Origin of the sequence: Rhodanobacter sp. IGA1.0, from assembly GCF_040208325.1 — a bacterium.
GTDB classification, from domain to species: Bacteria; Pseudomonadota; Gammaproteobacteria; order Xanthomonadales; family Rhodanobacteraceae; genus Rhodanobacter; species Rhodanobacter spathiphylli.
Window position 1 is genome coordinate 3,230,548 of record NZ_CP157948.1, and the last position, 55,299, is coordinate 3,285,846.

Annotated in this window: 54 protein-coding genes (2 of these 54 cut by a window edge); 28 read left to right on the forward strand and 26 right to left on the reverse strand. The window is 68.0% G+C overall.

The features are described from left to right. The 3 genes in view from ABNK63_RS14585 to ABNK63_RS14595 are tightly spaced (at most 46 nt apart) and all read left to right on the forward strand, a layout consistent with a single transcriptional unit that may run on beyond the window. Positions 1–1,111: the 3' portion of an FAD/NAD(P)-binding protein gene (locus ABNK63_RS14585; RefSeq protein ID WP_350016022.1), read on the forward strand. The gene continues 254 nt to the left of window position 1, outside the view; 1,111 of the gene's 1,365 nt are visible here — the last part of the coding sequence; its start codon lies beyond the left edge, outside the window; its stop codon occupies positions 1,109–1,111. Between the two features lie 19 nt (positions 1,112–1,130). Next, the gene (gene cls / locus ABNK63_RS14590) at positions 1,131–2,525 is read left to right on the forward strand and encodes a cardiolipin synthase (RefSeq protein WP_350016023.1); all 1,395 of its coding nucleotides are present in this window, start codon (positions 1,131–1,133) and stop codon (positions 2,523–2,525) included. A gap of 46 nt (positions 2,526–2,571) precedes the next feature. Beyond that, a complete protein-coding gene (locus tag ABNK63_RS14595) occupies positions 2,572–2,817 on the forward strand; it encodes a hypothetical protein (RefSeq protein WP_350016024.1) in 246 nt (81 codons plus the stop codon). 93 nt (positions 2,818–2,910) lie between these two features. Here ABNK63_RS14595 and ABNK63_RS14600 read toward each other — a convergent pair whose 3' ends face one another. Further along, positions 2,911–5,970 carry a TonB-dependent receptor gene (locus ABNK63_RS14600; protein WP_350016025.1) on the reverse strand — a complete coding sequence of 1,020 codons (3,060 nt, stop codon included), beginning with the start codon at positions 5,968–5,970 and terminating at the stop codon, positions 2,911–2,913. 357 nt (positions 5,971–6,327) lie between these two features. Further along, positions 6,328–7,041, reverse strand: coding sequence for an AraC family transcriptional regulator (locus ABNK63_RS14605; protein WP_350016026.1), 714 nt, complete (start codon positions 7,039–7,041; stop codon positions 6,328–6,330). 151 nt (positions 7,042–7,192) lie between these two features. Here ABNK63_RS14605 and ABNK63_RS14610 point away from each other — a divergent pair, with 151 nt between their 5' ends. The 10 genes from ABNK63_RS14610 (at position 7,193) to ABNK63_RS14655 (ending at position 19,840) form a co-directional block, all read left to right on the forward strand. Further along, positions 7,193–8,134, forward strand: a complete 942-nt coding sequence (locus ABNK63_RS14610) for a proline racemase family protein (RefSeq protein WP_350016027.1) — start codon at positions 7,193–7,195, stop codon at positions 8,132–8,134. Beyond that, positions 8,131–9,231 (forward strand): FAD-dependent oxidoreductase, encoded by a 1,101-nt coding sequence (locus ABNK63_RS14615; protein WP_350016028.1) that lies wholly within the window; start codon positions 8,131–8,133, stop codon positions 9,229–9,231. Before ABNK63_RS14610 ends, ABNK63_RS14615 begins: the two co-directional genes overlap by 4 nt. Next, positions 9,228–9,473, forward strand: coding sequence for a 2Fe-2S iron-sulfur cluster-binding protein (locus ABNK63_RS14620; RefSeq protein WP_350016029.1), 246 nt, complete (start codon positions 9,228–9,230; stop codon positions 9,471–9,473). The genes ABNK63_RS14615 and ABNK63_RS14620 overlap by 4 nt, the downstream gene beginning before the upstream one ends. Continuing rightward, on the forward strand, positions 9,466–10,770 hold the full coding sequence (locus tag ABNK63_RS14625; RefSeq protein ID WP_350016030.1) for an FAD/NAD(P)-binding oxidoreductase: 1,305 nt from the start codon (positions 9,466–9,468) through the stop codon (positions 10,768–10,770). The genes ABNK63_RS14620 and ABNK63_RS14625 overlap by 8 nt, the downstream gene beginning before the upstream one ends. After that, positions 10,767–11,672 (forward strand): dihydrodipicolinate synthase family protein, encoded by a 906-nt coding sequence (locus ABNK63_RS14630; RefSeq protein WP_350016031.1) that lies wholly within the window; start codon positions 10,767–10,769, stop codon positions 11,670–11,672. The genes ABNK63_RS14625 and ABNK63_RS14630 overlap by 4 nt, the downstream gene beginning before the upstream one ends. Before the next feature lies 1 nt (position 11,673). Beyond that, a complete protein-coding gene (locus ABNK63_RS14635; RefSeq protein ID WP_350016032.1) occupies positions 11,674–13,275 on the forward strand; it encodes an aldehyde dehydrogenase (NADP(+)) in 1,602 nt (533 codons plus the stop codon). Beyond that, the gene (locus ABNK63_RS14640; RefSeq protein WP_350016033.1) at positions 13,272–14,489 is read left to right on the forward strand and encodes a Xaa-Pro peptidase family protein; all 1,218 of its coding nucleotides are present in this window, start codon (positions 13,272–13,274) and stop codon (positions 14,487–14,489) included. The genes ABNK63_RS14635 and ABNK63_RS14640 overlap by 4 nt, the downstream gene beginning before the upstream one ends. A 36-nt stretch (positions 14,490–14,525) precedes the next feature. Next, complete coding sequence (locus ABNK63_RS14645; RefSeq protein ID WP_350016034.1) at positions 14,526–16,304, forward strand: DUF885 family protein; 1,779 nt, start codon at positions 14,526–14,528, stop codon at positions 16,302–16,304. Positions 16,305–16,419: 115 nt separating this feature from the next. After that, positions 16,420–17,988 carry an APC family permease gene (locus ABNK63_RS14650; protein WP_350016035.1) on the forward strand — a complete coding sequence of 523 codons (1,569 nt, stop codon included), beginning with the start codon at positions 16,420–16,422 and terminating at the stop codon, positions 17,986–17,988. A gap of 292 nt (positions 17,989–18,280) precedes the next feature. Then, positions 18,281–19,840 carry an FAD-dependent monooxygenase gene (locus tag ABNK63_RS14655; protein WP_350016036.1) on the forward strand — a complete coding sequence of 520 codons (1,560 nt, stop codon included), beginning with the start codon at positions 18,281–18,283 and terminating at the stop codon, positions 19,838–19,840. Between the two features lie 201 nt (positions 19,841–20,041). Here the strand turns inward: ABNK63_RS14655 and ABNK63_RS14660 are convergent, their stop codons facing one another. Both ABNK63_RS14660 and ABNK63_RS14665 read right to left on the reverse strand, forming a co-directional pair. Beyond that, positions 20,042–22,705, reverse strand: a complete 2,664-nt coding sequence (locus ABNK63_RS14660; RefSeq protein WP_350016037.1) for a M9 family metallopeptidase — start codon at positions 22,703–22,705, stop codon at positions 20,042–20,044. Between the two features lie 322 nt (positions 22,706–23,027). Continuing rightward, positions 23,028–23,393, reverse strand: a complete 366-nt coding sequence (locus ABNK63_RS14665) for a hypothetical protein (protein ID WP_238530926.1) — start codon at positions 23,391–23,393, stop codon at positions 23,028–23,030. A gap of 121 nt (positions 23,394–23,514) precedes the next feature. Here ABNK63_RS14665 and pncA point away from each other — a divergent pair, with 121 nt between their 5' ends. Next, positions 23,515–24,144, forward strand: a complete 630-nt coding sequence (pncA, locus tag ABNK63_RS14670) for a bifunctional nicotinamidase/pyrazinamidase (protein ID WP_350016038.1) — start codon at positions 23,515–23,517, stop codon at positions 24,142–24,144. A 14-nt stretch (positions 24,145–24,158) separates the two neighbouring features. Here pncA and ABNK63_RS14675 read toward each other — a convergent pair whose 3' ends face one another. From ABNK63_RS14675 to ABNK63_RS14690, 4 genes are all read right to left on the reverse strand, one after another. Further along, a complete protein-coding gene (locus ABNK63_RS14675; protein WP_350016039.1) occupies positions 24,159–24,347 on the reverse strand; it encodes a CPXCG motif-containing cysteine-rich protein in 189 nt (62 codons plus the stop codon). A 207-nt stretch (positions 24,348–24,554) separates the two neighbouring features. Continuing rightward, positions 24,555–25,010, reverse strand: a complete 456-nt coding sequence (locus tag ABNK63_RS14680; protein ID WP_350016040.1) for a putative toxin-antitoxin system toxin component, PIN family — start codon at positions 25,008–25,010, stop codon at positions 24,555–24,557. Between the two features lie 106 nt (positions 25,011–25,116). Continuing rightward, positions 25,117–26,166, reverse strand: coding sequence for a hypothetical protein (locus ABNK63_RS14685; RefSeq protein WP_350016041.1), 1,050 nt, complete (start codon positions 26,164–26,166; stop codon positions 25,117–25,119). Between the two features lie 45 nt (positions 26,167–26,211). Further along, a complete protein-coding gene (locus tag ABNK63_RS14690; protein WP_350016042.1) occupies positions 26,212–26,538 on the reverse strand; it encodes a hypothetical protein in 327 nt (108 codons plus the stop codon). Between the two features lie 183 nt (positions 26,539–26,721). Here ABNK63_RS14690 and ABNK63_RS14695 point away from each other — a divergent pair, with 183 nt between their 5' ends. Both ABNK63_RS14695 and ABNK63_RS14700 read left to right on the forward strand, forming a co-directional pair. Beyond that, complete coding sequence (locus ABNK63_RS14695) at positions 26,722–28,686, forward strand: winged helix-turn-helix domain-containing protein (protein ID WP_350016043.1); 1,965 nt, start codon at positions 26,722–26,724, stop codon at positions 28,684–28,686. 104 nt (positions 28,687–28,790) lie between these two features. Next, complete coding sequence (locus ABNK63_RS14700) at positions 28,791–29,045, forward strand: hypothetical protein (RefSeq protein WP_007808313.1); 255 nt, start codon at positions 28,791–28,793, stop codon at positions 29,043–29,045. A 31-nt stretch (positions 29,046–29,076) separates the two neighbouring features. On the opposite strand, the gene ABNK63_RS14705 is transcribed toward ABNK63_RS14700, so the two are convergent. Genes ABNK63_RS14705 through ABNK63_RS14715 form a run of 3 tightly spaced genes read right to left on the reverse strand, consistent with a single transcriptional unit; the run spans position 29,077 to position 30,733 of the window. Continuing rightward, entirely contained in the window at positions 29,077–29,808 is a 732-nt protein-coding gene (locus ABNK63_RS14705; RefSeq protein ID WP_350016044.1) for an HAD family hydrolase, read from the reverse strand. A 26-nt stretch (positions 29,809–29,834) separates the two neighbouring features. Further along, positions 29,835–30,356 (reverse strand): hypothetical protein, encoded by a 522-nt coding sequence (locus tag ABNK63_RS14710; RefSeq protein ID WP_350016045.1) that lies wholly within the window; start codon positions 30,354–30,356, stop codon positions 29,835–29,837. A gap of 2 nt (positions 30,357–30,358) precedes the next feature. Then, on the reverse strand, positions 30,359–30,733 hold the full coding sequence (locus tag ABNK63_RS14715) for a YciI family protein (protein WP_040673312.1): 375 nt from the start codon (positions 30,731–30,733) through the stop codon (positions 30,359–30,361). A gap of 64 nt (positions 30,734–30,797) precedes the next feature. Here ABNK63_RS14715 and tsaA point away from each other — a divergent pair, with 64 nt between their 5' ends. Continuing rightward, the gene (gene tsaA, locus ABNK63_RS14720) at positions 30,798–31,370 is read left to right on the forward strand and encodes a tRNA (N6-threonylcarbamoyladenosine(37)-N6)-methyltransferase TrmO (RefSeq protein ID WP_350016046.1); all 573 of its coding nucleotides are present in this window, start codon (positions 30,798–30,800) and stop codon (positions 31,368–31,370) included. On the opposite strand, the gene ABNK63_RS14725 is transcribed toward tsaA, so the two are convergent. Together ABNK63_RS14725 and ABNK63_RS14730 are read right to left on the reverse strand one after the other, a co-directional pair. Continuing rightward, complete coding sequence (locus ABNK63_RS14725) at positions 31,365–31,610, reverse strand: hypothetical protein (protein ID WP_350016047.1); 246 nt, start codon at positions 31,608–31,610, stop codon at positions 31,365–31,367. The genes tsaA and ABNK63_RS14725 overlap by 6 nt on opposite strands. 225 nt (positions 31,611–31,835) lie before the next feature. After that, positions 31,836–33,575, reverse strand: a complete 1,740-nt coding sequence (locus ABNK63_RS14730) for a L,D-transpeptidase family protein (RefSeq protein ID WP_350016048.1) — start codon at positions 33,573–33,575, stop codon at positions 31,836–31,838. 127 nt (positions 33,576–33,702) lie between these two features. On the opposite strand from ABNK63_RS14730, the gene ABNK63_RS14735 reads away from it, so the two are divergent. Together ABNK63_RS14735 and ABNK63_RS14740 are read left to right on the forward strand one after the other, a co-directional pair. Continuing rightward, entirely contained in the window at positions 33,703–34,401 is a 699-nt protein-coding gene (locus tag ABNK63_RS14735) for a murein L,D-transpeptidase catalytic domain family protein (protein ID WP_007808329.1), read from the forward strand. A gap of 69 nt (positions 34,402–34,470) precedes the next feature. After that, positions 34,471–35,310: an META and DUF4377 domain-containing protein gene (locus ABNK63_RS14740; RefSeq protein WP_350016049.1), complete on the forward strand. Its 840-nt coding sequence runs from the start codon at positions 34,471–34,473 to the stop codon at positions 35,308–35,310. A 23-nt stretch (positions 35,311–35,333) separates the two neighbouring features. Here ABNK63_RS14740 and ABNK63_RS14745 read toward each other — a convergent pair whose 3' ends face one another. From ABNK63_RS14745 to ABNK63_RS14755, 3 genes are all read right to left on the reverse strand, one after another. Next, entirely contained in the window at positions 35,334–35,708 is a 375-nt protein-coding gene (locus ABNK63_RS14745; RefSeq protein WP_238530928.1) for a hypothetical protein, read from the reverse strand. Between the two features lie 143 nt (positions 35,709–35,851). Further along, positions 35,852–38,050: a M3 family metallopeptidase gene (locus ABNK63_RS14750; RefSeq protein ID WP_350016050.1), complete on the reverse strand. Its 2,199-nt coding sequence runs from the start codon at positions 38,048–38,050 to the stop codon at positions 35,852–35,854. A 142-nt stretch (positions 38,051–38,192) separates the two neighbouring features. Next, positions 38,193–38,384, reverse strand: coding sequence for a hypothetical protein (locus tag ABNK63_RS14755; RefSeq protein WP_350016051.1), 192 nt, complete (start codon positions 38,382–38,384; stop codon positions 38,193–38,195). A 250-nt stretch (positions 38,385–38,634) separates the two neighbouring features. Here ABNK63_RS14755 and ABNK63_RS14760 point away from each other — a divergent pair, with 250 nt between their 5' ends. Next, entirely contained in the window at positions 38,635–39,042 is a 408-nt protein-coding gene (locus tag ABNK63_RS14760; RefSeq protein ID WP_040673313.1) for a DUF4087 domain-containing protein, read from the forward strand. Positions 39,043–39,235: 193 nt separating this feature from the next. Here the strand turns inward: ABNK63_RS14760 and ABNK63_RS14765 are convergent, their stop codons facing one another. After that, on the reverse strand, positions 39,236–40,159 hold the full coding sequence (locus tag ABNK63_RS14765; RefSeq protein ID WP_007809285.1) for a M14 family metallocarboxypeptidase: 924 nt from the start codon (positions 40,157–40,159) through the stop codon (positions 39,236–39,238). 57 nt (positions 40,160–40,216) lie between these two features. Further along, entirely contained in the window at positions 40,217–40,732 is a 516-nt protein-coding gene (locus ABNK63_RS14770; RefSeq protein ID WP_350016052.1) for a DUF3016 domain-containing protein, read from the reverse strand. Between the two features lie 179 nt (positions 40,733–40,911). On the opposite strand from ABNK63_RS14770, the gene ABNK63_RS14775 reads away from it, so the two are divergent. Continuing rightward, positions 40,912–41,352, forward strand: a complete 441-nt coding sequence (locus tag ABNK63_RS14775; RefSeq protein ID WP_007809283.1) for a hypothetical protein — start codon at positions 40,912–40,914, stop codon at positions 41,350–41,352. A gap of 37 nt (positions 41,353–41,389) precedes the next feature. On the opposite strand, the gene ABNK63_RS14780 is transcribed toward ABNK63_RS14775, so the two are convergent. Next, entirely contained in the window at positions 41,390–43,153 is a 1,764-nt protein-coding gene (locus tag ABNK63_RS14780; RefSeq protein ID WP_350016053.1) for a diguanylate cyclase, read from the reverse strand. 225 nt (positions 43,154–43,378) lie between these two features. On the opposite strand from ABNK63_RS14780, the gene ABNK63_RS14785 reads away from it, so the two are divergent. After that, positions 43,379–43,819: a CHRD domain-containing protein gene (locus ABNK63_RS14785; RefSeq protein WP_350016054.1), complete on the forward strand. Its 441-nt coding sequence runs from the start codon at positions 43,379–43,381 to the stop codon at positions 43,817–43,819. Positions 43,820–43,871: 52 nt separating this feature from the next. On the opposite strand, the gene ABNK63_RS14790 is transcribed toward ABNK63_RS14785, so the two are convergent. After that, a complete protein-coding gene (locus ABNK63_RS14790) occupies positions 43,872–44,891 on the reverse strand; it encodes a hypothetical protein (protein WP_350016055.1) in 1,020 nt (339 codons plus the stop codon). Between the two features lie 171 nt (positions 44,892–45,062). Here ABNK63_RS14790 and ABNK63_RS14795 point away from each other — a divergent pair, with 171 nt between their 5' ends. From ABNK63_RS14795 to ABNK63_RS14805, 3 genes are all read left to right on the forward strand, one after another. After that, positions 45,063–46,457 (forward strand): Hsp70 family protein, encoded by a 1,395-nt coding sequence (locus ABNK63_RS14795; protein ID WP_350016056.1) that lies wholly within the window; start codon positions 45,063–45,065, stop codon positions 46,455–46,457. A 102-nt stretch (positions 46,458–46,559) separates the two neighbouring features. Next, positions 46,560–47,051, forward strand: coding sequence for an SRPBCC family protein (locus tag ABNK63_RS14800; protein WP_350016057.1), 492 nt, complete (start codon positions 46,560–46,562; stop codon positions 47,049–47,051). Further along, positions 47,035–47,385 (forward strand): metalloregulator ArsR/SmtB family transcription factor, encoded by a 351-nt coding sequence (locus ABNK63_RS14805; RefSeq protein ID WP_350016058.1) that lies wholly within the window; start codon positions 47,035–47,037, stop codon positions 47,383–47,385. The genes ABNK63_RS14800 and ABNK63_RS14805 overlap by 17 nt, the downstream gene beginning before the upstream one ends. A 10-nt stretch (positions 47,386–47,395) precedes the next feature. Here ABNK63_RS14805 and ABNK63_RS14810 read toward each other — a convergent pair whose 3' ends face one another. Next, the gene (locus ABNK63_RS14810; RefSeq protein ID WP_350016059.1) at positions 47,396–48,385 is read right to left on the reverse strand and encodes a mechanosensitive ion channel domain-containing protein; all 990 of its coding nucleotides are present in this window, start codon (positions 48,383–48,385) and stop codon (positions 47,396–47,398) included. Positions 48,386–48,558: 173 nt separating this feature from the next. On the opposite strand from ABNK63_RS14810, the gene ABNK63_RS14815 reads away from it, so the two are divergent. Together ABNK63_RS14815 and ABNK63_RS14820 are read left to right on the forward strand one after the other, a co-directional pair. Then, a complete protein-coding gene (locus ABNK63_RS14815; protein WP_350016060.1) occupies positions 48,559–50,664 on the forward strand; it encodes a catalase in 2,106 nt (701 codons plus the stop codon). Between the two features lie 14 nt (positions 50,665–50,678). After that, positions 50,679–50,804, forward strand: coding sequence for a hypothetical protein (locus tag ABNK63_RS14820; protein WP_350016061.1), 126 nt, complete (start codon positions 50,679–50,681; stop codon positions 50,802–50,804). Positions 50,805–50,841: 37 nt separating this feature from the next. Here ABNK63_RS14820 and ABNK63_RS14825 read toward each other — a convergent pair whose 3' ends face one another. From ABNK63_RS14825 to ABNK63_RS14835, 3 genes are all read right to left on the reverse strand, one after another. Beyond that, positions 50,842–51,381 carry a DinB family protein gene (locus tag ABNK63_RS14825; RefSeq protein WP_350016063.1) on the reverse strand — a complete coding sequence of 180 codons (540 nt, stop codon included), beginning with the start codon at positions 51,379–51,381 and terminating at the stop codon, positions 50,842–50,844. Between the two features lie 72 nt (positions 51,382–51,453). After that, positions 51,454–52,173, reverse strand: coding sequence for an SGNH/GDSL hydrolase family protein (locus ABNK63_RS14830; RefSeq protein WP_350016064.1), 720 nt, complete (start codon positions 52,171–52,173; stop codon positions 51,454–51,456). A gap of 223 nt (positions 52,174–52,396) precedes the next feature. Then, positions 52,397–53,194, reverse strand: coding sequence for a hypothetical protein (locus tag ABNK63_RS14835; protein ID WP_350016065.1), 798 nt, complete (start codon positions 53,192–53,194; stop codon positions 52,397–52,399). Positions 53,195–53,415: 221 nt separating this feature from the next. Between ABNK63_RS14835 and ABNK63_RS14840 the strand changes: the two genes are divergently transcribed. Beyond that, positions 53,416–53,964, forward strand: a complete 549-nt coding sequence (locus tag ABNK63_RS14840; RefSeq protein ID WP_350016066.1) for a hypothetical protein — start codon at positions 53,416–53,418, stop codon at positions 53,962–53,964. 137 nt (positions 53,965–54,101) lie between these two features. On the opposite strand, the gene ABNK63_RS14845 is transcribed toward ABNK63_RS14840, so the two are convergent. Both ABNK63_RS14845 and ABNK63_RS14850 read right to left on the reverse strand, forming a co-directional pair. Beyond that, positions 54,102–54,308, reverse strand: coding sequence for a hypothetical protein (locus tag ABNK63_RS14845; RefSeq protein WP_350016067.1), 207 nt, complete (start codon positions 54,306–54,308; stop codon positions 54,102–54,104). 45 nt (positions 54,309–54,353) lie between these two features. Beyond that, positions 54,354–55,299 carry the 3' portion of a phospholipase D-like domain-containing protein gene (locus ABNK63_RS14850; RefSeq protein ID WP_350017227.1) on the reverse strand. 317 nt of this gene lie beyond the right edge of the window, so only the last 946 of its 1,263 coding nucleotides appear in the window; its start codon lies off the right edge, out of view; it ends in the stop codon at positions 54,354–54,356.

Consider the following 55,299-nt stretch of genomic DNA (forward strand, 5'->3'; position numbering starts at 1 on the left):
CGGCACCGACTTCCTGCCGCGCCGGCTTTACGGCGACTACCTCGAGGCCGAGGTGGCGCGGGCTCTGAAGCAGGGCCAGGCACGCGGCCATCACGTCAACCTGATTCCCTTCGCGGTGGACGCGCTGGTGCCGGAAACCGACGGCGTCACCGTGATCCATGGCGAGGAAAGCCATCGCGTCGACGCGGCCGTGCTGGCGCTCGGTGCGCTGCCGCCACAGCCGCTGGGCGTGGTGGGCGAAGCGGCGCTGGCCAGCGGCCGCTACATCGTCGATCCGTGGCGCCTGCTGGCCGGCGCCCACCAGACGCCGCCGCCGCGCAAGGTGGTGCTGGTGGGACTGGGGCTGACCGCCGTCGACGTCGTGCTGGAGCTCTCCACGCGCTGGCCGCAGGCCGGGTTCGTCGGCCTGTCCCGCCACGGCCGTTTCCCCGAGGTGCACCTGCACAACGCGGCATTGCCCGTCGACGATGGCGCCGGGCTGGTCGAGGCGATGCGCGATGCACCCGAAATCCGCCAGTGGACACGCCTGCTGCGCGAAGCCATCGGCCAGCCCGGCATCGAATGGCGGGCCGTGGTGGACAGCCTGCGCCCGCACCTGTCCGGCCTGTGGGCCGAACTTCCGCTGGAGCAGCGTTCGCGTTTCATGCGGCACGCACGCTGGGCGTGGGAGCGCACGCGCCATCGCATGGCGCCGGCAGTCCACGACGCGGTTGATGCCCTGGAGCGCAGTGGCCGGCTGCAACGTCGATGCGGGCGACTGCACGCAGTGGAGGTCGATGGCGCCTCGCTGCGACTGACCATGGCCCACGCCGGCGTCGTCGAGACGCTGGATGCCGACCTGGTGATCCAGACGGTCGGGCTGGACACGGACCTGCGTCGCAGCAACCATCGACTGATCAGCCAGTTGCTCACCAACGCGCACATCCAGGCCGATCCGCTGGGCCTGGGCGTGATCGCCGACCGCAACGGCCGCCTGCAGCACGGAGACCGGCATTGGCCCCACCTGTTCGCCATCGGCAGCCTGTTGCGCGGCACGCTGTGGGAGTCCACCGCGATGCCGGAAATCCGCCAGCAGGCACGCCACCTGGCCGACCAGCTGCTGGACGGCTGAGCCGCCCGCCGCGCCCCCGATGACGGCCGGCGCACTCACCAGCTGCATCCTCCTGCTGCACGCGCTGGGCCTGCTCGCCGCGATGCATGCGGTGATGCACACGCGCACCCCGCAAGGCGCGATCGGCTGGGCGTTTGGCCTGTTGCTGCTGCCCTACGTCACCCTGCTGCCTTATCTCTATCTCGGCTCCAGCCGCTTCCTTGGTTACCGTGTGGGTCACCAGGCGCCAAGGGAACATCCGGCAGCGACCGGGGCGGACGACGAACCGGCCACCGATCCGGCCTGCCCCGGCTACGCCGCGATCAGCGCCCTGCAGGGGCGGCCATTCCGCAGCGGCAACCGGCTGCGCCTGCTGATCGATGGTGACGCCGCCTTCGACACCATGCTGGCGGCGATGGCCGAGGCACGGCACTGCCTGCTGCTGCAGTTCTTCATCATCCATGACGATGCGCTGGGTCGGCGCCTGCAGCAGGTCCTGCTGCAGCAAGCCGCCGCCGGGGTGCGCGTCTGCGTGCTGTTCGACGGCATCGGCAGCCATGCGCTGCCACGCAGCTACGTCGAGACCCTGCGTGCCGGTGGCGTGCAGATCCACCGCTTCGCCACGCATCGCTGGCGCAACCGGCTGCAGCTCAACTTCCGCAACCATCGCAAGATCGTGGTGGTCGATGGCGCGCGCGGCTATGTCGGCGGGCTCAACGTGGGTGACGAATACCTTGGCCTGAAGCCGCCGCTGGCGCCGTGGCGCGACACCATGCTGGAACTGCGCGGACCGGTGGTGGCCGACCTGCAGCAGCTGTTTGCCGACGACTGGCAGTGGATCACCGGCAGCACGCCACCGCTGCTGCCGGTGCCGACTGAAGACGGGCACGCCAGCGCGCTGATCGTGGCCAGTGGCCCGGCCGATCCGCAGGAAACCGGCTCGCTGTTCTTCACTGCCGCGATCAACGCGGCGCGCCAGCGCGTGTGGCTCAGCACGCCCTACTTCATCCCCGACCACGCGGTGCGTGCGGCGCTGCAGCTGGCCGTGCTGCGGGGCGTGGACGTGCGCATCCTGACCCCCTCGCGCCCCGACCATCGCACCGTTTTCCTGGCCTCGACCCTGCACGCCCACGAAGCCGTGCGCGCCGGCATCAAGGTGTTCCGCTACCAGCCGGGCTTCCTGCACCAGAAGGCCTTGCTGATCGATCGCGAGGCCGCGGCGATCGGCAGCATGAACCTGGACAGCCGCTCGTTCCGCCTGAACTTCGAGGTGCTCGCGCTGGTGGTCGACCACGGCTTCGCCGCGGATGTCGCCGTCATGCTGCTGGATGATTTCCGGCGCGCCCGCGCCATCGACGAGCACGAATACCGCGACGCGTCCTACCTGCGCCGGGTCGCCATGCACGTGGCGCGATTGTTCGACCCGCTGCTGTAACCACCATGCGAGGCAGGACAACCGCCAACTCGCCCTGTTGCCTGGCATGACGGCCGTCGGCGTTTCCGCCTCTGCCTTCGCCACCGGCGAACCGGCCCATCTTGTCGGACGCACGCTGTCGATCGACGGCAACACCTGGCGCCACCAGTTCTTCGTGCCGGACGGCTGGACGGCTGAAAGGAACTGGCCGGTCGTGCTGTTCCTGCATGGCGGCGGCGGCGGGCGTGGCGGCGACCAGGTTGGCGCGGGCGCGATCATCGTTCTCAAAAAAAGGAGCCGGCAGGGTCGCTGACGGCTCAAGTCTGGGGAGCGGGTGAAACGGCCTTGCGGCCGCCGGAGCCGGATGGCAGCCGTGCTCGCGCAAGGCTGCCGTGGCGCTGGAAAATCAGAAATCGTAGGTCACGCCGAAGCGCACGTAGCGTGGCTGGGATTGCGAAACCGCCATGCCGTAGGTCGGGTCCAGCGCGCCGGTCTCGCCATAGAAGGGCGAGGTCTGCGTGGTGACCCGATTGTCCAGCACGTTGTAGACCATGACGTTGAAGGCGAGCTTCTTTTCCGCCCACAACGGGCGGTACTCGGTGCTCAGGCTGAGCGTGTATTGCCACGGGTTGTGACCCGCATCACCCGGCCGCGACGGCACGCCGCCGCACCAGTGGTAGTAGTCGCCGTACCCGGTGGGGTTCGATTCCGCCGGCCCGAATTTTCCAAGGCAGCTGCGCGGCGCGCCGGAAATGATCGCCAGGTTGCCGGACACCAGCCACTCCGCCGCCAGCTGATAGGAGCCGTACGCCTTGAGCTGGTGGCGCCGGCTGTTGGAGAGTTCGCCGTTGGCATACTGCATCAGCGAGCCGAAATCCCAGTCCACCGTGGCCGAGACGTCGGTCTGGCCGATGTCCGTGCGCACCTGGCCTTCGCTGTTGCCGTAGCTGCGCGAGAACAGGTAGTCGACCTTGCCAAACCATTTGCCGTCAAACGGGTGTTCCAGATAGACGTCCAGACCGTAATAGTGGCGCTTGATGCCGGAGTTGAATCCGAAATCGGCGGTCGTCATCGGCACCGAGTAGTAGCCACTGCCATCCAGCTTGGCCACCTTCAGGATATTGGTGCGCCCCGGGTTGAACAGATAGGCGCCGGAGATCAGGCCGGCGTCGTAAGTGGCCGGATCGATGCCCATGCGATCCATCTTGGCCGCGACGGACGCGGAGTCACTGTAGTCGTCGATCGCGGTGCGCAGGTTGCGGTAGGTGGCCTTGGCGCCATACACCCACGCATCGCCAAGCTTTCTGTCGAAGCCGGCAATGAACTCGTCCTGGTACTCGGATTTCAGGTTGGTGGCCGCCACCGTGTTCGGGTCTTTCGACTGGCCGTATTCGCGGTTGGCCGAGATCGGTGCGCCAAGCCCACGGCTGGTGTCGATCGGCGTCAGCCCGGTCGGCTGGCCGTGGGCATCGATGCCGGTATAGGTGAAGTATTCGCGGGTGTACAGCGGTGCACCGGCCTGGCGCATCGCCACGGTGGCCGGCATCGCCAGGAAGTAGCGACCCGCGTTGCCGTACACCTTGAAGCTGGAGTCGCCATTGACGTCCCAGCTGAAGCCGACACGGGGCGCCCATTGCGGCTTGGTCAGGCGCAGATAGGCCACGCCGTTGGGGTTGTAGTTGGTGAACTGGTCGTTGCGGATACCGAACTTGACCATCCAGCGGTCGTTGATCTGCCAGGAATCCTCGAGGTATTGCGCACGCTGTTCCACCCGCACCGAGCCGCCGCCGTAGCGCTTGTACTTGGCCACGTAGTAGCCCGTGCCGCCACCGGGATAGCCGTTCGGTGCGGCGACATAGGGATCGTCTCCCGGTGCACCGATGATCGGGTTGCCCGGTGCACCCTTGTTGTATTCCCACGCAAAACCCTGTCCGGCCATCTTGTTGCCGTCGTGCAGGTCCTGCACGGACTGATTGTCGATACCGCCGGTCAGCGTGTGATCACCGAGCCGGTAGCTCAGGTCCAGCCGAAGATTGGTATTCCGGGTGGTGTGCGCGGGGTCGTTGACCGCACCGACCGTGCCCGGGCTGGTGATCACCGTGCCGCCGTTCAGCGCGGGATTCTGGTTGTACGACGAGTACAGCCGCGGATAGGTCGGGTCGTAGCCGATGATCTCGTTGTAGTAGGTGCCATCCATGCGCCCGTACAACACCGACAAGGTGAGGTTGTCGGTGAGGTAGCTGGTGAACTTGCCGGTGTACAGGTCCGCACCCACCTTGGTCGACACCGCATGGCTGTTGAAACTGCCCGTGGCGCCGGTGGCATAGTCGTAGTTGTACACATCCGCCGAGTACGCGCGCTTGGTCGAGGCACCGGTGACTTCGAGGATGTTGCTGTCATTGATGTTCCAGTCCAGCTTGGCGTACCACTTCGGGTAGTCGTTGCGATAGCGCGTGCTGAGGTTCGAGTCGGTCGAGCTGGTGCTGTTGCCCTGGCGGCGCTCGGCCTCGACCGACGCAAACACGAACAGCTTGTCCTTGATCAGCGGGCCACCGGCATACAGGCTTTCCACCGTGGTCCACGAATTTTCGTCGGCGTTGCGGTTGTAAAGCTTGCCCTTGTCCGGGCCGTTGACGTAGTCGATGTCGCGCTGTTCGCCACGTGCAAACGCCGGCGTCCACGACAGTTGCGCACCGAATTGCCAGGTGTCGGTGCCGCGCTTGCCCACCTGGTTGATCACCCCGCCGTCCGAGCGACCATAGGCTGCGCTGTAGCCGCCGTTGAGGATTTCCTGCTGGTCGATGGAGCCATACGGCAAGGCGAAGCCGCCAAAGCCGCTGAGCGGATCGGTCGTATTGAATCCGTTGATGTAATAGGCGTTCTCGGTCACCGAGGAGCCGCCGAACGAGACCAGCGCGTTGCCGGTCGGACCGCCGAAATAGTCGCTGCCGGCAACCACGCCGGGCGCCAGCAGCGCGATCGCCTCGGCGCTGCGCGCCAGCGGCAACCTGGCCAGTTGCTCGGCGGTGATGACGGTGCGCGAGTCCACCGAGGTGACGTCGATCGAAGGCAGTGCATTGGCGCTGACCGACACGGACGACAGCTCGCTGACATCAGCCCTTGCAGCCTTGCCAAACGATACTTCGGCGCCCGAGCCGACCCGCAAACTGACGTTCGAGCGCGAGTCCACCACCTTCCCGTCGCGCAGCAAGTTGACGGTATAGGTGCCCAGCGGCAGCGAAGTCAGCGCATAGTGCCCTTGCGCGTCGATGGTGGCCTGGCGGGTCACGCCGGAGGCGCTGCTGACTACCACCGTTGCGCCCTGGGCGTCGGGCACCTGCCCGAAAATGCTGCCGGTCGTGGCTTGGCCGTGGGCTGCACCGACCAGGCACATTCCGGAGAAGAGCGCGGTCGCCAGCAAGTTCCGGCGCAGCAAGACGCCCCTCGCGGGGGAATGATTTTTCATCGGTAGTTCTCTCCAGATGCGTTTCGTAAAAGGTCGAACCGCGCCGTCCCTGCATCGATGGCCGCGGCATGGCCGGGGGAGAAGTCGGTCGTTCCGCCAACGCGATTTCCGGGCCTGCCCCGATCGGCCCGTCACGCAACGCTGCCTGCCTGGAAGTGCTCTGGCGCCCCGTTTCCCCGCGCGCAGCGAGTTCCATGGCGGAACGGAACCAAGCGTGGACGACGCCACGGCGCAGCGTCTTGTCGATTCAACGCGAAGCGCATGCGGAAATCCGCACAGCGGGGCATGCGCCATCGCCCGTCGCCATCGCCCGTCGGCGGTCGGCCATCGCGCGCAGCCAAGGCCCCTAAATGCCGCTCAGGGCTTGCTCCCCTGCTGCAGGTTGCGGAAGTCCCGGGGCGTCATCCCCACCGTGGCCTTGAACTGGCGCGCGAACGCGCTCTGGTCGGTGAAGCCGCAGGCCAGCCCTATGTCCGCGACGCTGGACGTGCCCTGCAGCAGGCGCATGGCTGACTCGATGCGCAGCTTGGTCAGCGCTTGTTGCGGGGTCAGCTGGAACACCCGACGGAAGTGGCGTTCCAGTTGCGCCACCGACACTTCGGCCAGTTCGGCCAGGCTGCTCACCCGCACGCTTTCCGCAAAATGCAGTTGCATGAATTCAATCACCCGGATCAACCGCGGATAGGTGGGATGCCGTCCATCGGGCTTGCTCAGGTCACGCGAAATGCCGATCACTCCACACACTTCGCCGCGCTGTCGCAGCGGGTATTTGCAGGTCAGGCACCAGCCCGGTGCGCGGTTCGGAAGGATGTGCACTTCCAGCTGGTTCTCGATGGTTTCACCGCTCAGCGCACGCCGGTCCTGCAACGCATAGGACGGACCCAGTGCGCGCGGAAACACCTCGGTCACATGGCGCCCGACCACCTCGTCACGACGCTTCAGGCCCAGCCGCCTGACCAGGGTGAGATTGGCATGGGTGTAGCGCCCCGAGCTGTCCTTGACGAAGAACACCACGTCCGGCAAGGCGTCAAACAAGCCCTGCAATTCACATGCTGAAATCTTCATGTCCATGAACTTTTCCCCGGGTATCCCGATCCAGCGAAACAGCCGATCCGGACAGTAACAAGTCGCGCGGCGCGATGGATGTGTTGTGCTCAATTCCGCATGGAACCTTGACAGGCCCGCCTAGACGCCTCCGGCCATCCGCCACGACCATGGCCGGATGCACACCATCCACGTCATTGACTCCCACACCGGTGGCGAGCCCACCCGCGTCGTCATCGGCGGCATGCCCGATCTCGGCACCGGCTCGCTCGCCGAACAACGCCAGCGCTTCCAGCAGGAACACGATCATTGGCGCAGCGCGATCACCTGCGAACCGCGCGGCTCCCACACCATGGTCGGCGCCCTGCTGCGCCCGGCGGTGAACCCCGGTTCGTGCACGGGGGTGATCTTCTTCAACAATGTCGGCTACCTCGGCATGTGCGGGCACGGCAGCATCGGCGTGGTCCGCACCCTGATGCACATGGGACAGATCGGCCCCGGCCGCCACGCGCTGGACACACCGGTGGGCACCGTCGGCGTGGAGTTGCACGCGGACGGCCGCATCTCGATCGACAATGTCGAGAGCTATCGGCATGCGGCCGACGTGCAGGTCAGCGTGCCCGGCCACGGCACGGTGCGCGGCGACATCGCCTGGGGTGGCAACTGGTTCTTCATCACCAGTGATGTGCCATTGCCGCTGGAGGTCCGCCACCAGCGCGAGCTTGGCGCCTATACCGAGGCGATCCGCCAGGCGCTGGAAGCCGAAGGCATCACCGGTGCCGACGGCGCGGCGATCGATCACATCGAGATCAACGCCCACACCGCCGCCATCGACACCGATGCGCGCAACTTCGTGCTGTGTCCCGGCTTGGCCTACGACCGCTCGCCCTGTGGCACCGGCACCAGCGCCAAGCTGGCCTGCCTCGCCGCCGACGGCAAGCTCGCACCCGGCGCGCTGTGGCGCCAGGAAAGCATCCTTGGCAGCGTGTTCGAGGCCTGCTACCGCCCGGGCGGGCGTGGTGTGTTGCCGCGCATCAGCGGCAGCGCCTACGTCACCGGCCAGGGCGTGTTGCTGATCGACGACGACGATGCCTTCGCCTGGGGCAGCGGCGCCTTGTGAGCAGTTACGACCTCATCGTGGTGGGTGCCGGCATCATCGGTGCCAGCTGTGCGCATGAGGCAAGCGTGGCCGGCTTGCGCGTCGCCATCGTCGAACCCGGGCCGATCGGCGGCGGTGCCACCGCCTGCTCGATGGGGCACCTGGTGGCGATGGACGACGATCCCGCCGAGTTGGCGCTGGCGCGCTATTCCCTGCGGCGCTGGGAAACCTACGCCGGGCTGGCCGCGGCCGAATTCAGCCGCTGCGGCACCTTGTGGGTGGCGCGCAACGACAGCGAACTGGCCAGTATCGCGCCACGCATTGCAAGGCTGAGCGCCTCCGGCGGCACCGCGCACGCCGTCGACGCGCAAACCCTGTACCAACTTGAACCCACGCTGGCGCCAGGGCTGGCCGGCGGCATGCTGGTGGCCGACGAGGCCGTGGTCTATCCGCCGCGGGTGGCACAGCATCTGGTGCAATGTGCGCAGCAGCGCGGCGCCCGCCTGTACGCCGGGCGTTTCGTGCGACGACTGGGCCGTGCCTCGGCCTCGCTCGATGATGGCAGCCTGCTGTCCGGCCCCCTGTTGCTGGCCACCGGCGGCGCACTGCCGCGCCTGCTGCCGCAATTGCCGATGCGTCCGCGCAAGGGACATCTGCTGATCACCGAGCGCTATCCCGGCGTGCTGCGCCACCAGGTGCTGGAGCTGGGCTACGCCGACAGCGCCCACGGCACCGCCGACAGCAGCGTCGCGTTCAACGTGCAGCCGCGCCCGACCGGCCAGATCCTGATCGGTTCCTCGCGCGAGTTCGACGTGGAGGACCGGGCCGTCTCGCCGGCGATGTTGCAGCGGATGCTGCGCCGCGCGTTCCAGTTCCTGCCCGTGCTGCAGCAACTGCAGGGCCTGCGCGCGTGGACCGGCCTGCGTCCCGCCACGCCGGATGGACGTCCGTACCTTGGCGCCGTTGCCGACCACCCCGACCTGTGGGTGGCCGCCGGTCACGAGGGACTCGGCGTGACCACCGCCCTGGGCAGTGCCCGCCTGCTGATCGACCTGCTGCTCGGCCACACACCGGCAATCGACCCGGCGCCTTACGCGCCGACGCGGGCGCTGGCATGAAGGCGGTGCGCGTGCTGGTCAACGGCCGGGCCGTCAGCGTACCGGCCGATGCCAGCGTCGCCGCGGCGATCGCGCTGGCCGCGCCGGCATGCTTCCGCCGTTCGGTCACCGGTCAACCGCGCGCGGCGCTGTGCGGCATGGGCGTGTGCTTCGAGTGCCGCGTGCGGATCAACGACGTGATGCACGTTCGTGCATGCATGACGCCGGTGCGCGAGGGCATGCAGGTACGCACCGATGACTGAGCATTACGACGTGCTGGTGGTCGGTGCCGGGCCGGCCGGCCTGGCGGCCGCACAAGCGGCTGCCGGCCACGGCGCGCGCGTGGGACTGCTCGACGCGCAACCGCGCCAGGGCGGACAGGTGTGGCGGCACGATGCGCTGCACGGTGCGCCAGCTGCCGCGCACCGCGCGATGACCCGGCTCGCGGCTCAACCATCGGTCAGCTGGCTGGCCCAGCACCAGGTCATCGGCGCCGACCCGCACAGCTTGTTGGTCGAGACGCCGCGCAGCGCGGTCGAGCTTTCGTTCGGCAGCCTGGTGGTCGCCACCGGCGCGCGTGAACTGCTGCTGCCGTTTCCGGGCTGGACCCTGCCCGGCGTGACCGGCGCCGGTGGACTGCAGGCGTTGGCCAAGCAAGCCTGGCCGGTGCAGGGAAAGCGCGTGCTGGTCGCCGGCAGCGGCCCGCTGTTGCTGGCGGCAGCCGCCACCTTGCATCGCCACGGCGCACAGGTGCTCGGCATCCACGAGCAGGCCTCCGCCACCGCGATGTGTACGTTCGCATGGCAGTTGTGGCGCTGGCCCTCGCGCATGCTGCAAGCGCTGCAGCTGCGCGCCACCCTGCGCGGCATTCCGTATCACTTCGGCTCGTTCGTCAGCCGTGCCCACGGCGATGGCGGATTGAGCGCCGTGGATATCCGCACGCCGCGCGGCAGCTTCCGCATCGAGTGCGACCTGCTGGCCGTCGGCCATGGGCTGGTGCCCAATGTGGAATTGCCCGGCATGCTGGGCTGCACGCTCGACCGGCACGGCGCGCACGCTGCCACACGGGTGGACGACCTGCTGCGCACCAGCGTGACGAACGTGTATGCCGCCGGTGAGAGCTGCGGCATCGGCGGACTTGCCGCCGCACGCATCGAAGGACTTATCGCCGGGCACATGGCGGCCGGCGCCGACACGGCCGCCGTCGCCCTGCTCGGCCAACGCCGACGCGCACGCCGCTTCGCCGACGTGCTGGCGCGGCATTTTTCGCTGGATCCCCAACTGCACGCGCTCGCCGACGCCGGCACCATCGTCTGTCGCTGTGAAGACGTCACCCTCGGCGCACTCGAGCACTTTGTCGACTCACGCGCCGCCCGACTGGCCACGCGCTGCGGCATGGGCGCCTGCCAGGGACGCATCTGCGGCAGCGCGCTGGCCGAGCTCGGCCGCTTCCCGCGCGGCGACGGCCGCCCACCGATTTTTCCCGCCCGACTGGCCACGCTGGCCACCAGCGCCATTCCCGCCTTTCTTTCGCACGATTCTGGAGACCATCACGCATGACCACGCACGCACTCTGGCAAGGCGTCATTCCCGCCATCACCACGCCATTCAACGCTGACGGCACGGTGGACCACGACTTCCTCGCCCTCCATGCCGGCAAGCTGCTCGACGCCGGCTGCACCGGCGTGGTCCCGCTGGGCTCGCTGGGCGAGGCGGCGACACTGGGTTTCGACGAAAAGGTGGCGATCATGCGCACCCTGGTCGCCGCCGTGGGCGACCGCGCGCCGGTGATTCCCGGCATTGCGGCGCTGTCCACCGACGAGGGCGTGCGACTGGCGCGCGAGGCCAAGCTGGCCGGCTGCGCGGCGCTGATGGTGCTGCCGCCGTATGTGTACTCCTCCGACTGGCGCGAAATGAGCGCCTACGTATCGGCGGTGATCGAGGCCACCGATCTGCCATGCATGCTCTACAACAATCCGGTGGCGTACAAGACCGACTTCTCGCCCGAACAGATCGCCGCGCTGGCCGCCGAGCACCCGAATGTGCAGGCGGTGAAGGAATCGTCCGGCGAGATCCGCCGTTTCGCCGCGCTGAAGTCGCTGCTGGGCGACCGACTGCAACTGCTGGTCGGCATGGACGACGCGCTGGTCGAAGGCGTCTGCATGGGTGCCACCGGCTGGATCGCCGGGCTGGTCAACGCGTACCCGAAGGAATCGGTGCGCCTGTTCGAGCTGGCCCGCGAAGGCGGCTCCGCCGCTGCCGCCGAGCTGTACGCATGGTTCCTGCCGCTGTTGCGGCTCGACACCGTGCCGAAGTTTGTGCAGCTGATCAAGCTGGTGCAGCAGGTAGTGGGATTGGGCAGCGAGCGCGTGCGCGCACCGCGACTGGTGCTCGAAGGCGCCGAGCGCGAAGGCGCGATGCGCGTGATCAAGCACGCCATCGCCACCCACCCGGAGCCTTGAGATGGACGTCCAGGCCTCGCTGGTCGGCGGCCGCTGGCGCGCACCCGCGTCCCCGGCGAAGTCGTTTCGCGCGGTGGACCCGGCCACCGGCGAAACCATCGGGCCAGCCTTTCCCGTCAACAGCGCCGACGAGATCGAAGCGGCGCTGGGCAGCGCCTGCGCGGCGGCCGCCGAACTCGCCGCGACGCCCGCTGCCCGCATCGCCGACTTCCTCGATGCGTACGCCCAGGCCATCGAGGACGATGCCGCCACCCTGGTGGCGCTGGCCCATGCGGAAACCGCCTTGCCCGCCGAAACCCGGCTGGCGGCGGTGGAGCTGCCGCGCACCACACGGCAGTTGCGCATGGCGGCGCAGGCAGCGCGCGAGCACAGTTGGACGCATCCGGTGATCGATACCGCCGGCGGCCTGCGCTCCCACTACGCCCCGCTGCACAAGCCGGTGCTGATCTTCGGGCCGAACAATTTCCCGTTCGCGTTCAACGCGGTCGCCGGCAGCGACTTCGCCTCGGCCATCGCCGCACGCAATCCGGTGATCGCCAAGGCCCATCCCTCGCACCCGGCCACCAGCCGGCGGCTCGCCGAGTTGGCGTACGGCGCCTTGCGCCAGGTCGGCCTGCCGCCCGCCACCGTGCAGTTGCTGTATCAGTTCGATGCCGAGCTTGGCCTGCGACTGGCCGGTGACGCGCGCCTGGGCGCGATCGGCTTCACCGGCAGCCGCCACGCCGGCATGGCGCTCAAGGCGGCGGCGGACCGCGCCGGCATTCCGGCCTACATGGAGATGTCCAGCGTCAATCCGGTCTTCATGCTGCCGGGCGCGCTGGCCGAGCGCGGTGAACTGCTGGCGCAGGAGTTCTTCGCCTCCTGCACGATGGGCGCCGGGCAGTTCTGCACCAATCCCGGTTTGCTGGTGGTGCCGGAAGACGCCGCCGGCGACGCCTTTGTCAGTGCCACCCTGCCGCTGTTTGCCGCGGCGCCGCCCGGCGTGCTGTTCGGCCGCGGCGTGCTCGATCACCTGGAAGCCTCGGTCGCCGCGCTCTGCGGCTGGGGCGCGACATGCCTCGTCGGCGGCACGTCGGCTGGGCCGGGCTTTCGCTATCGGCCCACCCTGCTGCAGGTCGGCGCGCGCGCGTTTCTCAAGCACCCGCGCGAACTGCAACGCGAGGCTTTCGGGCCGACCAGCCTGCTGGTGCGCCCGCGTGACGCCGACGACATGCTGGCCATCGCGGCAAGCTTCGAAGGCAACCTCACCGGTACCTTCCATGCCGCCAGCGATGGCAGTGACGACACCTTGCTGGCGTCACTGGCGCGGATACTGCGCCCGCGGGTCGGTCGAATGATCATGAATCGCATGCCCACCGGCGTCGCGGTCAGCCCGGCGATGAACCACGGCGGCCCCTACCCCAGCACCAGCCACGCCGGCTTCACCGCCGTCGGCATGCCGGCGGCGATCCGCCGCTTCGCCGCGCTGCACTGCTACGACCACGTGACCGACAGCTTGTTGCCCGACGAACTGCGCGACCGCAACCCCGGCAAGGTCGCCCGCCTGGTCGACGGCCATTGGCGCGACGATGATCTCGCCCCCCGCGGAGAAAACGGGCCATGACCCCACACGACAGCGGCCGCCAGATCGGTGGCCTGGACATGGCCACCGTGCGCGCCGGGCTGCAGCGCTGGCCGGCCGCCGCGGCGCCGATCAGCGGCTACGAATACGGCCAGCGCCAGCACCGTGCGCGCGTGCTGATGCGCGAACTCGGGGTCGATGCCCTGCTGGTCACCGCCGGCGCATCGCTGCGCTACTTCACCGGCGTCGGCTGGGGCGCCAGCGAGCGGCTGGTGGCCTTGCTGATCACCGCCCAGGGCGGACCGATCATGATCTGCCCCGCGTTCGAGACCGGCTCGCTGGATCGCGTGTTGCGCAGCAGTGCCGACATCCGCACCTGGGAAGAACACGAAAGCCCGCACGCACTCGTGGTGCAGGCGATGCAGGAGCGACGCGCCAGCACGCTCGCACTCGATCCCGCGGCAGCCTACGTCGTGGCCACGCGCCTGGTCGATGCGCTGGGCGAACGCCGCCTGATCGATGCCAGCCCGATCATCGACGGCTGCCGCATGCGCAAGTCGAGCGCCGAGCTGGCCCTCATGCAGCAAGCCACCGCGATGACGCTGCAGGTGCAGCGACTGGCGGCGGGCGTGCTGCACGAAGGCATCAGCAACCACGCACTGGTGCGCTTCATCGACGACGCCCACCGTGCGCTGGGCGCCGACAACGGCTCCACCTTCTGCATCGTGCAGTTCGGCCAGGCCACCGCCTATCCGCACGGCATCCCCGGCGAACAGCGGCTGGCCGCGGACGAGCTGGTGCTGATCGACACCGGCTGCTCGGTGCAGGGTTACAACTCCGACATCACGCGCTGCTACATGTTCGGACGTCCGAACGCGGAGCAGGCGCGCATCTGGGAACTGGAACACGCCGCGCAACGCGCCGCGTTCGACACGGTACGCCCCGGCGTGCCGTGCGAGGCGGTGGACGCCGCCGCGCGCGCGGTGGTGGAGCGTGCCGGCCTGGGGCCGGACTACCGCCTGCCCGGCATTCCCCACCGCACCGGCCACGGCTGTGGCCTGAGCATCCACGAGACGCCCTACCTGGTGCGCGGCGACACCACCGCGCTGGAGCCCGGCATGTGCTGCAGCAACGAACCGATGATCGTGCTGCCCGACCGCTTCGGCATCCGCCTGGAAGACCACTTCCACGTCACCGCCGAAGGCGCGGCCTGGTTCACCCAGCCATCGCCCGCCATCGACCAGCCCTTTGCCTGACCAGCATGCCTTGATCCACGCCATCGGAGCGCCGCCATGTCAAAGTTGATCGCCCGCCTCGGCACCCTCGCCTGCCTCGGCATCGTGTCCGTCGCCGCCGCCGCGAACGACGATGCCGCCAGGCGTTTCCACACGCTTTCCACCCAGGAGTGGACATGGCGGCAGGCGCAGTTCGCCGGTGCCGACGACGAAGACACCCAGGCGCTGCCCGCCGATCACCTGCCGCGGGTCGATGCCGCCACCCAGGCCGCGCGCGAACGGTACTGGAGCGATGTGCTGAAGCAGCTCGATGCGATCCCCGCCGACGCCCTGCACGGCGATGATCAGGTCAGCTACCTGGTCTACCGCAACCAGGTCGAAACCCTGCTGGCCGACCAGCGCTTCCGCACTTGGCAGATGCCGTTCAACAGCGACACCTCGTTCTGGGGCAATCTCGGCTTCACCGCGCGACGACCGCTGCGCAACGCAGACGACTACCGCCGCTACATCGGTCTGTTGCGCGACATCCCGCGCTACTTCGACGAGCAGATCGCCAACATGCGCGCCGGCCTCGCGCGCGGCTTCAGCGTGCCGCGGATCACCCTGGCCGGGCGCGACCAGGCGATCGCCGCGGTGGCCCAGGCGCAAGGCACGGACAGCCTGTTCTACACGCCGTTCCGGCAGATGCCAGCGGGCATCCCGGCGGACGAACAGGCCCGTCTGCGCGCCGCCGGCCTGGCGGCCATCCATGACGCCCTGGCACCGGCCCATGCGCGGCTGCTCGACTTCATCCGCAACGTGTACATGAAGCAGGCACGCGACAGCCTGGCCGCCGAGGCGATGCCGGACGGCAAGGCGTTCTACCGCGCGCAGATCCGCAAGTACACCACGCTGGACATGAGCCCCGACGCGATCCATGCACTGGGCCTGCGCGAGGTGGCGCGCCTGCACGCGGAGATGGCGCAGGCCATCGGCGAGACCGGCTTCAAGGGCAGCTTCGCCGGGTTCCTGCATGAGCTGCGCACCGATCCGAAGTTCTACCCGAGGAGCGCCGATGAACTGCTCAAGCAGGCCGCCTGGATCGCCAACCGGGTCAACGGAAAAATCGGCCAGTACGTCGGCCGGCTGCCGCGCCAGCGCTTCCTGATCGAGCCGGTGCCGGCGGATCTTGCGCCGTTCTATACCGGGGGTCGCGGTGGCGCCGGCTACTACATGGTCAACACCTACGACCTGCCTTCGCGCCCGCTGTATGCACTCACCGCCCTGACCCTGCACGAGTCCTCGCCCGGCCATGGCCTGCAGATGCCGCTGGCGGCCGAGCACGAAGGCTTGCCGGCATTCCGCCGCAGCAACCACCTCTCCGCCTATACCGAAGGCTGGGCGCTGTACTCGGAACGGCTTGGCGTGGAGATGGGCATGTACGACACGCCCTACGACCGCTTCGGCTACCTCGGCTACCAGATGTGGCGTGCCTGCCGGCTGGTGGTCGATACCGGCATCCACCACCTGGGCTGGAGCCGCCAACAGGCGCTTGCCTACATGCGCGAGAACACCGCGCTGGGCGAACACGAGATCGAGACCGAGGTCGACCGCTACATCGCCTGGCCGGGCCAGGCGCTGGCTTACTACCTGGGCGAAATGGCCATCGTGGACGCGCGTGCGCGCGCCGAAAAGGCACTGGGCGAACGCTTTGACCTGCGTGCCTTCCACGACACCGTGCTGGCGCTCGGCTCGGTGCCGCTGCCGGTGTTGCAGCAACAGGTCGACCGCTTCATCGCCCATGGCGGCAAGTCGCCCTACGCCGACGAAAAGCCCTGCGCCTGCAAGTCGCCCTGACCGCCGCGGCGCGGCGCGGGCGCAGGCCCAGCGCCGTGCCGGAAGCCTGCACTCTTGCTCGTGATCGTGCGTTGCGATCACCGCCGTCCTCCACGCCGCCGCCGGATCACGTGCCATGCCCTCCACGGGAAAGTTTCATCGACAGCTCAGCCTCACCGACCTGACCTTCATCGGCCTGGGCGCCATCTTCGGCTCGGGCTGGTTGTTCGCGGCCAGCCATGTCGCGGCCATCGCCGGGCCGGCCGGCATCCTGTCCTGGCTGATCGGCGGGGCGGCGGTGTTGCTGCTGGGCCTGGTCTACTGCGAGCTGGGCGCGGCGCTGCCGCGCGCCGGCGGCGTGGTGCGCTACCCGGAATATTCGCATGGCCTGTTGCTGGGCTCGCTGATGGGTTTCATCACCCTGATCGCGTTTTCCAGCCTCATCGCCATCGAAACCGTGGCCTGCCGCCAATATGCGGCGGCCTGGTTTCCCGCCCTGAATCGCGACGCCAGCGGCGCCCCGACCCTGCTGGGCTGGCTGGTGCAGCTGGCACTGCTGACACTGTTTTTTGCGCTCAACTATTTCAGCGTGAAGACCTTTGCCAGGGCCAACAACCTCATCAGCATCTTCAAGTTCATCGTGCCCGTGCTGGTCATCGTCGTGCTGCTGTCGCACTTCCAGCCGCAGAACATGAGCGTGCACGGTTTTACGCCTTACGGCTTCAGCGGCGTGGAGGCAGCGGTCTCCGCCGGCGGCATCATCTTCGCCTACCTGGGGCTGACGCCGATCATCTCGGTGGCCAGCGAGGTACGCGACCCGCAGCGCACCATTCCGATCGCGCTGATCCTGTCGGTGCTGCTGTCCACCGTGATCTACCTGCTGCTGCAGGTGGCCTTTCTGGGCAGCATCCCCACCCCCATGCTGGCGCAGGGCTGGGGCGGGATCGGTGCGATGTTCTCGCTGCCCTACCACGACATCGCCATCACCCTGGGCATCGGCTGGCTGGCCGCGCTGGTGGTGTGCGACGCGGCGATCTCGCCCAGCGGCACCGGCAACATCTACATGAACGCCACGCCTCGCGTGGTCTATGGCTGGGCACGCAGCGGCGCGTTCTTCAAGCTGTTCACACGTGTCGATGCCGACTCCGGCATCCCGCGCCCCGCGCTGTGGCTGAGCTTCGCACTGTCGGTGTTCTGGACCTTGCCGTTCCCCTCGTGGGAAGCCCTGATCAGCGTGGTGTCGGCTGCTCTGGTACTGAGCTATGCGGTGGCACCGATCACCGTCGCGGCGCTGCGCCGCACCGCGCCGGAGCTGCCACGGCCATTCAAGGTGCGCGGCTTCGGCCTGCTCGGCCCGCTCTCCTTCGTGGTGGCCACCTTGATCGTGTACTGGTCGGGCTGGCAGACCGTGTCATGGCTGCTGGGCCTGCAGATCGTGCTGTACGGGGTCCATGCCCTGTGCAGGCGGCCCTCGCCCGAAGAGCGTTCCAGGTTTCGTCAGGACGTGTCTTCGTCGTGGTGGCTGATCGTCTACTACGCACTGCTCATCGCGTTGTCCTGCCTGGGCACTTTCGGTGGCCGCGGCGTCCTCGGCCATCCCTGGGACTCGCTGGCCGCCGCCGTCGTGGCGCTGCTCATCTACCGCTGGGGCGCCCGCAGCGGACTGCCGGCCCATTTGCTCGACCTGGGCAGCGATGACGACTGAGCGTCCGGCACATGATGCGCTGTCGGCATCCTCGCGTTCGCCATGAACGCGGTGGTCTTGTCGGCTGCCGCCTGTTGCCGCCACCCCATCGGAATGACAAGATGCCGTGTCGGAAAAGGCAGACTTGGTTTGGTAAGCCCAAGTCCTTTCGGTAACGAAAGCTCTGGTCTTTGGCTTCGTGCACAAGACCCCCGCGACGAACAGGTGGCGCCATCCAGGCGTCCAAACGTTCGTCCGCAGGGTTCTCATTCTCGAAGAACGCTCCGGTCGAACATCGACCCAGGAGCAGTTCATGCACAAGCATCACCCGGATATCCATGACGTCGTCATTGCCGGCGGCGGCCCCGTCGGCCTGTTTCTCGCCTGCGAGCTGCGCCTGTTGAACCTGTCGGTTCTGGTGCTGGAGCGATCCGAGGATCCCCACTCTCCCTTGAAGCGCCTTCCGTTCGGGATGCGCGGCCTTTCGGCGGCCACCCTGGAAGCCCTCTACCGTCGTGGCTTGCTGGACGAGGTCGTCGCGGCGCAGCGTGCGAATGATGCCGCAGGCGATATGGCGACATCGGCACACGGGAAGGAACAGTCGCGTCGGCCGGCCGGCCATTTTGCGGGCATCCAGTTCTATCACGAGGACATCGACAGCTCGAAGTGGCCGTATCGCCTGCCCAGCCCGGCCGACACCAGCATGGCCGTCGCGTTGGAGACGCTCGAAACCGTCCTGGCTCGCCGGGCCAGCGCGATGGGCGCCGACATTCGGCGCGGCTTCAGCGTCGACGCCTTTCACGCGTCGGACGAAGAGGTGGCCGTTCACGCCGGCGGGGAGACGTTTCGCGGGCGCTGGCTGGTCGGTTGCGATGGTGGCCGAAGTGCCGTGCGCAAGGCCGGCGGCTTCGATTTCGTCGGCACCGATCCCGAGTGCACCGGCTATTCCGTCGACGTCGAGATGGCCGACCCGGAAGCGCTCCCGCCCGGCCGGCACTACACGCCGACCGGCATGTACACCCATGCGCGGCCCGGCACCATCGCGATGGTGGCATTCGACGGCGGTGCCTTCCACCGGGTCCAGCCGATCACGCGGGAGCATGTGCAGGCGGTCTTGCGGCGCGTGTCCGGCACGCAGGTCACTTTGACAAAGCTTCGGCTCGCCACCACCTGGACGGATCGCGCCTGCCAGGCAACCGCGTATCGCCAGGGGCGGGTGCTGCTCGCAGGCGATGCCGCGCACATTCATTCGCCCCTGGGCGGTCAAGGGCTCAATCTCGGGCTCGGCGACGCGCTGAACCTGGGCTGGAAGCTGGCATCCACGATCCGTGGCGACGCGCCGGCCGACCTGCTCGACAGCTACCCGCTGGAGCGGCATCCGGTGGGAGCGCGCGTGCTCGACTGGTCGCGCGCGCAAGTGGCGCTCATGCGGCCCACCCCCAGCACGCGCGCGCTGGAAGCCATCATCCGCGATCTCATCGCGACCCGCGATGGCGCGACGTATTTCGCCGAGCGCGTGTGGGGCGTTTCGCTCCGCTACGATCTTGGCGGCAGTCATCCCCTGGTGGGCCGCAGCGTTCCCGACTTCGAACGGCTCGACGGTACGAAGGTCGGCAGCCTTCTGCGCGAAGGGAAAGGCCTCATGCTGGACTTCGATGCAGGCGCATCGCTTCAGGCGCTTGCAAGCCGATGGCGAGGCCGGGTCATCCATGTCGCAGGCGACGTCAGGGATTCGCTGGGTTTGCGTGCGGTACTTGTTCGCCCTGACGGGTTCGTCGCGTGGGCGAGTGAGGCCGTTCCTGACGACAGGGAGATTGCCCAGGCCTTGTCGCGATGGTTTGGCGAGCCTGGGGATGCGGGTGAATCCGCCTAGTCGATAGCTGCCTGATCCGGTGTGATTCCCGCCGGAACGGTTCCGGCGGCCGCGCCTCAAGCGATGCGCAACCACATCTCCGGAAACGACGAACCCTCGCGATCGACGATCGCGAGGGTTCGGATGATTCGTTGCATTTCAATCGATCATCCCGGCGGCAGGCAACCACGCGTGGCTTGCCTGCCGCCGGGATGCGACACTTCATGGAGTCAGCCTGGCCCTCACCGCCACGCCGGAGTAAGGCGCGGCAGCCGTCACGGCAACGTAGTAATACGTGTTGCCGCTGGGTTGCGCGATGTCAATCGATTCGCTGTTGCCGCTGTGCGCCGACAGCTGGTCGTAGTCGGTTGCCGACGGCCAGCCGCGGCGGCTGACGTAAAGATCGGCATTGCCCGTGCCTCCCGTGGTTTCCACATGCAGGCCGGTCGTGCCATTCGGTACCAGGATGTAGAAGTACTCGGTGTCACCCACGCGGGTGGCCTGCACGTTGCTGTGCTGGCAACCGCTGGCAAGCATGCCGGCATCCCCGGTGCATTCCGGCCAGGTGGCTGGTGGCGGCGTGGTGGACCCGCCCCCCAACGATGCACTGACCGCCACGCCGGAATAAGGCGCCGTGGCAACGACCGCGACGTAGTAGTAGCCCGCAGCCGACGGCGGCGTGACACTGACGCTCTCGGTATTGCTGCTGCCGGTCGAGCGCTTGTCGTAGTCGGTGGTGCTGGGCCAGCCACGTGCGCTGACGTACAGGTCCGCATTGCCGCTGCCACCGACGGTATTGATCGTCAGCGATGGCGTATTGGCCGGCAGGTAGATGTAGAAGTACTGGCTGTCACCGGCACGCGAGGCCTGCACGTTGCTGACCTGGCAACCGTCGGCGAGCAGGCCCGAGGATCCCGGACACTCCGGCAGGTTGGACGGCGGCGTGGTCGGCGGCGGGTCGGTGGGCGGCGGGTCCGTCGGCGGCGGCGTGCTGGGAGGCGGCGTGGTGGTGCCGCCGCAGGTGGAGGTGTCGCCCTGGTTCGCGTTCAGGCAACCCAGCCAGGTGTTCCAGTCACTGTCATGGGTGTTGTGGATCGACTGCAGGTAGCTGGCGTAGCCGGTGTAGTTGCCCGGACGGAAGTAGCCCAGGATCTGCCCGACCTGCTGCGGCTGCTTCTCGAACATGTAGCGCACGCCGAGGTAGCCCCAGCGATAGACGCGCTCTTCGCCGCTGTTGTAGTCGTTGTCGTAAACGGTACTCAACGGGAATTGCCTGGTGCCCGCGTCGGCGATCGCTTCCGGATACGGAATGCCGCGATAGCTGTACGACACGTACTCGGCCAGGCCTTCCACCCACCAGACGCTCGGCACGCTCATCGCGGCGTTGAAATCGCCGTACATGTCGAAGCGACCGTCCAGGTAATGCACGTACTCGTGGGTGAGGTTCCACACCTCGAAGGTCGGCCGCATCCATTCCGCTTCATACGCGACGAAGCGCGGCTGGTTGGCCGGATCGGACGGATCGCCTTCCAGGTACATGCCGCCGTTGTTGGTGTCGTTGCCGAAGATCACCCCGGAATACGTCTGGTAATCCGTGCTCGAGTGGAAGATCACCAGTTCGAGCATGGTGTTGTGGTCGTTCGCCACCGGCGTGTTGCCGTCGTTCACCCGGTCGTGGAAGTATTGCTCTTCGTTGATCACCTTGTTGCAGGTTTCCGTCACCTGCGCAGGAGTCAACGCCTGCGCGCGCAGGCGCAGGTCCGGGCTGCACTGGGTGGTGATCGGCAGCACCACCTGGGCCAGCTGGGTCTGGAAGTTGCAGATGCCGAAATAGCTGCAGTCCGCATGATCGTAGAAGTCGGCCACGTCAGCCGTGCCCACCCAGATCGACGCGCCCGCGCCGGTCATGCTGTAGGCCGTAAGGATGCTCTTGACCTGCGGCTTCACCGTGGGCTGCAGCGAGGTGTACTGCAGGAAGCGAGCTAGTTCGCGACTGGCATTGGAGAGCAGGTACTCGTTGTCGGTGCCTACCTCGGCAGCATTGCGCGACACGAAGCCCGACAGGCTGGTGGTGATGCTTGCATCGCTTTGCACCAGCGCCTGGAAGTCCGCGTTGTAGTGACCGCGGAACAATACGGTGAACACGTTGTTCACCGCCGACATCATGTACCAGTACGAGTGGTAGCTCGCGTTGTAGCGATCGAGCAGACCCTTCACCGTGTTCATCTGGTGGGCGTTTTCACCCGAGCTGTCGATCAGGGTGACGAACTCGGCCAGTACCGCGCCGTGGTCGTCATTGACGTCGCGGAAATGCGAGTTCGCCACGAACGCGTCCAGCGCAGGGCGGATGGCATTCTTCAGCGGCGTGCCGTAGGTGCCCACATCCGTGGGGTCGCCGTATTGCACGTAGTAGCCCGCGCGCAGGAACAGGATCAGCTGCAAGGTGCCCGCACTGTTGTTGCCCGCGTAGCTGGCGGCGTTCGACTGCAACGCATTGGCGATCGTCACCATCTTCGCCTGATTGAACACCTGGCCTGCGCTGGCACCGGTCACGCCGAACAAGGTGTTGATGCAACCGTCCACCGACGAATTGCGCACCAGGGTGACCAGGGTGCTGCCGCTGGCCGACGCGAAGGCGTTGACGTCACAGGCGGCCGTGGCCGCGGCCAGACTCCTGCGCAACGAGGTCGACTGGTTGCGTTCGGGACGATCGTAGTCGGTGTACAGGTGCTCGCGCGACGACGATTGTGGCGGGCGCTCGTTCGGCTTGAGTGGACGCAGCTGGTGGTGCCGCAGCGTTGGCTGCAGTCCGGTCGTGCGCAGTGCTGCGGCGGTCGGCGCCGGTGTTTTCTTCTGAACCTTTGTCGGCGCCGCATAAAGCGGCAAGCTGCATCCAAGCGCCAACAGAACCGCACTCACGCATCGCGCGAGTGTCTTTCGCGTGTAATTGTCCATGTTCCCCTCCATTGAAGACCCCCCTGGCCTGACTCGCGGCGACATCGGTTCGGCTTTGCAGCGCGTTCGACGAAGCGGCGGGTCGGTGGTCATGCTAGGGGTGGAACAAAGAGGGGTTCTAGATCATGTTGGCGGCAGGCACGATGGAAGTCGGCACAGTCCGCTGCGCGACCCGTCGATGGCGTTCGCGCATGTGTGCAAACGTGACGCGGCGCACGTCCGTTCGCACTTCCTGGAACGAGCAGGGTCAGAACTACTTGCGCGGGCCGAAGCGACGCCGCCAGTCGCCGCTGCAGATCGCCCAGGCGACATAGATGCCCACGGCCACGCCGAGCACTTCAAACAGGGTGCGCAGGCCGATGCTGTCCGGATCGTGCACTTCGGCCAGCTTCACCTTGAGCAGTTGCAGCGACTGCATCCGCCCGTAGTTGAAATAGAACAGGTTCCACAGGTCGCCGCTGACGGTCAGTGCGCTGGCCAGCAGGAACGACCAGCCGATCTGCGGGCCGTAACTCCAGCCATTGCGCCGACCCAGCCAGTGGAACAACAGGAACAGGACGAATCCCGCCACGGCGGAAATCAGGCCGGCCTCCAGGCCACCGATGATCCCGTATCCCATCCACGACTGGTCGTACTGCACTGCGCGCCCCCGGTTCGTATGCGTGCGGCCATTATGGGTCATCCGGTCGCGCGGCCGGTTCCGGTTAGACTTTCGCCGCCTGCTCCACAAGAAACCGTCGATGACATCGAACCGCCCCGCCCATGCCGCGCTGATCCTGGTCGACGTGCAACCGGACTTCATGCCCGGTGGCGCGCTGGCCTGTCACGAGGGCGACGCCATCGTGCCCGGCACCGACGCCTTGCTGCGCGCGCGTCGCTTCCGCCACGTGGTCGCCACGCAGGACTGGCATCCGCCAGGCCACGTGTCGTTCGCCAGCCGTCATCCGGGACGCGCCGCGTTCGAGCGGATCGACCTGTACGGCCAGCCGCAGACGCTGTGGCCCGATCACTGCGTGCAGGGCACGGCCGGGGCCGAGCTGCATCCGGGCATCGACTGGTCGGCACTGGACGCGGTGATCCGCAAGGGCAGCGATCCCGCGGTGGATTCCTACAGCGGCTTTCGCGAGAACCACGGCCCGGATGGAAGCCGCCCCAGCACCGGCCTGGCCGGCTGGCTGCGCGAACGCGGCGTGGACGAGGTCGTGGTGTGCGGACTGGCCCGCGACGTCTGCGTGTTGTGGACGGCGCAGGATGCGCGGGAACTCGGCTTTCGCGCCAGCGTGCTGTGGGACCTCAGCCGCCCGGTGACGCCGACCAGCGATGCGGCCACCCGCGCCGCGCTGCTGGAGCAGGGCATCGGCATCGTGTAGCAGCGCGGGCTCGCTCAGGCGTCGTTCTCGCCGGATGCGCGCACCGCGACCGCGCCGTCCTCGTCGACCTCCACGCTCAGCGTGATCGGGCGACAGCACACCTGGCAATCCTCGATGTACTGCTGGCTGGCGATCGAGGCGTCGATCAGGATGCCGATCGATTCGCCGCAATACGGGCAATCGATGATCTCTGGCGTGAGCATGGCGCATCTCCACGGGTAGCCGGGCCAGTACAGCACGAATCGAGAGGTTGTGATCGTTCAACCTCTCAGGCCGGCCAGGGATGGCCGGACGCGGATCAAGCAGGCAAGTGCCTGATCCGCGTGAGTGCGTCCGGGCGTGTACCGGACGCACGACAGAAGAAAACCACGGGAAGTGGTTTTCTTCACAGGCCCTGAGTGACGCGGTCGTCAACCGTGGCGCGGCGACCAGGCCTGCGGCAGGCCGATCCAGAACAGCCCGTCGCGGGCGCAGCGCGGCGCCAGCTTCAGCAGTTCGTTGTCCTTGCTGACCAGCCAGCGTGCACCCGAGGCCTGCGCCAGCTCCAGGAACATCTGGTCATCCGGGTCCGCGCAGCGCGGCAGCGACACGCCGGGCGACGCGGCGGCCTGTTCGTCCGGCAGGCAGTGCACCAGGGCATCGAACGCGGCCTCGATGCCCGGCCGCGCCTCGGCGCTGACCGGCACCTGCGGATAGTGCAGCACGCGCAGCCATTCGGCGCGGCAGTCGCTGCGCGTCACCGCCTGGATGCGGCCCTCGCGCATCGCCACGTGCAGCGCGGCGGACTGCGCATCGTGGAACAGGAAGATGTCCAGGCACACGTTGGTGTCCAGCACGACGCGTGGTGGCGAAGAGGCGGCAATCATCGCGTCATGATGCGGCAATCAGGCCTTGCGATGCACGGCACGCCCGGGGCGAAACGAACAAGGCCGCGATGGCGATGGCCGCCGCGGCCGCGTTCCTCGCGCAGTTTCAGTCGCCGCCGCTCCTGTGCAACCTGACGCGCGTGCTGACGTAGACATCGCCGGGGTCGGCCGGCACCTGGGCGAAATGCTTGCGGCCGAAGTACAGGCGGGTGCCGTCGGCGGACAGCGTGGCGCGGGTTTCCGCGCCGTCTGGCGTGTTGACGGCGGTGTTCTCGATCGGACCGCGCACCGTCCACGGCGAGCGGGTATTCCGGCGCGTGGCGTACCAGATGTCCTGGTTGCGCGGATCGGCGCTGGCGCGGTTGCTGCTGAACACGATCTCCAGCCCGTCGCGGCGCACGTTCGGCATCAGGTCGGCGGCGTCGGTACTCAGCTCGGCCACGCGCACGCCGGGCCCGAAGCTGCCGTCGGCACGCTGGCGGCTGACGTAGATGTCATGGCTCTTGCTGTCCGGATAGCCGTCGCTGGAGAAGTACAGGAAGGTACCTTCGGCGGTTTCCACGATCGATGGACTGTATTCCGAACCCCTGGTGTTCGGGCCGCCCTCCGCATATCCGCCCAGGTCCACCGGTGTCGCCCAACCCGGCTGGCGATGCGCCGGGCCCCGGCCATGGAAGTCCGCATGGCCGCGCATGCCCCACGGCGGGCCCCAGCCGTGCGCCGGGGTTTCCCGGGTCAGGAAGATGTCGCCGGCCGGCGGGCTGCCCGCTGGCGGGGGCGGCATCGCCTTGCACCCGGTGCAATCCTCGGCGTTCTGCCGCGAGCTGACGAACAGCAGCCACCCGCCGGGCAGCGGCGTGGGGCAATAGTCGGCGGCGGTGGGGGAATTTGCCGGCTCACCGAGATTGGTGATGTCGTCCCAGCTGCGCATCGCGGCATTCCAGGTTGCGCGCCAGTTGTCCAGGCCGCCATTGCGGGTGGACATGAAGTACAGGTTCCGCCCGTTCGGCGATTCGATCGGGCAGCCTTCGGCGGCCGCCGTGTTGATCCCGGGTGCGGGCACCGCGTTGCTCCACGCGCCGTAATCGCCGGCGTAGACATGGGCCGACAGGACGACGGCGATGGCCAGTGCGCATTGTTGGTACTTGCGGTTCATGCGTATCTCCTTGCGTATGAGGTGGACAACCGCGGCAAGCCCCGCTCAGCGGGCTTGCCGCGCCATGGCGACGAGGCGTGGCTCGCCTTGCGAAAGCCGCTGCATCACGACCTGCACGTGATCGACGCCGCGCCCCTGGCAGGCGCGACCGATCCCGGCCATCAGTCGCTCGCGCGCGGCGTAGACTTGGCCGAAGTTGTGCAGGTCGGTCCATGCCTCGATCTGGCGCTGGGTGGGCAGGCGGGGTGACGCGCAATCGGCGACATACCCGGTGACCCGGACCGACGGCAGCGTCGCCGCGCCCTCCTGGGCAAAGGCCGGTGCGATACATGCCGTGAGCAGGACGGCGGCGAAACGAAGGCGGCGGTTCATGGCGATCTCCTCGGGCGACATGCCGGCGGGTGCCGGTGTGGCCAGCTTCGGGAATGCAGCGCCACGGGTCTTGAGGCCACCGCTGGGGAAGCACTGGACATTGCTTGGATTCCTTGGGAAAACATTGGGGGCCGCCCCGCAGCGCAGGTTTCCGTCCACCCAGGTGCACCGCCACAGGACGCCATGGACCCGTCAACGCCCGCCCCGCTCGCCTTCGACGAATCCGCGATCGACTTCGCGGGCCGGCGCTTGCTGCGCGACGGCATCGAGCAACCGCTGGAACCCAAGGCCTTCGCCGTGCTGGCGCTGCTCGCCGGCACCCCCGGCCGGGTCTTCACCCGCGACGAGATCCTGGACGCCGTCTGGGGCCACCGCCACGTCACCCCGGGGGTGCTGAATCGGCTGATGACCCTGTTGCGGCACGCGCTCGGCGAGGACGCGAAAGCGGCGCGCTACCTGCACACCGTGCATGGCGTGGGTTACCGCTTCGACCTTCCCGAAGCCGCGCCCGACGACCCGCGGCAGGCCCTGCAGGCATCCGTGCCGGCAGCGCCGGTGGTGCCGGTGCCGTCCCCTGGCCCACCGCCCCGCTCCGGCGGGCGGCGCGCCAGCGACCGGGGCGCCATGCCGCGTGCGCTGCCGTGGTTGCTGCCGCTGCTGGCGTTGCTCGCCTTCGCCGGCTGGAGATGGTGGTCGCATGCGCCGAGCGCCCCGGGGCCGGTTCCGGAGCGCAGCATCGCGGTGCTGCCGCTGGTCAACGCCGGCAACGACGCGCAACAGGTGTACTTCTCCGACGGCCTGTCGGAAAGCCTGATCGACGCGTTGTCCCGATTCCAGGGACTGAAGGTGATCGGTCGCACCTCGGCCTTCCGCTTCCGCGACAGCAAGGACGACAGCGCGACGATCGGCCGCGAGCTGGGCGTGGCCTACCTGCTCGCCGGCAGCGTGCAGCGCGCCGGTGACGTCGTGCGCATCAACGCGTCACTGACCCGCGCCGCCGACGGCAGCACGCTGTGGACCGAGCACTACGACCGCCCGTACAGGAACCTGTTCGCCCTGCAGGACGAGATCGCCCAGGCGGTGGCCGGTGCGCTGCAACTGAAGCTGCTGTCGCCCGGAGCGGCAGCAAGGCCGAACGATCGCCCGCCCGGCGGCAACATCGACACCTACAACGTCTATCTGCAGGGCCTGCAGCATTGGCACAACCAGGATTTCCCCAAGGCCGCGGAGTACATGGCCCGGGCCGTGCAACTGGACCCGCAATACGCGATGGCATGGGCGTACCTGTCCGGATCGTGGAGTACCGTGGCCGCGTTCCGGGACGAGCCTCCCGCGGTGGCCCGCGAACAGCTTCGCCAATCGCGCCTGGCGGCGGACAAGGCGCTGCAACTGGCGCCCGGCCTGGGCCAGGCCCACGCGGCTCGCGCCTACCTGCAGTTCTACAGTTTCGATGCCCGCAGCGCCCTGGCCGAATGCCGCCGTGCCGTGCAGCTGGCGCCGGAAGACGGCACGGTGCTCAATGGCTGCGCCTTCGTGCTGGCCGGCCTGGGGAAACTGGGGGAGGCGATCGGGCTGCGCGAGCAGCTCCTCTCGATCGAGCCGCTGTACAACGTCAACGATTTCGAATACGCGAAGCTGCTGACGGCAACTGGCCGGCTGGACGAGGCGGCCAAGTACCTGCGCATCGCCGAGGGCCTGTCGCCACCGGAATCATCCCGGCCATACCGGGCCATGTATGCCGCCATCGCGCGCGGCGACGTGGATGCCGCGCAGGAGGCCGCCCGCAAGCAGCCCTCGCCGTGGCGCGAGATGAATCTGGCGATCGCCACGCAGATTTCCCCGGACCGCGCGGCGGCGGATGCGGCGCTGGCGAAGGTGCTCGCCGACAGGGTCTGGGCGAAAACCAGCCCCTATCTGGTCGCGCAAGCCTATGCGCTGCGCGGCGACGCGGACCGGACCATGGAATGGCTGGAGCGCGCGCCGGCCAAAGACATCCTGTTCATGCTGAGCGATCCGCTCATCCTGCGTTTCCGCGACGATTCGCGCCTGATCGCGTTCTGCCGGAAGACCGGCCTGCCGCCGCCGGGCGAAAGCGAGGCGCTGGGCATCGACCAGATCCGCGCCGCGAACAGCGCGCGGAACCCCTGAGGCGCGTCCGCCTTCGAGGACGGCCCCTGCCTCGACGCGCCGGCATCGGCGGCGAAACCGGCCATCCCTATACAATGCGTGCTTTCCGAGCGGAACCGACAACCATGGCCGAGCGCGAGTTCGACAACTACCTTGCCCGCTCCGGAGCCACCCTGGAAGGTTCGCGCTATGCCGCGTGGCTGGCGATCACCCCGCGCCGTCACGGCTTTCCGGTGTACTACGCGATCTGCGAGAACCGCAGCTTCCGCGACAGGGACATCGCCGAAGCGGCCGCCGCCAAGGCGCTGGCCGACATGACCGGGCTGGAGCCGGACGGCACGCCGATCTTTCCCGACGACTACACCGGTTTCGACGATTAGGGGCCAAGGCCGCTTGCGGCGATGGTGGCCGTCAGTGCCCGCCCTGGGCCGCGGCAGCCAGGGTGCGCAGGCGCTCCACCGCGGCGGGGATCGCCGCGGGCGCATCCACCGTGAGCACGCGCGGCTCGTCGTCGCCCAGGCCGTTCTCCAGTTCGTGCGCCCAGGTCACGTGGTACGGCAGGTGCACGCCCCAGCCGCCCAGGCGCACCACCGGTTCGATGTCCGAACGCAACGAGTTGCCGACCATCGCGAACTGTGCCGGCTGCAGGGCGAATTCGCCCAGCACGCGGCGATAGGTGGCGGCGTTCTTCTCCGACACGATCTCGATGCGGCGGAACAGGTCGGCCAGGCCGGATTGCGCCACCTTCTTTTCCTGGTGAAACAGGTCGCCCTTGGTGATCAGCACCACGTCGTGGTGCGCGGCCACCGCCTCGACCGCCTCGCGGATGCCCGGCAACAGTTCCACCGGATGCTGCAGCACGCTCTTGCCCAGCTCGACGATGCGGTGGATGTCGGCGGCGCTGATGCGGCTGTCGCTGAGCGCGATCGCGGTTTCCACCATCGACAGCGCCATGCCTTTCGCACCGTAGCCGAACAGCTGCAGGTTGCGCTGTTCGGTGACCAGCATGGTGTCGTGCACGCGCTGGTCGCCCAGGTCCACGTAGCGGCCCACGATCGCGGCGAACGCGTCGTTCGCCTCGCGGTAGTAGCCCTCGCTGTGCCACAGCGTGTCGTCGCCGTCGAAGCCGATCAGTTGCAGCATGCCTGTTCCGTTCCCTTCTGCGCCGCTCAGCCGAAGTCGCTGCCCAGGCGCAGGTTGATGTGCAGCGCCGTGGCCAGTTCGCGCATCGGCTCGTTGTCGCGGCTCAGCGTGATCCAGCCGGCATGCGAGTCGTCGTCGGTTTCCCAGGTCCACAAGGTGTAGCCGGCTTCGGCCAGGCGATCGTAGGCGATGCCGAGCAGGCTGCCGGCATCGGCATCGTCGAAATAGTCGTCGTCGTCCGGGTCGCCGTTCCAGTCGATCGACAGGTTCCAGCGCGCGCTGAGTTCGTCCAGCGCCTGCACCAGCGAGCGCAGGTCGTCCTCGGCGATCAGGAAACCCGCGCGCCAGTCGATCACCCTGGCCACCAGCTCGACCGGCTCGGACTCGTCGCCATCGGCGACCGCCTCGCGATAGGCGCTGAACTGCTGCAGCGCGGAGTCTTCGTCGCCCGGGTTGATCAGCAACAAGAGCTGCCAAACCAGCGCCTCGACCGAATCGTCTTCGTCGTCGAAGTCGCGGTCGTCCTCGAAATCGTCGTCGTCGCGCATGCTCAGGCGCCCACGCGCCGGCGCACCGCGTCCATGTCGCGGATCGGGCGGATCTCGATCGCGCCGGTGCGCGACCACGGGAAGTTCGAGGCGATGCGCACCGCCTCGTCCATGTCGGCCGCCTCGATCAGGTTGAAGCCGCCCAGGTACTCCTTGGTCTCGGCGTACGGCCCGTCGACCACGCTGGTGCGGCCGTCGCGCACGCGCACGGTGCGCGCGGTCGCCGGTGCTTCGAGTTGCTGCGAATCGTGCAATTGTCCGTTGGCGCGCAAGGCGTCGGCCTTGACGAAGCAGCCGTGCATCAGGGTATCGAACTCGCCTTCGGGCAGCGCGTCCAGCAAGGCGTCGTCGCAGTAGATCATCACGAGGTATTTCATGGTGTCCTCGGCGGGGAGGTTCACGGGACCATGGAGAGGCGGGGCGAAGGTGGATAATGCCGCAATGAGCACCGCCCACGATACCTCCAGCGCCCTGTCCTGCCTGCCCATCGCGTTCGTGCGCTCGCCGTATGCGCGACGCATCGACGCGCCGCACCAGTCCACCGTGGTGGCCGGCACCGAGACGCAGTCGGCCGCCGAGGCCACGATCGAATTCGTGGCGGATTTCCCCGTGGCGGCCTACCGGGACCTGGCCGGCTTCGAGCGGATCTGGCTGGTGTTCGCCTTCCATCGCAGCGAAGGCTGGAAGGCCGAGGTGCGTCCGCCGCGCGGCGGCGGCAAGCGCAGTGTGCTGGCCACGCGTTCGCCGCACCGGCCGAATGCGATCGGCCTGTCGGCGGTGGAACTGGTCGCGGTGGGCGATGGCGCGCTGCAGGTGCGCGGCGTCGACCTGCTCGACGGCACGCCGATCCTCGACATCAAGCCCTACGTGCCCTACGCCGACGCGTTCCCCGCCGCGCGCGCCGGCTGGATCGACGCGATCGACGCCAGCCAGGGCCGGCACTCCGCCCCGGGCCCGCGCAAGCCGCGCGCGAAGACGGCGCGCGGCGACAAGGACGCTCTCAGTGGATCATGAGCAGCTGCCGCAGCAGGTGCTGCCGCCGCTGACGTGGATCTGCCGCGGCTCGGACACGCGGCTGGCCTGGTAGCCCGCTGCCTGCAGCGCGCTGATGACCTGGCCGGACGTCAGTTGCGCCGACACATCGATCTGCCCCGCGGCGACATCGCCGGCGACTTTCGCGTTGGCGTCAAGGGCCCGCAGGATTGCGGCAATGGCGCCGGTGTCACCGGCAAGATCCTTCACTTCGAACAACATCGGTACAGTCTCCAGGACAGGCGGCGGGACATCCGCCATCAGCCATATTGCCGACCCTTCGGGCCAGCCGCCCTGATCCCGGTCAGGCCGATCCGAAACCGTGAGACAAGCCCTGGCTACCTTGCGCGGGCTGTCGCGAGTCCTTCGTCGCCGGCGCCCGACGCACCTGGCAGTGGTCGGTTCAAACCTTTGCCGCGCCCGGCTCCCGCCTGGCGCGGCTTTTTTTCAAGGCTGCGCCGGCGGGGCAGCGGCACCCACCGTCGACAGCCACGGTGATACGCGCGGGCGATCCAGCGCGGCGATCAGTGGCGGGTCACGTTGATAGATGTCGGGCCGGAAACTGATCCGCCCTGCTTCGCGCAGGTCCACCGTCCAGTAGGCGAGCAGCAGGGGCACCGGTTCGCGCAGCATCACCGTCTGCGTCTTCAGCGTGTCGATCGCGCGATCAATGCCCTGCGCGTTCCAGTGCTGCGGATCGTCCAGCAGCAACCCGGCCAGTTCGCGCGGACGCTCGACCCGGATGCAGCCTGAGCTGAACGGACGTTGTTCACGGGCGAACAACTCCTGATGCGGCGTGTCGTGCAGGTAGACCGCGTAGTCGTTCGGGAACCGGATCACCAGCCGACCCAGCGAATTGCCCGGACCGGCATCCTGGCGCAGCACGATGCCGTGCGGGTTGCTCCAGTTCACGCTGGCTGCCGATACCACGCGGCCCTGGCCATCCAGCGCGCGCAGGCGGTTGGCGGCAAGGTAGCCGGGGTTGTTGCGGATTTTCGGCAGGATGTCGCTCTTCAGGATGGTCGGCGGCACCGTCCAGGTCGGGTTGAGCGTGAGGTAGGTGATCTCCGACTTGAATACCGGGGTACGGCGATACGGCTTGCCCACTTGCACGCGCGAGCGCCAGACCGGCTTGCCGTCGCGGTAATAGACGACTTGGTAGCCGGCAATGTCGACCACCACGAATTTGCCCTGCAGCTGGTGCAGCAGCCAGCGCGCACGCTCCAGGTTCGCGCGCAGCTGCTCGATGCGCGCGGCGACCGGCACGTTCAGTGCGGCCAGCGTCGCCTTGCCGAGATGACCGTCCGCCACTAGGTACTGCTCGCGCTGAAACTGCTTCAACGCAGCCTCCAGCGCCGGATCGTACAGATCGCCCACGCCATCGCCCACGGGGTAGCCGCCCTGCTGCAGACGCCGACGCAATGCCGCCACCCGGGGATCGCGGCTGCCCGGCTTGAGCGTGGGGCCATCGGCGAGTGGCGCCCATCCGCCCTGCGCAGCGAGCGTGCGCAACCCCGCCAGCGCCGTGCGCAGCTGGCCGTACTGGGCGGGCCGGGGCCGCGCCCGCTCGAACAGGCTGCCGACCGTGCCGCGCGCCAGCGCGTCGCGTACCGCTTGCAGGCCGCGCGACTGGTCGAACTGGTGCGGATCGAAGTTCCAGTGGGTGTCCAGCGTGGCCGGATCGACCTTGCCGCGATACAGATGCAGCAGGGCCGTCAGGCAGGCATCGGTGGCGAGCAGGTCGAACTGCGCCCGTTGCCGTGGCGTGGCCAGCGGATCAAGCAGCACGCCACGCCGACGCTGCAATTCGTCCAGCGCATAGTCCTGCGGATCGAGGCCGTCTGCGGCCATCTCGCCCAGCGCGGTGAGCAGCTGGTCCACGTTGCCCGGACCGGTCCACGCCGGCGCGAACCGGTTCTGTTCGTAGAACGCCACCACGACATGGCCGGGCGAGGTCGCGGCATCGACTTCAGCGTGCGCGACGCGCCACTGTTCGACCTGTTCGCGAATCTGTTCGGCTACCGGGCCCAGCGGCTGTTCGACCGCCACGGCCTGCACGACCTGCGGCCCGGTGGTGGAGGCCGTGCCGGGCTGCTGTGCCCGCGCGGCGGCCCCCAGCAGCAGGCCCAGCACGGCGATGCTGCAAACGGCACGGGAATATCTGTCGGGCACGATGGGATTCTGCATGGGGGCCAGACACCGTCATAGCACGGCCCCCTGCCCCTGCAAACACGGCGTGCGCCGCAGCGGACGGCTTCTTAACGGGCGACTGCTAGGATCGGCGATCCGTATCCTTCCCACGCAAGCCGTTCCGATGCGCCGACTCCCGCGCCATATCGCCACCCTGACCTTGCTCGCGGGCTGCTCCGCCATGGCGCACGCCGCGGGGTCGTCGCTGCAGGCCGCGCTCAGCCGGCTGGCTCCGAATGCGAACCCCAGGGTGATCGGACTGGCGCTGGCCGCCACCGAGTGCGCCACGGCGCAAGGCCAGCCACCCTCCGACCGGCTGGCGGTGATCGACTATTCGAAACCGTCCACCGAACCGCGGCTGTGGGTGTTCGACCTGGCCACCCGCAAGCTGCTCTACCACGAGCTGGTGGCCCATGGCCGCAACACCGGCGACAACCTGGCCTCGAAATTCTCCAATACCCCGGAGAGCCTGCAATCCAGCCTGGGACTGTTCCGCACGCTGGGCACCTACGCCGGCCGCAACGGTTACTCGTTGCGCCTCGAAGGACTGGAGCCGGGCACCAACGACCACGCGCTGGAACGCGCCCTGGTGATCCACGGCGCGTCCTACGTGAACCCTGCAATCGCCCGGCTGCAGGGCCGCATCGGCCGCAGCTACGGTTGCCCCGCCGTACGCACCGCGATCGCCCGGCCGCTGATCGACACGCTGAAGAACGGCCAGTACGTGTTTTCCTACTACCCCGATGCGCGCTGGCTGAAAACATCGCCGTACCTGAAATGCAGCCGCGACCGCGCCATGACGGCGAGTATCGGCTCGCGCTGATTCATTCACGCCGGCTGCAGCATGATGTCGCCGGGCCATCCCCGGCCCGTGTAATCGTGGAGGCGCTCCATGAAAATCCCGCTCTGGTCATCGTGGCTGCCGTTGGCGTTGGCCGCCTGCAGCCCGTCCCATGCACCGGACCCGTCAGCCAGCCATGGCGTGGCGACACAGCCTTCATCCAACGCCGCGGCGCCCGTGGCCACGACGGCGCCGGCGCTGGGCGGCTATCACTGGCAGTTGCGCGATGCCGTCGACGGCAACAACCAGCGCCTGGACGGGCTGTTCGACGGTTCCGGCAAACCCCTGCAGCTCGACTTCACCGACGATCGCATCAGCGTCAGCCATGCCTGCAACGGCATCGGCGGCAGCTACAGGATCGTTGATGGCCACCTGCTCACCGGGCCGCTGATGCAGACCATGATGGCCTGCGCCGAGCCCGTCCTGATGCAGCGCGAGAAGACCATCAAGCACGTGCTGGGGGCGAAGCCTGCGCTGATCACATCCAGCGCCGATGGCCAGACCCTGCTCAGCCTGGCCGCCGCCGACGGAACCACGCTGACCTTCGCCGGCCAGCCCACCGCCGAAAAACGCTACGGCAGCCCCGGCACGATCGGGTTCCTCGAGGTCGCGGCCGAACCGGTCGCCTGCCAGCATCCGCTGCCACCGGCGAACAACTGCCTCCTGGTTCGCCAGCTGCATTACGACGACCGGGGTTTGCGCTCGGGCGAACCCGGCCCCTGGCAACCGCTGGCGCAGCCGATCGAAGGCTACGAACACCAGCCCGGGGTGCGCAACGTGTTGCGGGTCAAACGCTACACATTGCCTGACCCGCCGGCCGGTGCAGCGTCGAGTGCCTATGTGCTGGACATGGTGGTGGAAAGCGGAACGGCGCCCCCCGACCCGGAATGATCGCCGTCACGACCGCCTGCGCTTCACCGCCGGGCGCCGAGCAGGCCCACGTGGTAGCCAGCCGCGCGCAGCCTGGCGGTCGCCTTCGCGTTCAGCACCAGCAGCACGATCAGGCTCACCAGCGGCACGAACATCAGCACCAGCAGGATCACCCGGCTCGCCATCGAGAAACCCATGCCGGTGCACAGCTTGAACGTGCCCACCAGCGCGGCGCAGACCACCAGCACCAGCAGCAACGCGGCGAACAGGCCAAGCACGCCCTGCAGGGCAACGGCGGCGAAGTAGCCGAGGATCGCGTAGATGATCAGCTTCTGCGCGCTGGCCACCTGCTCGATGCCGGCCTCCGCCACGAACGGTTCGGCCACGGCGGCCTGCGGCGCCTGATACGGATTCTGCATGGTCATTCGGTTCCCCTGTGGATGTGTCGAAGTGGTGCCCGCCCGCTTGGGTCGCAGTATGCCCGAGCGCGCGCCACCGGAAAGGAAAAGGCCGCCCGGTGCGATCCGGACGGCCAATTCCTGACCAGCGGTGCGAGCGCGAATCAGTCCACCGACGCATCCAGCCCGCGACGCTTCAGCAGCGGCTCGATCCGCGGTTCGTGGCCGGCGAAATCACGGAACAGCTGCAATGCGTCCTTGCTGCCGCCGCGCGACAACAGGGTCGAGCGGAAACGGTCGCCGTTGGCGCGGGTCAGGCCGCCGTTGGCCTTGATCCACTCCACCGTGTTCGCGTCCAGCACCTCGGACCAGATGTAGGCGTAGTAGCCCGCCGCGTAGCCACCCATGATGTGGCTGAAGTACGGCGTGCGGTAGCGCGGCGGCACGGCCGCGTAGTCGGTGCCGTTGGCCTTCAGCGCGGCCGCCTCGAAGGCCATCACGCCGCCGGCCTCGGGGACCCTGTCCGCGCCGACCTGGTGCCAGCTCTGGTCGAGCATGGCCGAACCCAGGTACTCGGTGGTGGCGAAGCCCTGGTTGAACTTCGAGGCGGCCAGCACCTTGTCCAGCAGTTCTCTGGGCATCGGCGCGCCGGTCTGGTGGTGCTTCGCGTAGTTGGCCAGCACGCCGGGCCAGTCGGACCACATCTCGTTCACCTGCGAGGGGAATTCGACGAAGTCGCGCGGCACGCTGGTGCCGCTGAAGTACGGGTACTGCACGTTCGAGAACATGCCGTGCAGCGCATGGCCGAACTCGTGGAACATCGTGGTCACCTCGTCCCAGGTCAGCAGGGTCGGGCCGCTGGCCGGCTTGGTGATGTTGAGGTGGTTGGCCACCACCGGCAGGTTGCCGGTGAGGCCGGACTGCTGCACGTAGGAGTTCATCCACGCGCCGCCGCGCTTGGACGGGCGCGCATACATGTCGGCCAGGAAGATCGCCAGCTGCTTGCCGTCGGCGTCGAACACGTCGTAGACCAGCACGTCGGGCTGGTACACCGGCAGGTCGGTGCGCTGCCTGAAGCTGAGTCCGTAAAGCTGGCCGGCGGCGTAGAACACGCCGTTCTCCAGCACGTTCCTCATTTCCAGGTACGGCTTCAGCTGGCTCTCGTCGAAGTCGTATTTCTCGGCGCGCACCTTCTCGGTGTAGTACGCCCAGTCCCAGGCCGCGAGCTGGAAGCTCGGCTCGCCCCTGGCCTTCTGCTCCCTGTCGATCATCGCCTGCAGCGCTGCGCCCTCGCGCTTCGCATTGGCCACCGCTGGCGGCGCCAGCCTGGTCAGCATCGCGTTGACCGCCTCGGGCGTCTGCGCCGTCTCGTCGGCCAGCACGTAGGCGGCGTAGGTGGGATAGCCCAGCATCCGCGCCTTTTCCGCCCGCAGCTTCAGCACCTGCGACACGATCGCGGTGTTGTCATACGCATTGCCGCGGCTGCCACGGGCCACCGACGCCTCGAAGATGCGCTGCCGCAACGCGCGGTTCTGCAGCTGCGCCAGCGGCGGCTGGCCGGTGGTGTTGAGCAGGGCGATCACGTACTTGCCGTCCAGCCCCTTCGCCTTGGCGGCGGCCGCGGCGGCGCCGATCTGCTCGTCGGTGAGGCCGGCCAGCTCCTCCTTCGTGTCGACCGTCACCGCCGAATCGTTCACCTCGGCCAGCACGTTCTGGCTGAACTTCGTGCCCAGCCTGGCCAGCTCGCCGTTGATCTGCTTCAGTTGCGCCTTGTCGGCGTCGGACAGCCTGGCGCCCGCACGCACGAAGTCGGTGTGATAACGCTCGACCAGGCGCACGCCCTCGGCGTCCAGGCCCAGCTGGTGGCGGGTGTCGTACAGCGTCTGGATGCGCGCGAACAACGCCGGGTTCAGCGAGACCGCATCGCGATGCGCCGCCAGCTTCGGCGCGTAGTCGGCCTGGATCGCCTTGCGCGCATCATTGGTGTCGGCGCCGACCAGGCTGAAGAACACGGTCGAGGTGCGCTCCAGGATCTGCCCGGACTTTTCCAGCGCGACGATGGTGTTGTCGAACGTGGGCGCCGCGGCGTTGCCGGCGATCGCGTCGATCTCTTCCAGATGCTCGGCCATGCCGCGGTCGAACGCCGGGGCGAAGTCGGCATCCCTGATCTTGTCGAACTGCGGATAGTGCAGCGGCAGCGGGCTTTCGGCGAAGAACGGATTGCCGGCGTCAGCGGCCACCTTGTCGGCATGCGCCGGGGCGGTCGCGGTTTCGCTCTTGTCGCTGCCGTTGCCGGCGTCGCTGCAACCGGCCATGGAGCCTGACAGGGCAATGGCCAGGGCCAGCGCGATGGGATGCTTCATGGGGGGTGTCCCGTTGATGGTGGACACCCGATCCTAGTCGAAGGCCGCCGCCATCACCCATGACTAAAGTTATGGCCGCGGGGCAAGCCCCCGTGCCGGCAACGGCGTGGACCCTGATCGACGCAGTCGCCACGCCATCCGCTCAGGCCTCGGGACAAGTTGTCGCACTCCGCGCCGCACAGCCCGGCGGTGTGGCCGACTGGATCGCGGAATGCTGCGCGCCGGCCAGTGCCACCGCGCGGGGCGAGGCGGTCAGCATCGCGCCCATCACCAGGGTGCACAGGGCAAAGCAGGCGACGAACAGGCTGGCGAGGATCATCGATTCGAATTTCATGGGATGGCTCCGGTCATGAGGCGAGAGTGCCTGGTGATGTATCCAGAGCAATCGCCATGCCAAGCCGAGATATCGCGCAAGCCGTTGTTTTCATGAAGCCATCAGGATCGGCCGCCGATCAGCAGCATTGTCCGCGGACATCGTCCACCCCGATTCCGGACAGCCACGCCTCGCGAAATGACTGGCCCATCGCAGATCGCCTGCCCCCGCCCACGCTATCCTGCCGCCACACTTGGCCCCGGGAGTCGGCATGCACAGGTCATCGACAGGACCGCTCCGCGTGATGCTGGCCGCCGCGCTGTTCGGATGGATGCTGACGCCGGCACTGGCCACGGAGCACGCGGCAGGCCAGCGGCGTTGCGGCTGGTTCGAAAACCCCACCCCGGGCAACGCCACGCTGACCGACCGCGATGGCGAATGGGAAATCGCCAGCCAGGGCGGCCACCAGGCCGACGGCGACTGGCCCCGGTTCAGTGATGCGCAATGGGTCGAAACCAACGGTCACCATGGCTACGGCTGCGCGTGCATGACCGTGATCGACGATGACCAGGCGCACACCGTGTCGTCGATCAGCAAGGCCACGGCCAGGCCACTGGCCGTGTGCCGGAGCGACCGGCACCTGCACGAACCCGTACACGAGCTGGGTGACGAGAACTGAGAGGTTGTGAGTTTTTCAACCTCTCAGGTCGGCCAGGCACGGCCGACCGCGGATCGGTCACGCCAGTGACTGATCCGCGTGAGCGCGTCCGGGCATGTACCGGACGTGCGATAGAAGAAAACCACAGGACCGTGGTTTTCTTCACAGGCTCTGAGGCGCGACCAGGCGCCGATCACCGGCCGGCGCGGCGCTTTCAGCCCGGGTGCGCCAGGGCGAAATCGATCGCGGCGCAAACCGCCGCCGCCTGCGCGGCGTTGCATTGTTCCGGCGTAGCCCGGGGACTGTCCGGATAGACCTCGGTGGTGGTCTTGTAGGTCGCCCCGGTAATGCCCGCGCACAGCCCCAGCTCGCGCAGCGCGTACTGGATGACGCCTTCGGCGACCACCGGCGAACCGATGATCTCGCCGTGTTCGTCGGCCGGCGCGATATGCGTGACCTTCGCCACCGCCTCGATGATCGAACGCTGGAACGCCGGCTGCGGATGCGCCGTATCGTCGACCAGGTAGAAGCCGTCGGGGATTTCGCCCGGCTCGTGCGGCAAGCCGTCGCGCGCGGCCAGCGCGGGGCGGAACTCGGACTCGTCGCTGTCGGTGGTTTCGTGCAGGTCGATGTGCATCAGCACGCGATCGCGCAACGGCGCCACCATGCGCATCAGCGCCGCCGATTCGGGCGCCGGGCTGTTCTCGCGGAACGAGCGGTTCGGGTCCAGCGCGTCGGGATTCCAGCGGTGGATGCGCTCGTACGCCCACGGGCTCACGCAGGGCGCCACCACCAGGTTGGCCCGCCCGGCGTACTGCGCCGCGTGGCGGTCGAGGAAAAGCAGGGCGCCGTGCACGCCGCTGGTTTCGTAGCCATGCACGCCGCCGGTCACCAGCATGATGGGCAGCGCATCGTTCCAGTCGCGATTGCGCAGGACGAACAGCGGATAGCTGGCCGGCGGGTACTCCAGGCGGCCGTATTCCGCCACGTCGAAACGCGGGCGCAGCCTGTCGATCACGCTGACGACTTCGGCCTGATAGCCCCGCCTCACCGCCTGGCTCTCACGCCACTGCGCGACCTCGGCGTCGCCCCAGCGCACGCCCGGGGTGCCGATCGGATGGGAGGTCGGATGGTTCATCGCGCTGCTTGCTCCGCTGGCTGTCGAGATCCCCGGCACTTTATCACCAGCCCGGAATCAGAGCCCCGCCGCGCCCTTGCGCAGCCAGCGGTCGATCAGCGCCTTCTCGTAGCGCAAGCTGTCCTGGTCGACGACGCTCGCGCGGGCCATGAAGGCTAGGTCACGCAGGCTGCGGCTGCCGCTGCGCAGCGGCTTGCCGTCGGCGCCGTACAGGGTGAAATCAAGATCGATGCGCGGCGGGTAGATGTCCTTGACGATGCGCACGTTGTTGAAGTTCGGTCCCCGCCAGGGCTCGTACTCTCCGGCAAGATCGACGTCGGTCACCTCGACGTCGAGCCGCTGGCCGGGCGCCAGGATGCGGGCCGCACGCTGCGCGATGTAAGCCTTGAGCGGCTTCAGGTACGCGTCGGCATTGTTCGCGTTCACTCCGAAACTGCGCTTCGCCTCGGTGAAGTGCCCAGGGTCGCGGTAATGCACGCTGACATCGTCCGGTGGTTGCGCCGCCTGGGCGGCCATCGCGGAGAAGGCAAGCAGGGCAAGGCACGACAGGCGCGACAACGGGAAGGAAGCCATGGCGATTCTCCGGATTCGGCCGCCCGCGTGGCCGGCAGTCGCCTCGCAGTATAGATCCGGGCCATCGGCCGGAAGACCACCGCCGGCGGCGCTGTTCCTTCGGCATGGAGTCCCCGCGATCCGGGCGGCTAGACTGCACGGGCGTGCCGACTCAACGGAACGCATCCACAGGGGAATCCATGAACACGATAGCAAGGACTGCGGGCACACTGTGCCTGACGGCGGCGCTGGCTGCCTGCACCACCATGACGACCATCAGCTCGAACCACGAGCAGACGCGACTTTCGCTGAAGCACACCGTGCCGGAGGTGCCCTCGACGCTGAAGCTCAAGGACACCAGCTTCGGCAACTATGAATTCAAGGCCGTCGCGCCGGGCAGCGATCCGTTCTACGGCATCCTGCCGCTGCGCTTCCATGGTGGCCGCCTGGCCATGGACATCCTGTTCTTCGCGCCGGCGACGATGTTCAACCTGCGCGGTGCGTTCCCGTTCTACGACATCGATATCGACAAGGGCGTCATCCGCTACAAGATGAATGCCGCCGATCCATGGACCGAGTACACGCCCACCGCCGCCGAGCGTGAGCGCGCCCGTCAGTTCTACAACGCCACGGCGGGCTAGTTCGCGTTGCGTGGCGGATGCGCTTGCCGAACAGCGATCAGTTCCGCCCCGCCTTTCCCCGCGTCTCGCGCTTGCGGTACAGCTGGTGGTCGGCTTCGGCCATGCCCTGCTCCAGCGTGGTTTCCTGGCCGAAGAGGGACCAGCCGAGGGTAAACGCGATCGGCGCATCGGCGCGATCCTGCTCGATGCGCGACACCACGCTTTCGACCACGCCGTCGGCAGCGTCTTCCAGCAGCACCATGAATTCGTCGCCACCCAGCCTGATCACCGCATCGCCGGGCCGGACGTGGCGTGACAGGAAGTGCGCCATGGCCACCAGCACCTCGTCGCCGCGCTGGTGGCCATAGGTGTCGTTGACCTGCTTGAAGTGATCCAGATCGATGACCACGCAACCCCAGCGGCCGTGCGCGCTTCGCCGGGCGACATCATCGAGGAAACGGCGGTTGTAGCAGCCGGTCAGCGGGTCGCGCACCGACATCTCGTGCAGGTTCAACGCCTGCTGGTGCTTTTCGGTGATGTCCTGCGCGTGGCCCAGCACGTAGGGGTCCTCGTCCTCGTCGTCCAGCATGTTCTGGTATTGCCAGACGCGCAGCGTGCCGTCCTTCGCCACCAGTTCCAGCACGCCTTCGTCGCGATCGCTGCGGAACATCCGCAACAGGTAGGCACGAAATGCCGCGTGGCGCTCCGGCCGCATGAAGTCGGTCAGCGGGCGCCCCAGCAGTTCGCCGACCGAGTAGCCCAGCGAACGCGCCGCGGCAGGATTCACCGACAGCAGCACGCCCTCGTAATCGTGGGTGCAGATCAGCCCCAGGCTGTACTCGAACAGCTTGCGGAAACGGCGGTCGCTGGCTTCCAGCGCGGTGACCACGCGCCGGCGGATGCTCACGTCCTGGATGGCGCCGACCAGGCGCACCGGCCGGCCATCGTCGTCGAACACGATGCTGCCGATCGTGCGTACCCAGATCTTGCGGCCGGTCGCGGTCACCAGCGGCGATTCCAGGTCCCAGCCCGTGCGATCGGCGGTGCCCTTGGCCATCGCCGCGGAAATCGCCTCGCGCGCCTTCGGCGGGTAGAACGCCAGCGCCTCCTGCAAGGTGGGTCGGTAACCGGCCGGCACTTCATGGATGCGGCAGGTCTCGTCGGTCCACTGCACTTCGTCGGTGTCCAGATCGACCTGCCATCCACCCACCCCGGCAAGGCGGCCGGTGCGGTCGAGGAAGGCCTCGCTGGCGCGCAGTTTCTGGCTCAGCCGGGCAGCCTCGTCGCTGCCCGGCGGGGCCGACGCGGTCACGGCGGGATGGTGCTCCAGCACCATCATGCGCAGCTCCAGCGCCTCGCTCGCGACCAGCGCCAACGACAGCAGGGCCTGGCGCTGCGTTTCGTCGAGCGAGCGGGGTTCGCGATCGAATACGCACAACGCGCCCACGCGCAGGCCATCGCCGAACTGCACCGGCGCGCCGGCATGGAAGCGCACGTGGGGGCTGCCGGTGACCAGCGGATCGTCGACAAAGCGCGGATCGGCCTGCGCATCGGCCACTTCCATCAACCCCTCGGCCAGAATCGTGTGCGCGCTGAAGCTGCTGGGGCGCGGCGTCCCGTTCGGCCCGTCGAGCCCGACCCGGGACTTGAACCACTGACGCTCCCCGTCGACCAGGGCAAGCACCGCCATCGGCGCGCCGGTGACCAGGGCCGCGCTGCGGGTCAGTGCGTCAAACAGCGGTTCGGCCCCGGTATCCAGCACGGACAGTGCGTGCAGGCGGGCCAGTCGTTGCGCTTCATCGGCAGAAACCGGAGCGGGCATGCCATCTCTCTCAAAAGGCCTGGCCCGAGTATCGACCGGACCACAGCAAGGTTCCGTGATTCGCTCGCCTTTGCAGCGGGGAATCGTACCCGGCCGGCCGTTGTCGCCGCCTACACACGCAGCGGGTCACCGTGGGCGGTGATTCGACCGCCATGGAAGACACCCGTTCAAGCCGCCCGGCCTGCCGGGCACAGTCCGCGCCATCGACTACCGGAGGAACCGACCATGCACCAGACACTGCGCAAGATCCTGCCACTGGCCGCCGCCACGCTGCTGGCATTCTCGACCGCCGCCGCCGCGAAGGAGGTCTCGCTGAGCGGCGATTTCGCCGGCGAGAACGGTGCCACCAACCAGCCCAGCGGGCACGTCAGCGCCACCCTGGACACGGTGACCCACCAGCTCAGGTACACGATCGACTATCAGGGCCTGAGTGGACCGGTCACCATCGCGCACTTCCACGGTCCGGCCGGTCCGGACGTGGCCGCGGGCGTGATGCAGCTGATTCCCGGCCCGTACCGGAGCGGCATGAGCAACAGCGTGACCATCGATGCCGCGACCCAGTCTGCCCTGCTCAACGGACTGAGCTACGTGAACCTGCATACCAAGGCACACCCGAAAGGCGAGGCGCGCGCCCAGATGACGGTCAGTCCGTCGCCGGGGATGTAAGCAGGGAAACCGATGATTGCCGGGGCGACGCCCGGCAATCAGCTGGCCCGACCTAGCGCGCGAACAGGCGCATGATCCACGGCCACGCCAGCAGCAACACGATCAGCGGCAGGAACAGCGCCAGCATCCAGCGCTGCTTCTTCGCCTGGCGCCTGTGCTCGGCGGCGATCAGGGCCATGTCGGCATCCATCTGCGCCATCGCCTGTTCCATCTGCTCCGGATGGGCCAGCGCGGCCTCCATCGCACCCGGCTCGTCCAGGCGCGCGGCAAGGGCACCGGCCCGCTTCATCGCCTCGTTGCAGGCGTCCGACTGCAACGGGCTCCATTCGTAGTCGTTGCCGGTCGACTGCTTCCACAACTGCCGGGCCAGTGCGTACACCGGCGCCGGCGGGTCCTTTTTCGACGGCAGGCTCACGTTGACCACACCCCTGGCCAGGGCTCCGAGACGGAACACCGCGAGCAGACGCTCGGTCCAGTGGATGCGCGGCGCCACGCGCGCGAACCGCTGCACGCGAAACATCAGGAAGAAGCTTTCACTGCCGTTGCGCTGCGTCACCGTGCGCAGGCAGATGCCGGACACTTCGCGCCAGGGAATGCGTCCGGTCAGTGCAGTGGCAAAGCCGACGCTGTCCAGCTCCAGCGCGGGCTGCCCCACGCCGGCCAGCGCACGCAACAGGAGCAGCAGGCCCACGGGCACCAGCAGCACACCGAGGATCAACGGGATCACGTCGTGCCTGAGATCGGCCGACGCCATGACCGCGACCGCGAGGCCGAGCAGGGTCAGCAACAGGCCGGCAAGGATGTTGCGAAGTCCGCCACCCAGCCGCAGCGTCTGCGACGAACCGGCCGGCCTGCGCGCAAACTCGTCGATGCGTTGCCGGATCGCGGCGCGCTTGCGCTGCTCCGCGCGCCGCTCGCCTCCACGGTCGCTGAAGTACGCCAGGGTGATCAGCGCAACGCCGGACACCAGCAGCAACAGCGCCAGAGCCGGCTGGTTGCGCCACCAGACCAGGCCGCTGCCCACGGCGATCACGCCGGAAATCACCAGAAGAAGATTGACCAGTTGCAACATCGCGTGACCTGCACCGCTCCATGGCGAGACGGCCATTCTCGCGAGGCGCGGCGACGATCGGCAAGCGGCAGGATGGGAAGCCGTGACCGCCTCCACCCGGCGTTCGATGTTTGGGTTGTCGACCGCACGCCCTCATACTGCGCGGTCGCGATCAGACATCCCGTGACTTCCATGCTTATCGGTATCGACTTCGGCACCAGCTATTCGGCGGCAGGCGCCATCATCGACGGCGAACTGCAGCTGGTGCGCTTCGGCGACACCGAGCAGTTCCGCACCGCGGTGTATTTCCCCGAGCTGGTGCCCGACCCGGCGGACTTCCAGCTGACGCCGGATCTGCAGGCGCAGCTGCAAATCGAGCTGCGCCTGGCGCGCACCCGCCAGCGCGAGATGGCATCGGCTGCCGCGGCCCGCGGCCAGCTGCCGGTGGCGCGCAGCGAAGCTGACCTGCAGCGCGAGGCCTTGCGCGTGGTGCGCCGGCAGTGGATGGAGCAGCAGACCCGCGAGGCCACCGCCTCGGTCGCCAGCTTCCAGCACGCGCTGTTCGGCGAAGAGGCGGTGGAAGGCTACCTGGACAGCGGTGGCGGCAACCTGATCGAGTCGCCCAAGTCGATGTTCGGCTATCGACTGGACCCGCAGGTGCGCAAGGTGATCGTGCACATCGCCACGCACATCCTCGAGCACATCAGGCTTTGCGCCAGCCGCCAGTTCGGCGTGCCGGTGCGCGGCGCGGTGATCGGGCGTCCGGTGGAGTTCCGCAGTTCGATGGGGGCGCAGGGCTCGCAGCAGGCGATCGAGATCCTGCGCGAAGCGGCCGGCCTGGCCGGCTTCGACGAGGTGAGCTTCCTGGAAGAGCCGGCCGCGGCGGCCATGCACTATCACCGGAGCCTCGACGCGCGGCAGCACGCGCTGATCGTCGACATCGGCGGCGGCACCACCGACGTGGCGCATGCCGAACTCGGTGGCGGCGCGGCGCCGCGCATCGCGCGCAGCTGGGGCCTGCCCAAGGGCGGCACCGATCTGGACGTCAACCTCAGCCTGCACAGCTTCATGCCGCTGCTGGGCAAGGACAGCGTGCGCATCCCGCAGCACCAGTTCGTCGAGGCGGCCAGCGTGCACAACCTGCCCAAGCAGCGCGAATTCCGCCGGCAGGACTATCGCCTGGTGGACGAGCCTTACGGCACGCGCCTGCGCGCCCTGCAGGAACCCGGCGCCACCACGCGCCTCAACCAGCTGGCCGAACGCACCAAGATCGTCCTGAGCAAGGCGCCCGGCCATCGGGTCGAGCTGGACTTCGTCGAACCCGGTCTTGCCGTCGATGCCGGAAGGGATGATTTCGACGCGGCCATCGAACCCTTCCTTGGCCAGCTCGAACGCACGCTGGAGCGCGTGCGCGGCGACCTGGACGAACTGCCCGCCAGCGTCTTCCTCACCGGTGGCACCTCGCGCTCGCCGCGGATCAGCGCCCGCGTGCAGGCCTGCTTCCCGGAAATTCCGCTGGTGCACGGCGATCCTTCGCTGGGCGTGGTTTCGGGTCTGGCCGTGGCGGCCAGCGAGTTCGGCGGGTAGCCGCGCCGATCCGGGCCTGCCAACATGCAACTTGGGTGTTGCATGTGCGAAAGCGGCGGATCATCATGCAACTACCGTGTTGCATGATATCGAGGCAGTTCCATGAACACATCGACCGATCGCATCGAGCAACAGATCCTGCTGCACGCACCGCTGGAGCGCGTGTGGCACGCGCTGATCGACCCGGACGCGTTCGGCGCCTGGTTCGGCATGGCCTTCGACGGACCGTTCGTGGCTGGCCAGCCGGTCACCGGCAGGATCGTGCCGACCCAGGTCGACCCCGAGGTGGCCAGGCTGCAGGAGCCCCACGCCGGCACGCCATTCAGGCTGCTGATCGAGCGCGTCGAGCCGATGCGGGTGTTCGCCTGGCGCTGGCATCCCTACGCGGTCGACCACGACACCGACTACGAGCAGGAGCCGACCACGCTGGTCACCTTCGAGCTTGAGGTCGTCGAGCACGGCACCTTGCTGCGACTTGCCGAGTCGGGTTTCGACCGCCTGCCGCCGGCACGCCGCGCCGACGCGCTTCGCGCGAACGAGGGCGGCTGGACCATGCAGATGAGCAACATCGCCCGCTATGTCGCCGCGCACTGATCGCACCCGTCGAACGGCGGCACTGGCCAGCAGCGCGCCGATCTTCGCCGCGCTGGGCGATGCCACGCGACTGCGCCTGGTCGCGACGCTGTGCGCGGGCAGCGCGATGTCGATCGCCCAGCTCACCGCCGGCACCACCATCACCCGCCAGGCCGTCACCCGGCACCTGACCGTGCTGGCCGAGGCCGGCCTGGTCCACGACCTGTGGCGCGGTCGCGAGCGCCTGTGGGCGTTCGAACCGTCGCGGCTGGACGAGGCGCGCAAGGCGCTGGATGCGATCAACGCCGAATGGTCCGGCGCGTTGTCGCGGCTGCAGCGCTTCGTGGAACACTGAAGACCCCGGCTCAGCGGTTGTCGCCCCTGGGAAAGCGCACGCGGTCCGGCTGGGTATTGAGTTGCTGCAACATCACCAGCAGCAGGCGCGACTTGACGCTGCCGGCGTGTTTCGGGTCGACCAGGTAGCGCACCCGGGCGTCGATCCAGGTATTGGCATTGACCCTGAACAGCACCGCGGGCCGTTCCTTCACTTCCACCTCGTCGACCGGCGTCCTGGCCAGGATGTCGCGGTAGGTGCGCACGCGCTGGATCATCGCCTCGCCCAGCTCCCTTTCCGCCGCCTGCTGCATCACCTCGCTGACAAAGGCGAGGTCGCTGTCGTAGGCAATCTGGAACGAGATCTCGTCCCAGATATACGGAAACATCTCCCAGGAAAAATTGTAGACCGCGCTGGTCAGCACGTTCGCGTTGGGAAACTTGACCAGTCGTCCGCTGGGATGGCTGCTGGACACGTACGGGCCGCCCACTTCCCACAGCGTGGTGTCCAGATAGGTCACCTCGATCACGTCGCCGGTGGCTTCGCCGATGCTGATGCGATCGCCCACCCGATACGGCCGGCGCGCCAGGATGTAGATCCAGCCGATGAAACTGGTGATCGGCGTCTGCAGCGCAAAACCCAGCACCAGCGAGATCAGTCCCAGCGATGCCACTGCCGCGTACCAGTTCGCGAACAGCATCGAGACGACGATCAGCGCAATCAGCACGAACACCACCAGCCCCGCGATGCGCTGCAGGTTGTAGCGGGTCGCCGCATTCGCGATCCGGTCGATCGCCCTGGCGCGGATCAGTCGCGCCGCCGCCAGGATCAGCACGATAGCCATCAAGCCGACCACGATCCGGCGCAGCGGCGGAACATAGCGCGGCGCCAGTGGCACGAGGTCCAGCCAAAGCACGTAACGGATCGCCGCCAGTACCAGCAGCAGGACCACGTACGCACCCAGCCACAGCACGTGACCGCGATTTGCGGTCGCGCATTTCCTACTGGCGTCGTTGCCCATGCGTACCCTCCGGTCTCGGCCACACGCTGCCACTGCATGCGTATGCGCTGCGTCGACGGGCACGTGCCGCATGGTGCCGCACAGCCCGCGGCAGCGGGGACGAGGCCGGCTGCCTCACCGCCACTTCACCGCGCCCGGCACAGGCTGGGTGCTCCCCCGCACCGGAGTACGCCATGGCCACCAGGGCAAAACCCGCCTCGCGCTCACGCACCCCAGCGTCCGCGACCACCGCCAGCGAAACGCGTGGCAACGCCGACGAATTGCACCAGCTTGCCGGCGCTGCGCATCCGCCCATGACCACCAACCAGGGCGTGCCGCTCAGCGACGACCAGAACTCGCTGCGCCCCTCACCGCGTGGCCCGACCCTGCTGGAAGACTTCATCCTGCGCGAGAAGATCACCCACTTCGATCACGAGCGCATCCCCGAACGCATCGTGCACGCGCGCGGCTCGGCGGCGCATGGCTACTTCGAACTGACCCGGTCGCTGGGCAGGTACACCACCGCGAAGATCCTCACCGAAGTCGGCAGGAAGACCCCGCTGTTTACCCGCTTCTCCACCGTGGCCGGCGGCGCCGGTTCGATCGACACGCCGCGCGACGCCCGTGGCATCGCGACGAAGATCTACACCAGCGAGGGCAATTGGGATCTGGTCGGGATCAATTTCGCGCCGTTCTTCATCCAAGACGCGATGAAGTTTCCGGACCTGGTGCACGCGCTGAAGATGGAGCCGGATCGCGGCTATCCGCAGGCGGCCAGCGCGCATGACACCTTCTGGGATTTCGTCTCGCTGACGCCCGAAACGCTGCACGCGGTGACGTGGCTGATGTCCGATCGCGGCATCCCGCGCTCGTTGCGCATGATCGAGGGCTTCATGATCCACAGCTTCCGCCTGCTGGCCGCCGACGGCAGCACCAGCTTCGTGAAGTTCCACTGGCGGCCGAAGCTGGGCGTGCAGGCCACGGTGTGGGACGAAACCGTCAAGATCACCGGCGCCGATCCGGACTACCACCGGCGCGACCTGTTCGAGGCCATCCAGCGCGGCGACTTCCCCGAGTGGGAACTGGCGGTGCAGCTGTTCACCCAGGAGCAGGCCGACACCTTCCCGTTCGACCATCTCGATGCCACCAAGCTGATTCCGGAAGAACTGGTGCCGCTGACCGTCATCGGCCGCATGGTGCTGGATCGCTGGCCGGACAACTTCTTCGCCGAGACCGAGCAGGTGGCGTTCTGTCCATCGCACCTGGTGCCCGGCATCGACTTCTCCGATGACCCGCTGCTGCAGGGCCGGCTGTTCTCCTATCTCGACACGCAACTGTCGCGGCTGGGAACGCCCAACTTCCACCAGTTGCCGATCAATGCGCCGAAGTGCCCGTTCGCCAACCTGCAGCGCGATGCGCAGATGCAGATGCAATCGCCGCCCGGCCGCGTGAGCTACGAACCCAACTCGCTCTCCGACAGCAGCCCCCGCGAAACGCCCCGTGGCTTCCCACACGGGGCCGAGCCGGCCGAGCCCGGCCGCAAGGGACGCATCCGGGCCGAGTCGTTTGCCGACCACTACAGCCAGGCGCGGCGGTTCTATCGCTCGCAGAGCCAGCCCGAGCAGGCGCATGTCGCCAGTGCGTTCGTGTTCGAACTGTCCCGAGTGGAGACCCCGCACGTGCGGGCCGCCGTGGTCGGCCACCTGCGTCACGTCGACGAAGGCCTTGCGGCCCGCGTCGCCGCAGGGCTGGCGCTGTCGCCGATGCCGCCCGCCCCGCCGGCCAGGGTGGCGCCGGTCGACCTCCCCCTGTCGCCGGCGCTGCAGACCATCGGCAAGATGAAGGACACCCTGAAGGGGCGGCTGGTCGGCATCCTGATCCACGACGGCTCCGACGCTGCCACCGTCAAGGCCTTGCGCAAGGCCATCGTGGCTGCCGGCGCGGCGGTCAGGATCGTGGCACCGAAAGTCGGCGGCGCCACCCTGTCCGACGGCAGGAAGATGCCGGCCGATGGCCAGCTCGCCGGCACGCCCTCGGTCTTCTTCGACGCCGTGGCGATCGTGTTGAGTGAAGCCGCCGCCAGGCAGCTCACCGCCGAGTCCGCGGCGCGCGACTTCGTCAGCGACGCCTTCGTGCACCTGAAGGCCATCGCCGCCGACGCCGGCGCGCAGCGGCTGCTGAAGGCCGCTGGCGTGAGACGCGACGCCGGCGTGGTGGATGCGGCCGACGCCCGCGACTTCGTGATACTGGCCAGGACCCGGCAATGGGCGCGCGAACCGAAGGTGCGCATGCTGCCCTGAGCCGGCACGCTGCGGTGATCGAACCTGGCGAGGCCCACGAGATCCGCGCCACCGGAGACCCGCCGCTGTCCACCGTCCATTTCCATTCGCCCGCAACCTGTGCCGACAACGGCGATCCGCTGCCGGAGTGCGAGGCCTGACGCCACGCGGGCCGTTTGCGCTCCGTGACGCAGGAGCTCAGGCCCCGCACTCCGGAATCAATGCGGAGAGGTCGGTCACGCCGACGTCGATGCCGAGCTGGCTGAACAAGGTGGTGACCTGACCACGATGGTGGGTCTGATGGTTGAACACATGGCGCAGCACCAGGGCGCTGGTCTTGAGGTGCCTTTCGCCGGCGCTGTCGAGATAGCCCAGCGGCTGCGCGTACAGCTCGTCGGTGGCTTCGGCGGTGAACGCGATGATGACCTCGTCCAGCGCCTCGCGATCGGCGCGCAGCGTGGCGAAGTCGGGAAACGTGATGCCGCGGACCAGCGCCGGCAGCGGCGCGGCGCGTACGGGTTCCAGCGAGGCGAGCCCCGGCATCGCCAGCGCGAAGCGCTTCAGCCAGTGCATGTCGGCGGCCAGGATGTGCGCCAGCGTGGCCAGGATCGAACCGAAGAAGGCCCCCCGATCCGCCCGCAACTCCGCCTCGTCCAGGTTCGCTGCCGCCGCATGCAGGCGTGCATTCATCCACTGGTTGTAGCGGGCCATCAGTTCGAAGTCGGATTTCAGGGACATCGTCTTGCCTCGCGACATGGGGACGGGAGCCGGGAGCAGACGTCCGCGCGCATCCGGTGATTCATCGGACGGCTAAAGCGGAGGCAGCACGGGAATCAGCGCCCGGGCCTCGACCGCAGCCTTGAACGTGTAAAGCGTGTCGTCCGGATGTATCCCGTCCGGCAAGTGGGCGGCCCAGGTCGGCATGCCGCGCCGGATCTCGTGGTACTGATCGATCAGGTGGGTACCCGGATTCTCTTTCACGATCGCCGCCTGCGCATCCGCGATCCGGGCGACGATGGCGTCGGTGGTGCCGTCGGCGCAGGGGTTGGGAGTCTCGACGAAGACCGTCTTTCCCCGTGCGATGGCCATCTTCACCAGTTGCGTCCAGCGTGTTTTCACGTGGGCGATGTCGTCCCATCCGGTGCGGGCGAGCGCGGCGTCGTTCAGCCCGGTGTTGATCACCACGATGTCGGCCCGGCTCGACTTCATCTCGGCGATCCACGCGCGCGGCACGCCATGGGTGCCATCGAGCAGGTCATCGGTGATGATCATGTTCATCCCGTGATTGGAAAGCTCCACCTTGTAGCCTGCCGCCTTGAGCATCGCACCGAGCTGGCTGACCGCATTGCGCGGCGTGACCGTATATGCGCCGCTTTCCCGGGTCGTGCCCAGCATCGTGCTGTCGCCGTACATCGCAATGCGGACCGTCTGCTGCGCAGGCACGGCCACGCCGGCTGTCGCCGCGCTGGCATCGGCGAGAAGTCCGCACCAGGCGAGGGCGCCAAGCCAACCAATGAACGCGATTCTCATGATGCACTTCCAGGTCAAGGGAGCCGAGCCTTCCCAGATCTTCTTCCGTCAGGCGGATGGCCTTGCGGCGATGTCGGAAGCAGGAGACAGCTGACGCCTGCAGCTTCGTCGAACGCGCTTGCGCGATGCAGTATCGCAGAAGTTTCCGAAGCGCTCCGGCACGGGTGATCGCCCTGATGGAATCGCCGTCTGACTGGCACCGCCCGCCACGAAACGCTCGACGTCAGATCCGCCCCGCGCCAGCCAGCCAGTGAGCCAGCGCCAGCACCAGCATCCATCCGACACTGCACGCGCCCCACAACACGATCTCGAATGGCCAGAGGTTGTGCGAGGTGGGATCGCGAACGATGTCGACGAAAAGACGCAACACCACGAACACCATCCCCAGCAGGGGCACGGCCGCAGCCCATCGCCAGTGCCGACGCCATCGCCGCAGCCCCCACAGCGGCGCGGCGAAGCCCAGCACGCCCAGCACGCACGTCGCCAGCATGAAGCCGCTGAAAAGCGCGACGTCGCCGGCGCTCGGCACCGTGTTCAGGTGCTTCTCGCGATCGGCGCGCTGCGCCGCTTCGTCGGCGGCTTCGAGTGTGCCGATCCACGCCGGCGCCGGCGCTTTCCCGGCGACCTCGGTGCTGCCGGTCACCGATACCGGGTAGACGGCCACCACGTGGGTACCGCCGAACGATCCATCGCCCGCGCTGATCCGCACCTCGTCGACGCGCGCGGCCGGATCGGACAGGAAGAACCATCCCAGCGCCTTACCGCTGCCTGCCGGATAGCTTCGCGACGGATGGCTGCCGGCGTGGGCCGGTTTGCCATCGAGGTACGGCCGCGCCCAGATTTTCACCGGGTGATCGCTGCTGTAGGCGAGGTGCAGGTAGAAGTTCTGGTCGCGGCCCAGGGTCACCGCGTCGCCGGCAGGGTACGTCCCGATCACCTTCACCCGGACTGGCGCCTGTCCGGCGCCGACGCCACCCAGCGCCAGCGACGCCGCGCACAGGATTGTCGTCCATCCGAACATCGCGCCCCCGGCCGTCCCGCCCGAACGAAGCATAGCAAAGCGGGGCGACGCGCTCCGCCGCGGCGGCCGGCGCGCGACATGCGGCCGGTGTGCCAAGAGTCGGGTGTGAACGACGGAATGGGGGGATTAGAGTGAATGCATCCACACCCGCTTCCGGCCCCGCGCCCTGCCCGGCATCGAGAGCGGACGGCCGCGTTGCCGACAGTCGAGAGAATGCACCGATGAACCGACCAAGACACTTCCACCCGTCGGCTGTGGCCATGGCCGTGCTTGCCCTGCTCGTCGCGGGCTGCTCCGGCGTGGCCACCCGGGAAATCGAAACCGAGCGCGCTGCGCTGCATCGCGACCCGGTCAGCATGAACGCGAAGCAGCTGCCGGAAGCGGACATCGATGCGGCCGGCGCGGTGAAGATCGGCGCGGAGCAGCTGCCGCTGACCGACGGACAACGCGCGCTGACCCGTGACTACCGCGCGGCCGTGATCGAACTGGTCGACCTGACCCTGTCCGGCACCGCGCAGATCACCGATCACGCGATGAGCCGGGTGCTTCTTGCATCACTGATCGGTCGGGGCGACGAGGCGGGCGAAAGGGTCGGCCGGCAAGCCGAATCCATGGTCCACTCGCCGCAGTTCTGCCAGCTGCTGGACAAGGTGCGGCAGAGCCAGGATCGCATGGTGCAATCGGTGACGACGCTGCAGCCCTACGCGAAGATCGATGCGCACGCGGTCGAGAACTGCCGCGCCGGAAAGCCCTACGACGCCAACATCTAGCCTGCGCAATGCGGCGTCGGTCACGGCGGGCGCCGCGGACAATGCGGGCGACCGCGATGCGCCCGTTGTCGCGTCTTGTCCCACCCGCCTGGCAGCGCCGAGCCGAGCCGCCGACTCTCGCGGCGCGTGCTGCCGGCTCACTGATCGCTGGAACGGATCAGCGCCAGGCCGGCGGGACTCAGCTGCAGGGAGGCCGGAGCGACTTCGCTGGCGACCACGTGCAGGACCAGGCCCGCCGCGATCAGGCGTTCGGCGCCGAGCTCGTCCACTGCGGCGGACAGCCCTTGCGCCACCCGGGCCAGGTTTTCGTAATCGCGCGGATCGAGCTTCGTTGACGTGGGCATGCGGGTTTCCGGGTGGCGGTTCCGGTGTCGCTTCGGCCATCGTCGCTACAGCTGCGCGGACATGGTCGAGGACAGCCAGTCGGTGGCGCGCTGCCGCCATGGCCGTGCGCGCCACTGCGGCAGGGTCAGCTCGTGCGAGCGGCCGATGTCCCGCTCGATCACTCCGAGCATGTGCGCGGCAAACGCGTGATCGTAGATGGCCATGTTGGACTCGTCGTTGAGCTGGAACGAGCGGTTGTCGAAGTTGGCCGAGCCGGCGATGGTCAGATAGCCGTCCACCACCATCAGCTTGTTGTGGAACAGCGATGGCTGGTAGCGGTACAGCCGCGCGCCAGCCTGCAGCATGGCGCCCCACTGCGCCTGCGAGGCATCGCGCACCACCGCGCTGTCCACGTGGGGCCCGGGCACCACCAGGCGCACGCGCACGCCGCGCGACAGCGCATCGCGCAGGGCGGTCAGGGTGAGCTCGTCGGGCACGAAGTACGCGCATTCCAGGTCGATGCTGCGCCGCGCACCGTTGATCGCCATCAGGTACATCAGCTGCATGTTCTGGCTGCCGCCCTGCGGCGAGCTGGCGTAAGCCTGCACGTCGAGGTCGCCGCTGGCGGGAATGTCGGGGTAGTAGTCCGGACCGAGCAGGACCTCGCCGGTGGTGGCCAGCCAGTTGCTGCCGAAGATCGCCTGCATCTGCGCCGCCGCCGGGCCCTCCACGCGGAACTGCATGTCGCGCCAGTGGTCCGGCTGGGTGCCGTCGCCATCCCACGCGTCGGCGATGCCGACGCCACCGTTGAAGGCCACGCGCCCATCGACCACCATCAGTTTGCGATGCGTGCGGTTGTTGACGCGGTCGATCGCGTACCAGCTCAGCGGATGGAAATACTCGAAGCGCACGCCGCCGGCGCGCAGCGCATCGATCACCTCCTGCTTCATCCGGGTGGAGCCGACCCAGTCGGCCAGCACGCGTACCTTCACGCCCGCCCGCGCCCGTTCC

Excerpts from the sequence above, each read along its gene's own strand:
- ABNK63_RS14800 (WP_350016057.1), top strand. The coding sequence starts at position 46,560 with ATGAACACATCGACCGATCGCATCGAGCAACAGATCCTGCTGCACGCA.
- ABNK63_RS14685 (WP_350016041.1), bottom strand. The coding sequence starts at position 26,166 with ATGAACCGCAAGTACCAACAATGCGCACTGGCCATCGCCGTCGTCCTG.
- ABNK63_RS14600 (WP_350016025.1), bottom strand. The coding sequence starts at position 5,970 with ATGAAAAATCATTCCCCCGCGAGGGGCGTCTTGCTGCGCCGGAACTTG.
- pncA (WP_350016038.1), top strand. The coding sequence starts at position 23,515 with ATGACATCGAACCGCCCCGCCCATGCCGCGCTGATCCTGGTCGACGTG.
- ABNK63_RS14610 (WP_350016027.1), top strand. The coding sequence starts at position 7,193 with ATGCACACCATCCACGTCATTGACTCCCACACCGGTGGCGAGCCCACC.
- ABNK63_RS14810 (WP_350016059.1), bottom strand. The coding sequence starts at position 48,385 with ATGGGCAACGACGCCAGTAGGAAATGCGCGACCGCAAATCGCGGTCAC.
- ABNK63_RS14620 (WP_350016029.1), top strand. The coding sequence starts at position 9,228 with ATGAAGGCGGTGCGCGTGCTGGTCAACGGCCGGGCCGTCAGCGTACCG.
- ABNK63_RS14635 (WP_350016032.1), top strand. The coding sequence starts at position 11,674 with ATGGACGTCCAGGCCTCGCTGGTCGGCGGCCGCTGGCGCGCACCCGCG.
- ABNK63_RS14665 (WP_238530926.1), bottom strand. The coding sequence starts at position 23,393 with ATGGGATACGGGATCATCGGTGGCCTGGAGGCCGGCCTGATTTCCGCC.
- ABNK63_RS14645 (WP_350016034.1), top strand. The coding sequence starts at position 14,526 with ATGTCAAAGTTGATCGCCCGCCTCGGCACCCTCGCCTGCCTCGGCATC.
- ABNK63_RS14690 (WP_350016042.1), bottom strand. The coding sequence starts at position 26,538 with ATGAACCGCCGCCTTCGTTTCGCCGCCGTCCTGCTCACGGCATGTATC.
- ABNK63_RS14605 (WP_350016026.1), bottom strand. The coding sequence starts at position 7,041 with ATGGACATGAAGATTTCAGCATGTGAATTGCAGGGCTTGTTTGACGCC.
- ABNK63_RS14700 (WP_007808313.1), top strand. The coding sequence starts at position 28,791 with ATGGCCGAGCGCGAGTTCGACAACTACCTTGCCCGCTCCGGAGCCACC.
- ABNK63_RS14735 (WP_007808329.1), top strand. The coding sequence starts at position 33,703 with ATGCGCCGACTCCCGCGCCATATCGCCACCCTGACCTTGCTCGCGGGC.
- ABNK63_RS14835 (WP_350016065.1), bottom strand. The coding sequence starts at position 53,194 with ATGTTCGGATGGACGACAATCCTGTGCGCGGCGTCGCTGGCGCTGGGT.
- ABNK63_RS14655 (WP_350016036.1), top strand. The coding sequence starts at position 18,281 with ATGCACAAGCATCACCCGGATATCCATGACGTCGTCATTGCCGGCGGC.
- ABNK63_RS14845 (WP_350016067.1), bottom strand. The coding sequence starts at position 54,308 with ATGCCCACGTCAACGAAGCTCGATCCGCGCGATTACGAAAACCTGGCC.
- ABNK63_RS14745 (WP_238530928.1), bottom strand. The coding sequence starts at position 35,708 with ATGCAGAATCCGTATCAGGCGCCGCAGGCCGCCGTGGCCGAACCGTTC.
- ABNK63_RS14780 (WP_350016053.1), bottom strand. The coding sequence starts at position 43,153 with ATGCCCGCTCCGGTTTCTGCCGATGAAGCGCAACGACTGGCCCGCCTG.
- ABNK63_RS14715 (WP_040673312.1), bottom strand. The coding sequence starts at position 30,733 with ATGAAATACCTCGTGATGATCTACTGCGACGACGCCTTGCTGGACGCG.
- ABNK63_RS14705 (WP_350016044.1), bottom strand. The coding sequence starts at position 29,808 with ATGCTGCAACTGATCGGCTTCGACGGCGACGACACGCTGTGGCACAGC.
- ABNK63_RS14680 (WP_350016040.1), bottom strand. The coding sequence starts at position 25,010 with ATGATTGCCGCCTCTTCGCCACCACGCGTCGTGCTGGACACCAACGTG.
- ABNK63_RS14740 (WP_350016049.1), top strand. The coding sequence starts at position 34,471 with ATGAAAATCCCGCTCTGGTCATCGTGGCTGCCGTTGGCGTTGGCCGCC.
- ABNK63_RS14815 (WP_350016060.1), top strand. The coding sequence starts at position 48,559 with ATGGCCACCAGGGCAAAACCCGCCTCGCGCTCACGCACCCCAGCGTCC.
- ABNK63_RS14795 (WP_350016056.1), top strand. The coding sequence starts at position 45,063 with ATGCTTATCGGTATCGACTTCGGCACCAGCTATTCGGCGGCAGGCGCC.
- ABNK63_RS14760 (WP_040673313.1), top strand. The coding sequence starts at position 38,635 with ATGCACAGGTCATCGACAGGACCGCTCCGCGTGATGCTGGCCGCCGCG.
- ABNK63_RS14725 (WP_350016047.1), bottom strand. The coding sequence starts at position 31,610 with ATGTTGTTCGAAGTGAAGGATCTTGCCGGTGACACCGGCGCCATTGCC.
- cls (WP_350016023.1), top strand. The coding sequence starts at position 1,131 with ATGACGGCCGGCGCACTCACCAGCTGCATCCTCCTGCTGCACGCGCTG.
- ABNK63_RS14830 (WP_350016064.1), bottom strand. The coding sequence starts at position 52,173 with ATGAGAATCGCGTTCATTGGTTGGCTTGGCGCCCTCGCCTGGTGCGGA.
- ABNK63_RS14650 (WP_350016035.1), top strand. The coding sequence starts at position 16,420 with ATGCCCTCCACGGGAAAGTTTCATCGACAGCTCAGCCTCACCGACCTG.
- ABNK63_RS14710 (WP_350016045.1), bottom strand. The coding sequence starts at position 30,356 with ATGCGCGACGACGACGATTTCGAGGACGACCGCGACTTCGACGACGAA.
- ABNK63_RS14755 (WP_350016051.1), bottom strand. The coding sequence starts at position 38,384 with ATGAAATTCGAATCGATGATCCTCGCCAGCCTGTTCGTCGCCTGCTTT.
- ABNK63_RS14675 (WP_350016039.1), bottom strand. The coding sequence starts at position 24,347 with ATGCTCACGCCAGAGATCATCGATTGCCCGTATTGCGGCGAATCGATC.
- ABNK63_RS14790 (WP_350016055.1), bottom strand. The coding sequence starts at position 44,891 with ATGTTGCAACTGGTCAATCTTCTTCTGGTGATTTCCGGCGTGATCGCC.
- tsaA (WP_350016046.1), top strand. The coding sequence starts at position 30,798 with ATGAGCACCGCCCACGATACCTCCAGCGCCCTGTCCTGCCTGCCCATC.
- ABNK63_RS14785 (WP_350016054.1), top strand. The coding sequence starts at position 43,379 with ATGCACCAGACACTGCGCAAGATCCTGCCACTGGCCGCCGCCACGCTG.
- ABNK63_RS14805 (WP_350016058.1), top strand. The coding sequence starts at position 47,035 with ATGTCGCCGCGCACTGATCGCACCCGTCGAACGGCGGCACTGGCCAGC.
- ABNK63_RS14825 (WP_350016063.1), bottom strand. The coding sequence starts at position 51,381 with ATGTCCCTGAAATCCGACTTCGAACTGATGGCCCGCTACAACCAGTGG.
- ABNK63_RS14625 (WP_350016030.1), top strand. The coding sequence starts at position 9,466 with ATGACTGAGCATTACGACGTGCTGGTGGTCGGTGCCGGGCCGGCCGGC.
- ABNK63_RS14840 (WP_350016066.1), top strand. The coding sequence starts at position 53,416 with ATGAACCGACCAAGACACTTCCACCCGTCGGCTGTGGCCATGGCCGTG.
- ABNK63_RS14730 (WP_350016048.1), bottom strand. The coding sequence starts at position 33,575 with ATGCAGAATCCCATCGTGCCCGACAGATATTCCCGTGCCGTTTGCAGC.
- ABNK63_RS14775 (WP_007809283.1), top strand. The coding sequence starts at position 40,912 with ATGAACACGATAGCAAGGACTGCGGGCACACTGTGCCTGACGGCGGCG.
- ABNK63_RS14630 (WP_350016031.1), top strand. The coding sequence starts at position 10,767 with ATGACCACGCACGCACTCTGGCAAGGCGTCATTCCCGCCATCACCACG.
- ABNK63_RS14640 (WP_350016033.1), top strand. The coding sequence starts at position 13,272 with ATGACCCCACACGACAGCGGCCGCCAGATCGGTGGCCTGGACATGGCC.
- ABNK63_RS14765 (WP_007809285.1), bottom strand. The coding sequence starts at position 40,159 with ATGAACCATCCGACCTCCCATCCGATCGGCACCCCGGGCGTGCGCTGG.
- ABNK63_RS14750 (WP_350016050.1), bottom strand. The coding sequence starts at position 38,050 with ATGAAGCATCCCATCGCGCTGGCCCTGGCCATTGCCCTGTCAGGCTCC.
- ABNK63_RS14770 (WP_350016052.1), bottom strand. The coding sequence starts at position 40,732 with ATGGCTTCCTTCCCGTTGTCGCGCCTGTCGTGCCTTGCCCTGCTTGCC.
- ABNK63_RS14695 (WP_350016043.1), top strand. The coding sequence starts at position 26,722 with ATGGACCCGTCAACGCCCGCCCCGCTCGCCTTCGACGAATCCGCGATC.
- ABNK63_RS14595 (WP_350016024.1), top strand. The coding sequence starts at position 2,572 with ATGACGGCCGTCGGCGTTTCCGCCTCTGCCTTCGCCACCGGCGAACCG.